This is a genomic window from Kitasatospora sp. NPDC051984 (assembly GCF_044593455.1).
Taxonomy (GTDB): domain Bacteria; phylum Actinomycetota; class Actinomycetes; order Streptomycetales; family Streptomycetaceae; genus Kitasatospora.
Map to the genome: position 1 here is coordinate 1 of NZ_JBIUCB010000028.1, position 53,853 is coordinate 53,853.

Sequence of the window (53,853 nt, forward strand, 5' to 3'; positions counted from 1 at the left end):
AAACGCTCGGCTGGGAAACCCCAGCCGAGCGCCTGCATAAACTCATCGCAGCCTAAACAACCGACCACGTGTTGCAACGACCCCTAGAAACCACCTGCCTTCGCCGGGGGCTTCGCTGTTTCTACGCGGTGAGGGCGGACACGCCCCGGGGCGGGCCTGCCTCGTGGGGGCCTCGCGGACCAGGGCGAGGAGGTCGTCCGTGCTCGATCCGCCGGCGTGGTTCACGGCGGTGACGCTCGTACGGCCGGAGGCGAAATCGGCTTGGCGGGCAGGTGGCGCGACAGCGATGATCGGGCGGGTGTGCGAACCGGGTGGTCCGGGGGCGCCCGTCCGTTCACGAGGAGACTGTTTTGCGTTCCGACCTCGCCAAGGCGTGGGAGTTGCTCGATGCCGGTGACCCGCAGGGTGCTGCGCGGGAGCTCCGGAGGGTGGCCGACAATCTTCCGGCTGCCGAACTCGCGCCGGTGGTAAGGAAGTTGGCGGAGTCCGTCGGCATCGACGAGCTGGCGGACGCGGCCGGCGCCCTCGCGGGTCGTCCGGCGGGCGCGGGCGCGGGCGCGGGCGCGCTGTACGCGTACGGGTACGCGTGCATCGAGCACGGGCTCTCGGAGTTGGCCGTCCCGGCGCTGCGCGAGGCGTTGCGGGCGGGTGCGGTGCCGGCGAAGCGGAAGCTGTTCGGGCGGGGTGGCGGGCGGCAGGTCAACCCGCGTCAGGTACTGCTGGAGCTGGCCGTCGCGCTGGAGGACGGTGAGCGGCACGCCGAGGCCGTCGCCGCGCTGCAGGAGCACCGGGCGATCACCGGAGACTGGCCGGACGGGTACCTGCTGGCGCACAACGCGCTGATGGACGGCCGGGTCGAGCTGGCCCGTGAGGTGTTCGAGGCGCTGGAGGCGCCGGACGGCGACACCTGGGCGCCCGCCGCCGACCGGATCCGCCGTTCGCTGGCCCGCGCCGCGGCCGTCCCGCCCGCCGGGCCGACGGACCTGCGGGGCTGGCACTACACGCTGACCGGCGGCCTGCTGGCCACGCTCTCGACACACGGGTTCCAGGCCGGCATGACGGGCCGCTGGGCGATGCTCGGCGACAGCTACGAGAACTGCCGCCACAGCCTGGAGCGGCTGCGCACCGTGCTTGCCGCGACCGGCCGCCGCCCGTCCTCGGTGGCGTTGCTGCCGGATCGGGGCAGCGAGGCGCTGGGCCTGGCAGCCGCAGCGCTGTTCGGACTGCCCGCGGCCCCGTACCGGCCGGGCGCGGCGACGGCGGACGCGCTGGTGGTGGCGTACGACCTGAACGAATGCGACCAGGAGCTCGTCGAGGCGCTGTACGAGCGGGCGCCCGGCGAGCTGCTGTACGAGCACGCGACGTGCTGGACGGACTCGCCGGCCGTCTCGGCGGACATCTCGGGCCTGCTGGTGCAGCACGTGGCCGCGCCGTGGGAGCCGCGCCTGCGGATCGACGAGGACGGCCAGGTCGAGCAGGGGCCCGCCGACGACGCCCCGGCGGCGGAACTCGCAGACCGGATCCGCACCGCCACCGCCGCCCCGGACGAGGGCGACGGCCAGACCCCACCCGACCCGGACGAGGCCCTCGCAGCCTTCGCCACCCGCGCCACCACGACCTGGGCGATCGGCAACCGCGACCGGATCCGCTCGTCGGGCCCGGTGCGCAGCTCCCGCTTCGCCTGACGCGGCGCTTGCGCTTGCGTCGTCGTGGCCTGGGCAGCCGGGTAGCCGCGACCGGATCCGCTCATCGGGCCCGGTGCGCAGCTCCCGCTTCGCCTGACGCGCGGCGCTTGCGCTTGCGTGGTTTCGGCTGATGCGGCGCTTGCGGCGTCGTGGCCTGGGCAGCCGGGTAGCCGCGACCGGATCCGCTCGTCCGGCCCGGTGTGCAGCTCCCGCTTCGCCTGACGCGCGGCGCTTGCGCTTGCCTCGTCGTGGCCTGGGCAGCCGGGTAGCCGCGACCGGATCCGCTCGTCCGGCCCGGTGCGCAGCTCCCGCTTCGCCTGACGCGCGGCGCTTGCGCTTGCCTCGTCGTGGCCTGGGCAGCCGGGTAGCCGCGACCGGATCCGTTCATCGGGCCCGGTGCGCAGCTCCCGCTTCGCCTGATGCGGCGCTGGCGCTTGCGTCGTCGTGGCCTGGGCAGCCGGGTAGCCGCGACCGGATCCGCTCATCGGGCCCGGTGCACAGCTCCCGCTTCGCCTGATGCGGCGCTTGCGCTTGCGCCGTCGTGGCCTGGGCAACCGGGTAGCCGCGACCGGATCCGCTCGTCCGGCCCGGTGCACAGCTCGTGACGCGCCCTCGCCGAAACACGCCACCGCCCGCCGAGCGCAGTGCTCGACGGGCGGCGGCGATGGCGATGGCGATGGCGGTGGCAGCGGCGACCTGCGGGGCCGGTGTGTCATCTGTTGGGGTGGGACTTGGCCCACGCGGGGGACACGAAGGCGACCAGTGCGACCGCGAAGCCGAGCTGGAGCAGGTGGCGGATCCAGTCGATGCCGGAGGTGTGGCGGACGCCGATCCAGCCGGCCACCGCGTTGCCCAGCAGGGCGCCGGCCGCGCCGAGCAGCATGGTGAGCCACCACGGGATGGCCTGCGGTCCGCGCAGGATCAGCTTGGCCAGCACGCCCAGCACGAAGCCGATCAGCAGAATCCAGAGGAGTTGGAACATCGAATCCCAGCCTTTCCGGTAGGACGCCGGCCGGTCGGCTGCGGCTCTCGGCAGTGAGTCGCGGTGGTGCGGTCGGAGGCGGATCGGAGGTGGACCGCACGCGGACGGTCCACATCTGCCATGGTCGCGCGCCGGTCGCACTCCGGCATCTCGGCAGCCGAGCGTCGAGGCAATACCCCCGGCGGGTGGTTTGCCCGGCGGGCCCCGGGGGTAGTCGCGCACCCGGTGGGGGCCGGTGATTGCCGCGAGACGCCTTGTGGTGGGATAAACGACTGAACGGGCGTCAGGTTCGACGGGGGAGCAGACACGACATGGCAGCAGGTTTCGGTTTCAAGGCGGGCGAGCTCGCGAAGATCCAGCGGGATTTCGCGATGATTCAGCAGCGCATGAACGAGATGACGCAGCAGACCGGCCGGATCCAGGGCACGATCGCGAAGGCGGTGAGCACCGACCTGGCCGCCGGCGCGATGGGCAGCATCCTCGGGTTCGCCGAGGTGGTCTCGCAGGTCCGCCAGCAGGTGAACGCGATCAACCAGCAGGTCGCGGCGCTGGAGGCGACCAAGGCGAAGCTCACCAAGGAGCTCGCCGAGGACACCAAGAAGATCGGCATCGTGATCAAGCGGTACGAGGAGGCCGAGAGGCGCGCCCACGAGGGCGTTCGCAAGCCGGCCCCCACGCAGCCCATGCCGAAGAGCCCGGGCCAGGGCGGCGACCACAAGCCGACGGAGAAGCCCGCGCCGAAGAAGCCCAGTGCGCCGATGCCGAAGAGCCCGAACAAGGGCGGCGACCACGGCGGCGGCAGCGGCGGCGGCGACCACGGCGGCGGCAGCGGGCACGGCAACGACCCGAAGGTCGAGATCTCGCATGCCGGAGCGATCAAGACCGGCGAGGTCACGTACGGCGGCAAGGGCCAGTACAAGAGCGGCGAGGCCGCCTGCCGCGAGTACATCGCGCAGGCGCTGGACGCGATGGGCGTGACCGACCCGGCGGCCCGCGCGGCGTGGACGAAGGGCATGCTGACCATCGCCGACCGCGAGTCGTCGTTCAACGCGCCCACCTCGCAGGTGAACCTGTGGGACACCAACGCGCACGGTGCGAAGCAGGCCGACGGCGCGCCGCTGAACAGCTCGCGCGGCGGCTGGCAGACCATTCCGTCCACCTTCGCGGCGTACCACGTCAAGGGCACCTCCACCGACATCTACGACCCGGTGGCGAACGTCGCGGCCTCGATGAACTACATCCGCGACCGGTACCACGTCTCGCCGGACGGCCACGACCTGGCGTCCAAGGTGCAGCAGGCCGACCCGAACCGTCCGCACCGCGGTTACTGATCGTCGTCAACCCGCGCGCCGCGCCCGCCCGTTCACGGCCGGCGGCGGCGCGCGGGGTCCGAACGATCCCACCGTCCACCCTTCTCCTCCTTCTCGAATCCGAGGATCCACGTGCGTCCGTTCCGCCTCGCCGCCACCGCGGTGGCCTGCCTGACCGCCGTCGCCGTTCTGACCGCCTGCGACCCCGACAACACGGACGGGGGCGACGCCGGGAAGACGGCCGCCGCGCCGCCCGCCGCCAGCGGGGCGCCGTCTGCGGGCGGGACCGAGTCCGGCAGCCCGAAGACCGACCCGAGCGCGGCGCAGTCCGCCGGTGGCGGGAAGGCCTCGACCGTTCCGGCGGCGGCCTGGATCAACCCGCAGCAGGTGCCGCTGAACGCGGCGCTGCACTGGACGGCGCCCGCGGCGAAGAGCCTGGGCGCCAAGGGCCAGTTCCAGATCGAGCAGCTCTGCCACAGCAAGCGCTCCGCCGACTGGGCGGACACCGTGCCCGGCGTGGACACCGCCTCGCTGGGCGGCGCGCCCGACGACTGGAAGGCCGACCAGAGCATCGTCACCTTCGGCGACGCCAACAAGAGCAGCGCGGCCGTGCAGTCCGCGTTCGGCCTGCTCGGCGCCGTCAAGGACGAGGTGAAGCACTGCGCCACCACCGCGCCCGGCGCCAAGGCCGAGATCACCGTGGACGAGAGCGAGCACCTGGTCGCGACCGTCACGGTGCCGCAGGCCGACGGCGGCACCGTGACGGTGCACGAGTACCTGACCACCTCCGGCGGCGCGCTCGTCGAACTCACCCTGCACGCGCAGGCAGCCAAGGGCGGGCACCCGAAGACCGCCTGGTCCGCGCCCGCCGACAGCGCCGTGCTGAGCGCGATCGCCAAGCCGGTCTGCACCGCCTTCAAGGACTGCTGATCTCCCACCGACCAGCAGCGGAACCCGTTTTCGACGGGCCGACCACCCTTCGGGGAGGTCGGCCCGTTGCCCGTTCCCGACCAGGATCTTGCCTGCCGCGTACCCTCCGATACCTCGCACACAGAGCTAACCTCGAAAGTGTGGACGACACCGAGGAGTTCTCCGCCCTCCTGGTCGGCATCCAGCGGCTGATCCGCCGCCGCCTCCGCTCCGGCCTGGACCACCCACCGCTGCGCGGCGCCCAGGTCGAACTGCTGCGGCTGGTCCTGGACACTCCCGGCCTGCGGGTCTCGGACGCCGCCGAGGAACTGTTCCTGGCCGGAAACTCGGTCTCCACCCTGGTCAACCAGCTGGTCGGACAGGGCCTGCTGCGCCGCGAGACCGACCCGGCCGACCGGCGCGCCGCACTGCTGTACGCCACCGAGGAGGCCGCCCGCCGGCTCGCCGACTGGCGGGCCCGGCGCACCGCACTCGTCGGCGAGGTACTGGCCGAACTGCCCGCCGACCAGCGGGCCGCGCTCGCGCAGGCGATGCCCGCGCTGCGCACGGTCGCGGCCGGGCTGCGGGCCCGGACGGACCGGAAGGTGGACGGGAGGGTGGACGCATGAGCGACCAAGTGGCCGTCGAATGCCGGGAGTTGACGTACACCTTCGAGCGCGGCCGGAAGAAGGGCGGCGGCACCCGGGCGGTCGACGGCATCGACCTGACGGTGCGGGCCGGCGAGGTGTTCGGGCTGCTCGGGCCGAACGGTGCGGGTAAGACCACCACCATCCGGGCCATCACCACCCTGCTGCCCACCGCCCGCGGCATGGTCGCGGTGTTCGGCCACGACTGCCGCGCCGAGCCGATCGCGGTGCGCCGCCTGCTCGGCTACGTGCCCCAACAGCTGTCCGCCGACGCCGGGTTGACGGGCCGGGAGAACGTTCAACTGTTCGCCCGGGTCTTCGACGTCTCCCGCGCCGAACGGGCCGAACGGGTCGCCCAGGCGCTCGCCGCCGTCGACCTCACCGAGGCCGCCGACCGGATGGCGAGCACCTACTCCGGCGGCATGGTGCGCCGCCTCGAACTCGCCCAGGCCCTGGTCAGCGCGCCCCGACTGCTGGTGCTGGACGAGCCGACCATCGGCCTCGACCCGATCGCCCGTGCCGGCGTCTGGGAGCGGGTGGACGCGGTCCGCCGTGCCACCGGCATGACCGTCCTGGTCACCACCCACTACATGGACGAGGCCGACCAGCATTGCGACCGGGTCGCCCTGATGGACCGCGGCCGGATCCGTGCCCTCGGCACCCCAGAGGAACTGAAGGCCCGGGTCCGCGCCGAGGACCCGGCGCAGACCGCCCCGACCCTCGACGACGTGTTCCGGCACTTCTCGGGCCGCACACTGACCGACGCCAAGGAAGGAGACTTCGGAGATGTCCGCCGTACCCGCCGCACCGCGAGTCGCGTCGGCTGAAACCGACTTCGGGCTGCTGCTGGTGCCGCCGAGGGCCCGCACCGGCTGGCGGGTGGTCCCCGCCCGGGTGGCCGCGATGTGCGCCGTCGAACTCCAGAAGCTCCGCCACGACCGCACCGAGGTGTACACCCGGGCGGTCCAGCCGGCGCTCTGGCTGTTGATCTTCGGCGAGACCTTCACCCGGCTCAAGGCCATCCCGACCGGTGGCATCCCCTACCTGGACTACCTCGCGCCCGGCATCATCGCCCAGTCCGCGATGTTCATCGCGATCTTCTACGGCATCATGATCATCTGGGAGCGCGACTCCGGAGTGCTCACCAAACTCCTGGTCACCCCCACCCCCCGGGCCGCCCTGGTCACCGGTAAGGCGTTCGCCGCCGGGGTCAAGGCGGTCATCCAGACCGCGGTGGTGGTGGTGATGGCCGCCGTCCTCGGCGTCGGCATGACCGCAAACCCGCTGCGGCTGCTGGGAGTTGCGGTGGTCGTGATCCTCGGCTCGGCGTTCTTCTCCTGCCTCTCGATGACCATCGCCGGAATCGTGCTCACCCGCGACCGCCTGATGGGCATCGGCCAAGCCATCACCATGCCGCTCTTCTTCGGCTCCAACGCCCTCTACCCCGTCGACCTGATGCCCGGCTGGCTCCAAGCCGTCAGCCGCGCCAACCCCCTCAGCTACCAGGTGGACGCCCTCCGCGGCCTCCTCATCGGCACCCCGTCCCACCTCCCCCTCGACTTCGGCGTCCTGACCGTTTCCACCCTCGCCGGCATCACCGCCGCCTCGTCCCTGATGGGCCGCCTCGCCCGCTGACCGGCCTGCGGCCCGCAGTCAGGAAACTCCGGCTGCTTCAGTAGCGGACGAGGCCGGCGGTCATCAGGCCGAAGTCGAACGGTGCCGGGATCGGGACGACGTCGCCGAACTCCCCGGTCCACCGCTGGCGGTACGCCCCACCCACCGGATCCGAGAACAGGACGACCGTCCCTTCGCGCGGATCGATCACCAGGTAGAGGGGGATCTGCATCAGCGGGTAGTCGCGGACCTTGCCGACCAGATCGTTCTCGGGGTTCGACACCGAAACGATCTCGACCGCGATCGCGGCGAGCTCGGCCGGGACTTCGTTGCCGCCGAGCTCCACCACCGACACCGGGATGTACGTCAGGTCGGGGTTGCGGAGTTTGCCGACGCTGGGCGAGGCCAGGTCGGTGTTCTCGCTGGGCATCAGCCCGGTCGGCCGCCGAGCGTCGAACTGCTCCCGAACGATGAACAGGTTCCGCTGGTGGATCACCGAGGGACCGGCCATCATGATGATCTCGTCGCCCGACACCTCGATCTTCCATCCGGCAGGAGGCGTCAGACTCTGCGCGTACTCCAACACCTGCGCGTGGCGTTCGGGAACGCGGAACTCGGCCATGCCGCCATCCTCCCACTTCGGTGCCGGTCGCCGCGCCCTGTGCCTGCGTGGCACCTGTCTCCCTGCGGTCAACGGCCCGGCTCCCAGTGCCAGATGGTGATGCCTGCGCCTTGGGCGACGGGGCGGTAGCCGGCGGTGGGGAGGGCGGCTTGGGCGGTGAGGTCGTCGGCGGTGGGGGTGGGGAAGCCGTCGGGGGTGTCGAGGGTGGCGGCCCATTCTGCAACCGGGCGGAAGAGGGGGTCGCGGCCGTCGGGGGAGAGGTGGGTGGAGCCGGTGTCGTCGGGAAAGGTGAGGAACGGGAAGAGCGAGACGGTGCAGCGGGAAGTGAGTTGCGGGGCGAGCCGGTTCGCGGCGGCGACCCTCGCGCCGTCGGGGACGGTGGCGAGGACCTGGCGGGCGGTCAGGACCTCGGGGCCGGGGCGGGACAGGTCGGGGAGCGGGGCGGCCAGCAGTGCGACGGTGAGCATCGCGGCGGGCACGAGCCGCAGCGACGGGCGGTCGGGCAGGCGGCGCAGGCCGTCGAGCGCGGCGACGAAGATGATGGGCATCAGCACCGCGTTGTAGTGCCAACCGGTGCTCCAGTACGCGGGGTTGGACGACCAGTAGCGGGCCGCCAGTGGCAGGACCGTCAGCAGGGCGAGCGGCGAGCGCAGCGCCAGCAGCAGGGTCGGGGCGAACAGCGCCGCGAGCGTCCACCACTTGTCGGCGGGGAGCAGCAGCCGGGTGAACGGATCCCCGCCCCCGGGCGCGGCCGTCGCACCGTACGCGTAGGTGCCGATCGGGTTGGCGGCGGGGATCAGCACCAGTACAGCGAGCAGGGTGCCGAGCGCGGCCGCCGCGAGTGTCGCCACCCCGAGCCCGCGTCGGCGTCCGACCAGCAGGACGTAGCCGCCGACACCGGCCAGCAGCAGGCCCTGGTCCTCCTTGATCAGCAGCAGCGGCAGCGCCCAGCACACCGCCGCCCGCCACCGCCCGCGGGCCAGCGCGACCGTCGCGCACGCGAGCAGCGGGACGGAGAGCGCGATCTCGTGGAAGTCGAACCCCGAGGCCTGCCACAGCCCCCAGGACAGCCCGTACGCCAGCCCGGCCAGCACACCACGGGCCTTCCCCAGCCACTGCACGGCCAGCCCCGTCACGGGCACCACCGACAGCGCCAGCAGCAACGCCTGCGCCACCAGCAGCGTCTCGGGGGCCGGCCAGAGCCGGTAGAACGGGGCCAGCACGGCCAGCGCGGGGCTGAAGTGGTCGCCCAGCTGCACGAACCCGGCGCCCTTCAGCGTCACCACCGGCCGCTCGAAGTACGCGTAGCCGCGCACCGCCTCCTCGAAGATGCCGAGGTCGAAGCCGTTGGTCTGCATCCGCCGGTGTCTCGGCAGCGACATCGCCAGATGGAACAGCGCCACGGGCAGTACCGGCAGCAAACAGGGACGGACTCGGAAAGGTATTCGCACCCGACCGACGCTAGGAAAGCCCCGCTGAGCCGATTCTGAAAGAAGCTGAGGATTTCTTCAGCCGGGAGATAACCGGCACATCGGTCAACGGTCCTTTCCGGCACGCAAATTGACTTACTCTTGACCGATGCGCCTACTCATGGTCGAGGACGAGGAAAGGCTGGCCCAGTCGCTCAGCCAGGGCCTGCGGGCCGAGGGCTACGCGGTGGACGTGGCCGCCGACGGCCCGACGGGCCTGGCGCTGGCCCGCTCCGGCAGATACGACCTGGTGGTGCTCGACCTGATGCTGCCCGGCCTGAACGGCTTCCGGATCTGCCGTCGGCTGCGGGCCGAGGAACACTCCGTGCCGATACTGATGCTGACCGCGAAGAACGGCGAGTACGACGAGGCCGAGGCACTGGACTGCGGCGCCGACGACTTCCTCGCCAAACCGTTCTCCTACGTGGTGCTCACCGCCCGGCTGCGCGCCCTGCTGCGCCGCGGCGCGGCGGGCCGGCCCGCTGTTCTGGCCGTCGCCGACCTGCGGATCGACCCGGCGGCCCGCCGCTGCACCGTCGCCGACAAGGAACTCCGGCTCACGGCAAAGGAGTTCGGCGTCCTGGAGAGCCTGCTGCGCCGTCCCGACCAGGCCGTGCCGAAGACCGACATCCTGGACGCCGTCTGGGACTCCGCCTTCCGTGGCGACCTCAACATCGTCGAGGTGTACATCGCCGCGCTGCGCCGCAAACTCGACCGGGCCGGCGCGCACGCCCGCATCGACACCGTCCGCGGTATCGGCTACCGGCTCACCCCGTCGCCCGCCGATGTCGGCTGACCGCCGGCGCTGGCGGCGGTGGTGGCCCGCCCTCGGTGTCCGCGCCCGGGCCGCCCTGGCCGCGCTGGTCGCCTCCGCGCTGGCGTTCGTGGTTGCCGCGCCGCTGGTCGGCGACGCCGTCCACGCGCTCCTCTACCGCGAGGCCGAGCTCAACGCCATTTACGCCATGACGGACATCCGGGTGTGGATTCGGGGCGGCGACGGCGATTCGATCCTGAGCGGTCAACCGTTCGCGGTGCTCACCGAGGAGGGGGAGTGGCTGAACGGGAACTACCTCTCGGACCGCCGCCAGGAAGACCCTGCGCTGGGCCTGACGCCCCTGCGGCTCGCACAGCCCGCGGACGGGGTCGACCGGCCAGCTGTGCCCGTGCAGCCCGTTGAGGCCACCAGCATTCGCTATCCGGCCGGCATCTCCCCCTACTACCGGCTGGCCTCGCCCGAGCCCCGCATCTACCACTTCCTGCGGGTGCTCACCGAACCGGTGTCCAGCGCCCGACTCGCCCTGCTCGTCCCGCCCGGGCGCCGACCCGCCCCCGAGATGCGCGAGCAGCGGCTCACCGTCTACGTCATGATCGACCCGACCATTGCGGACGAGACCACCGCTGTCGTCACCGATCACCTGCTTGCCCTCGTCGCTCCCGTCGCCTCCCTGTTCGTCGCACTGATCGCCTGGCTCGCCACCGGACTCGCGCTGCGCCCGGTCGAGTCGATCCGCCGCCAGATGGCTGCCGTGCGGGGCGGCGCGTTCCACGAGCGCGTGCCGGTGCCCCGCGCCAGGGACGGCATCCACCGTTTGGCCCGCACCACCAACGACACTCTGGACCGGCTCCAGCACGCCCTGGACGAACAGCGCCGCCTGGTCGCGGACGCCTCGCACGAACTGCGCAGCCCGCTCGCCGCGCTGCGCAGTTCACTCGAAGTACCGCTCGCCCACCCGACCGCCGCCGACTGGCCGACCGTGGTGCGCGGGGCGCTCACCGACACCGAACGGCTCCAGGACCTGGCCGACGACCTGCTCCTGCTGGCCCGCGCCGAACGGGACACCGACCACTCCGGCGACACCGTCGACCTGCACGACATGATCGCCGAACAACTCGCCGAACGCCGATACAGCGGACGGGAGTTGACGTACGAGAGCGAGCTCGACGAGGCGGTGTTGCCGGGCCGCGAGATGCTGCCGGCCCGCCTGGTGCGCAACCTGCTCGACAACGCCGCCCGGCACGCCCATGGCCGGGTCGCTGTCAGGCTCACGGTCGCGGGCGGCTGGGCGCACCTCACCGTCGAGGACGACGGCCCGGGCATCCCCGCCGCCGACCGGGAACGGGTCTTTGAACGTTTCGTCCGGCTCGACGACGCCCGCGACCGGCACAGCGGCGGCGCGGGCCTCGGCCTGGCCCTGGTGCGCACCATCGCCCACAGCCTCGGCGGCACGGTCGCCGCCAAGCCACCCTCCCGGCTGCCCGGCGCACGGCTGGTGGTCCGGCTGCCGGTGGCTTCCGGCAACGGGATCGGGCCGCCGACCGTGCCCGGTGGGGCAGGGCCGACGGCCTGAGTCGCCGCTCGCCGCAACGGGCGCCGGAGGAAACGCAGTTGAGGACGAGCGGGCGGACGGGCGGAAGCCCCGGAGGACCGTCCGGTACGTCAGCGGCGCTTACGACAGGTCGAAGGCTCCGCCGCCGACCGCCACGCCGACCGGGCAGGTCAGGCGCACGCGGAACAGGCCGGAGAAGGCGACGGTGGATACGTACCGGTTGCCGTCAGAGCAGTCGACGAAGGGCTGCCAGAGCGGGCCGTTACAGGTCTCGAAGAAGGAGGGCCCGCTGAACGCGAAGTTCCCGCAGACGAGGTCCAGCGGCGTGATGCTCGTGATGGTCCCGTTGGAGTGCACGGCCGGCAGGCTGGACGGCTTCGCCAGCTCCACCTCCGGGACCTGGACCACATCGGCGTTCACCTTCTCCGGCGTGACCACGGGGATGTTCGCCTGCTGGTTGGCGGGCTGGTTCGCGGTCTGGGCCACCGGCTGGGCCACAGGCTGGTTCGCGGTCTGGGCCGCGGGAGCGGTGTCCGCGAACGCGACGGAGCTGACCGTGCCGACAGCCGTGAAGGCCAGGGCGGAGGCGGTACCGATGGCGGCGAGCATCTTTCCGAATGCCATGTCTAACCACTTTCACTGAGAGAACGACTGAAGTGTTCTTGGGTGACAGGGGGGCGCCCGCCTGCGAATGTCCACCCCGGACCACCGGGGCGAGCCCCACGCTAGGTCAGCTGCCGGGGGTCCGCGCCCGCAGTGCGCCGATGAACGTACGTATGCGTTCCATCGGCCCTGGCCCGGGCACCCGGAGGGTGTAGCTACGTGGCGGTAGCGTGGCATTCATGGGTGCGAAGCGGGAGTTGACGGACGACGAGGGTGAACCGGTGCGGCTCGGGGAGGTGCACCGGGTCGTCTCACTGGTCCCCTCGCTCACCGAGGCGGTGGCCGCCACCGCCCCAGGCCTGCTGATCGGCGCCACCGACTGGTGCACCCACCCCGCCGACCTCGACGTGGCCCGGATCGGCGGCACCAAGAACCCGGACGTGGCTCGGATCCTCGCGCTGCGCCCCGACCTGGTGATCGCCAACGAGGAGGAGAACCGCGCCCCCGACCTCGCCGCCCTGCGCGCGGCCGGGGCGACGGTGTGGTCGACCCGGATCCGCGACCTCGACCAGGCGCTGGCGTCGCTGCGCCGCCTACTGGTCGAAGCCTGCCAACTCCCGGAGCCCCACTGGCTGTTGTCCGCACAACAAGCATGGGCCGACATAACGCCGCCGAAGGTTCCGGTGCCCGCGGTGGTACCGATCTGGCGCCGGCCGTGGATGGTCCTCGGCGCGGACACCTTCGCCGCCGACCTGCTCCGACGCCTCGGCGTCACCGCCGTGACGGCGGGCCACCCGGGCCGCTACCCCCGCGTCCCGCTCCCCGAACTCCTCGACGCGGGAGCCGAGTTGCTCGTCCTCCCTGACGAGCCCTACCGCTTCACCGCCGCCGACGGCCCCGACGCGTTCCCCGCCCTCCCGTACGCCTTGCTGAGCGGCCGCCATCTCACCTGGTACGGCCCGTCGTTGGCCGAGGCGCCCGCCGTCCTCGCCGCGCAGCTCGCCGCCAGAAAGTTGCCCGGACGGTGATGTAGAGATCCGGCCGGCAGCCCCGACTGTCGGGTGAACGGCGCCCGCGAGCGCCGCAGCCGAGAACCAAGAAGGAATGACCGTCATGCAGCAGCTCGTTCAGCAGACCATCGACGAACTGGTGGAGTCCGGTGAGGAGTTGGGGATCCAGGTCGCCGTGTACCGGAACGGCGAACTGGTGGTGGACGCGGTGGCGGGCGTCGCCGATCCGGACACCGGCCGGCCGGTGGCCTCGGACACCCCGTTCTTCAGCGCCTCCACCGGCAAGGGGGTGGCGGCGACCGTCGTGCACGTCCTCGCGGAGCGCGGCGCCCTCGCCTACGACACGCCGATCGTCGAGCTCTGGCCGGAGTTCGGCGCCCACGGCAAGGAGAAGGCGACCGTCCGCCACGCGCTGACCCACTCGCTCGGCGTCCCGGCCGTGCCGGCCGACCTCACGGTGCGCGACCTCGCCGACTGGGACGCCATGTGCGCCCTGATCGCCGACTCCGCACCCTGGTGGGAGCCCGGCACCGGCACCGGCTACCACGCGGTGACCTGGGGCTACGTGATCGGCGAACTGGTCCGCCGGGCCACCGGCCGGACGATCTCGCAGGTGCTCCGGCAGGAGGTGGCCGAGCCGCTGGGCGTCGCCGACGAGCTGTACTTCGGCGTCCCCGAGTCCGAACTCGGCCGCCTCGCCCGGCTGGTGGACGCGCCCGGCGCCGCCGAGATGATGGCCGCGATGCCCGCCGACCTGCCCCTGTTCAAGGCCACCCCGCCCGCCCTCACCCCCAGCGCGGCCTACGGCAACAACCCCACCGTGCTCACCTCCGACATCCCCTCGGGCGGCACGATGTCCGCCCGCGCGGTGGCCCGGATGTACGCCGCCCTGCTCACCGAGGTGGACGGCGTCCGCCTGGTCCCCGACGCCCGCCTGCGCGAGATCGGCGCCCTCGCCACCGCCGAGACCGACCGCATGGTCGGCTTCCCCACCCCCCGTGCCCTCGGCTACAACCTCGGCCGCCCCGGGGCCGACCCGCAGCAGACCCTGTCCGTCTTCGGCATGCCCGGCATGGGCGGCAGCGCGGCCTGGGCCGACACCGCGACCGGCATCGCGTTCGCTCTCACCAGGAACCGCTTCTTCCCCGGCCCGGCCACCGCGGTCGAGCGGATCGGCGCCCTGATCAGCACCGAGTGAGTCACCGGAACTGCCCGGTCAGCGGCGGGACTTCGGCGCCCGGGTGAACACGCAGTCCCCGCACAGCCCACCCGAGGGCGTCCGGTAGTAGAGGCAGCAGGACGCCCGGCGGAACGCGAGCGGGCGGTCCGGCGGGGTGGCGGTACCGGTCGCGGCCAGGTCGGGAAACGCGAGGAGCGCGCGGGCCAGCGCGGTGGCGGGCGGGGTGGCGACCTGGCGGGCCGCGCCGACCAGCGCGGAGGCGGCGTTGCCCGCCAACAGGCCGGCGGCGAGCGGGGTGAGGGCGCGGACGGCGTCGGCGAGCGGGTGCAGGTGGCGGTCCATCACCAGCTCGTGCAGCGCGGCCGGTGTCGCCTCCGGTCCGGGCGCCGCGGGCAGCCACAGGTCGAACGGCCCCTGCGGCGGAAGCGCGAACCGGGCACCGTCCAGGTCGGGCAGCCGCCCGGTGGTGACGGCCGTACCGAGGGCCACCGACCAGAGCCGGGCCGCCAGACCCAGGTGCGCGGTGGACGCGGCGACCCGCACCTCGTCCGTACCCAGCACCCGCCCGACCTCGGCCACCCGCCCCGCCAACGGCCCGTCCGCCGCCGACAGTTCACGCAACGGCCGGAACCCGGCAGGCGGCGGGCCGGCCAGCGTCGCGAAGTACGGGCCCAGGGCGGACAGCGGCGGAACGGTCATGCCGCGAGAGTCTAGGGTCTGTCCGGCCGATCTTGCCGGGCGCGCGACGCCGGATCATCCCGCCTGGAAGCACCGGCAAACCATCCAAGTACACCCAGTACGAGGACGGTTCGCCGGCACTCCCAGCCGGGCGCCCGACGCCGCGCGCTGATCCGACAAGATCGGCCGGACAGACCCTAGTTCGGACCCGACCGGGCCCCGGAAAACGCGTGGCGTCCGGCGGCCCCGCCACCTATCGTCGCGCACGGCGTGATCACCCGCACGGAGGAGGAACGGCGAATGCGGTACCGGCAGTTGGGGCGCAGCGGGGTCGAGGTGTCGGAGGTCGGGTTCGGGGCGTGGGGGATCGGCGCGGAGGGCTGGATCGGCGCGCAGGAGGACGAGTCGCTGGCGGCGCTGCACCGGGCGATCGACCTGGGGGTGAACTTCATCGACACCGCCCGCGGCTACGGCGAGAGCGAGCGGCTGGTCGGCAGGGTGGTGCGGGAGCGCGCCGCGGCCGGGCAGCAGGTGCGGGTGGCCACCAAGGTCCCGCCGCTGAACCGCCAGTGGCCGGCCCGCACCGGGGTGGACCCGGCGGAGACCTTCCCGGGCGCGCACATCCGGGAGAGCGTCCAGACCTCGCTGCGGGCCAGTGGCCTGGAGCGGTTCGACCTGGTGCAGTTCCACGTCTGGCACGACGAGTGGCTCGGCCGCGGCGACTGGCTGGAGACCGTCGCCGAGCTGAAGAGCGAAGGATCGATCGGCCTGTTCGGCGTCTCCATCAACGACCACGAGCCGCACAGCGCCGTCGAGTTGGTGCGCAGCGGCGTGGTCGACGCGGTGCAGGTGATCTTCAACATCTTCGACCAGTCGCCGCTGGACGAGCTGTTCCCGGCCTGCCGGGAGCACGGCGTCGGCGTGATCGTCCGGGTCGCGCTGGACGAGGGCGGGCTGACCGGCCGGCTGAACGCCGACACGGTGTTCCCGGAGGGCGACTTCCGGCGGCGCTACTTCCGCGGCGAGCGGCTGGCGGAGGTCGAGCGCCGGGCCGCCGCGATCGCCGCCGACCTGGGCATCGAGGCGGACGGACTGGCGGAGGCGGCGCTGCGCTTCGTGCTGAGCGAGCCCGCCGTGTCCACGGTGATCCCCGGAATGCGCTCGGTGCGCAACGTGGAGCGCAACGCCGCCGTCGGCGACGGAGTGCCGCTCGGGGAACGGGAGTTGAAGGTGCTGGCCGGTCACCGCTGGGACCGGAACTTCTACTCCTGAGGCTCCCGAGCCGTCCGGCGGCGCGTGGGGTGCGTGCGGTTGTCGGGGTTCGGTGGCAGGGTGGGGCGCATGTGCGGTCGCTTCGTCTCCACCACCGAGCCCGGTGACTTGGTCGCCCTGCTCAATGTCGCGCGCTGGAACCCCACCGAGGCGCTCGCGCCGAGCTGGAACGTCGCGCCGACCGACCCCGTCCCGGCCGTGCTGGAGCGGGTGGACCACGACACCGGCGAGGTGGTCCGCCAGCTGCGCACGCTGCGCTGGGGCCTGGTCCCGTCCTGGGCGAAGGACCGTTCCGGCGCGGCCCGGCTGATCAACGCCCGCTCGGAGACGGTCGACCAGAAGCCGTCCTTTCGCAAGGCGTTCGCCGCCCGGCGCTGCGTGATCCCCGCCGACGGCTACTACGAGTGGCGTCCCGTCCCGGCCGGTGATGGCCGCAAGGCGTACAAGCAGCCGTACTTCCTGAGCACCGGCGAACTGATGCTGATGGCCGGGCTGTACGAGTTCTGGCGGGACGCGAGCCTGCCGGAGGACGACCCGGCGGCCTGGCTGGCGACGGCGACCATCCTGACCACCGACGCCACCGACAGCGCGGGGCGGGTGCACGACCGGATGCCGCTCACCATCTCCCGCCAGGACCTGGGCAGTTGGCTCGACCCGGCACACAGCGACCGGGCCGACCTGCACCACCTGCTGCACCAACCCGCCGACGGCAACATCCTGGTCCGGGCGGTCCCCACGGCCGTCAACCGCGTCACCGAGAACGGCCCCCAGCTGCTCGAGGAGGCCCCCGACCCGCTGGGGATCGCCGACTGACGCACCGTCAATCCAGCTCGCCCGAGCTGTTGTTGCGGCGCTGCTCGATCCGGCGGCGCCGCGCGTCCCGCCGGACGAACTCGCCCGCGCCGAGCGTCGCCCGCGCCACCATGCGGACCCAGCCGGGCCCGCCGCGTTCCGCCCACACCACACAGCCGCAGCCACCCACCACCAACAGCAGGACGACCACCAACACCACGCCGATCACGGCTTCCCCTTCCCGCGGACCTGCTCCGATCATCGCAGGCGGGGACGGCGTTACGCCTGACCCAGCCCGAGCCTGACGGCGCGCTCCACCGGCGAGTACGCCCCGTCGGCGCGCTCCAGCACCAGGTCCTCCGTCGACAGCAGCGCCGGCTGGGCGAGGAAGCGCGGCTCGGTGCCGTGGTGCGGCTGCGCGGCGTGGATCAGGAACGGGTGGCACAGGTACACGTCCCCCGCCCGTCCGGTGGCGAGCGCGGTCTCCCGTTCCGGGTGGTCCAGCAGCCCGGCCCGGTCGAGTTCCGCGCAGAACGCGAACATCTCCACGCCCTTGTCCCCGGCGGGCTCCAGCAGGCGCGGCAGATCCAGGTGCGAGCCGACCTTGATCCGGGTCGGCGCGCTCGCCTCGTCCACGTCGGAGAGCAGGAACAGCATCAGCAGCGACCGGCCGCGCGAGACCAGGTTGAGCCAGTAGCCCTGCTCGCCGTCCGGGGTGAAGCTCGCGTCCATGTGCCAGCCGGCGTCGCCCGGATCGTCCGGGTGCGGGAAGCGGATCGGGAAGCCGCCCAACCACGGCTGCGGCTTCCAGCGGCCCTCGCCGACCAACTGGTCGAACGCGCCGTGCAGGCGCTCGGAGGTCGCGGCCCGCCGGAACGGCTCCTGCCCGTACCCCTCCAGGCGCACCACCGGCCGCGTCCAGCCCGCCGGGTCGTCCGGGTCCAGGCCCATCTCCCGCCACAGGAACTCCCGGCACTCGGCGGCCAGTTCGGGCGAGAACGCACCCTCCAGCCGGACGAAGCCGTCCGTGACGAAACCCTCGATCTGCTGCTCGGAAAGGACACCCATGGCAGCGGATTCTCGGCCGGTCCGCCCGGCGCCGCAAACGAATTACCCTCCACCGGTGCGGACTTGACGAGCCGGTGCTCCGCACGCTTCGGTGGGAGCCATATGACCACCCCTGCCCCGCACACCGGCCCCGCGTTCGACGCCCTCCAGGGCCTGTCCGTCGGCGACGCCCTCGGCGCCCAGTTCTTCGTCCCCGAAACCGCCCGCGCCCACTTCGCCGCCGGCTCCGTCCCGCCCGGCCCCTGGCCGTGGACCGACGACACCGAGATGGCCTGCTCGGTGTACGCCGCGCAGACCGAACGCGGCGCCATCGACTGCTACGACCTCACCCACGCCTTCGCGTACCGCCACGACTTCGACCGCGGCTACGGACCCGCCGCGAACCGCCTGCTGCGGCTGATCCGGGAGGGCGGCGACGCCCGCCGCCTGGCCGCCGAACTCTTCGACGGCCAGGGCTCGTTCGGCAACGGCGCGGCCATGCGGGTGGCCCCGCTCGGCGCCGCGTACGCCCACGACCCGTCCGCCGCGGTCCGGATCGCCGCCGACACCGCCGTGATCACCCACACCCACCCGGACGCGGTGGACGGCGCGATCGCGGTGGCGGTCGCCGCCGCCCACGCGGTGCGCCGGCGCACCCGCAGCTGCTCCCCGGAACGCTTCCTGTCCGCCGTCGCCGACCTCACCCCCGACGGCCCCGTCCGCCGCGCCCTGTACCAGGCCCGGCAACTGCTCGACCGCGCCGACGCCCGCGAGGTCGCAGGCGTGCTCGGCAACGGCAGCCGCACCAGCGCCCTCGACACCGTCCCGTTCGCGCTCTGGTGCGCCGCCCGGTGGCTCGACGACTACCCGACGGCCGTCCGCTCGGCGATCAACGCCGGCGGCGACATGGACACCGTCGCCGCGATCACCGGCGGCGTGGTCGCCGCCGGCACCGGCACCGGGGGCATCCCCGCCGCCTGGCTGGCGGCCCGCGAACCGCTGCCCGCCTGGGCGTTCCCCGCCCCCGGCAGCATTCCCGCGCCACTGCCGCACCTCACCCAGATGCGACTGCCCCGCCCCTACCCCGTCCCGGACCGGATGTCCTTCGCCGAGGAGCAGTGGAACCGCTACCGGGCCGGCTACCGGGCCGCGCGCTGGGTGGCCCGCGCGGAGGAGGGCGTCCTGCACCTGCACTTCGCCGTCTCCGGGGACGAGGTCGCCGCCATCCGCGTCGTCCCGTCCGGCAGCGGCCAGCGCGCCGTCTCCGCCGAGGTCGAGGCGCACCCGTCGTACTACAACGGGGCCGGTTTCTCCGGCGCCCTGCTGGCCACCGTCATGGAACTGGAGGGCAGGCTCCAGACCAGGGGCCCACTTCCGGCCGGCCCCTGGTGACGGCCCGTCCGGCGCCCGGATAGGGTGGCGATGCAGGCGGAACGGCGGAGGAGGGGCGGATGCGCATCGAGGCGGTGCTGTTCGACCTCGACGGCACCCTGATGGACCACGACGGCGCTGCCGAGGCCGCCGTCCTGGCCGGCGCCGCCGCCGAACTCCCCGGACGCCCGCTGGACCGCGACGGGCTGCTGCGGTTCTGGCGCGAGCTGGAACGACGCGAGTACGACCGTTACCTGGCAGGCGAGTTGACGGTGCAGCAGCAGCGCAGGAGCCGGGCACTCGGCCTGGCCCGGCACCTCGGGCTGGGGGAGTGGTCGGACGAGCGGGCCGACGCCTGGTTCGCCGGATTCCTCCGCAGGTACCGGCGCTCCTGGCGGGCGTTCCCCGAAGTGCCGCGCGCCATCCGCGAGTTGGGGTCGGTCCGGCAGCTCGGCGTGATCACCAACGGCGAGGGCGACATCCAGCGCGACAAGCTGCGCGCCGTCGGCCTCGGCGCCCTGGCCGCGCACACCACCGCCTCCGGCGAGGCGGGCTGCGCCAAGCCCGACCCGGCGATCTTCCACCTGGCCTGCCGCGCCCTCGGCGTCGCCCCCGAGCGCGCCGCGTACGTCGGCGACCGGCTGGACGTGGACGCGCAGGCCGCCACCGAGGCCGGACTGCTCGGCATCTGGCTGGAACGCGAGCCCACCGGCGCGGACACCGCCGTCCCCCGGGTGCGCACGCTCACCGAGGTCGCCGCACTGCTGGGCTGAACCCTGTGCGGCGTGCCTCCGGGCCGCCCGGGCCCCCCTCCGCGTAGCGTCGGCCCGGAGGGCTGACGGTTCGTCAGCGAAGCGATCCAGGGAGGCCGGTATGGACGCGCGGCAACGAGTGGCGGCACTGGTGGCGGAGGCGGGGACCACATTCGCCGAACAGGCGGGCATCGAAATCGCCGACCGGCCCGCCGAACTCTGGCAGCTGCTGATGCTCAGCAACCTGGTCTCGGCCCGCATCCAGGCCGAGATCGCCGTCACCGGCACGGCCTCCCTGGTCGCCGCCGGCGCCGGCACCCCCGCCGGCACGCTGGAACTCGACTGGCAGCAGCGCAAGGACGCGCTGATCGCCGGCCGCTACCAGCACTTCGCCGACGGCACCGCCACCCGGCTCGGCGAATGCGCCCGGCTCGCCCAGGGCGAATACGGCGGCGACCTGCGCAAACTCGCCACCGCCGCCCAGGGGCGCCCCGAACGCACCCGGGCCCTGCTGCAACGTTTCCCCGGCATCGGCCCGGCCGGCGCCGCCGCGTTCTGCCGCGAGGCCCAGGCGGTCTGGCCCCACCTCCGCCCCGCCCTCGACGCCCGCGCCACCGCGGGCGCCGAACGCCTCGGCCTCCCCACCGACCCCGCCGAACTCGCCACCCTGATCGACCCCGCCGACCTCCACCGCCTCGCCGACGCCCTGGTCCGCGCCGCCCTCGACCCCGCCATGGCCACCCGCGTCCTCGCCGCCTCCCCCGACACCACCGAGCCCGCCGCCGTCTGACCCCGGGCGGGAACGCCGAGCGCCCCCGCCCTGACGGTGGGCGGGGGCGCGGTTCGGGGGAATCAGCGGCCGAAGGCGGGGCTCAGCGGCCGAAGATGCGGCTCAGCCAGGAGCCGGAGGCGGCCTTGTCGGCCGGGGTGCAGGAGCAGCGCTGGGACTTGGGGATTCCGGCGAGGACCTGCTCGACGTGCATGCCGCAGCCGGCGTAGGAGGGCTTGTTGCAGGTCTTGCAGGTGGTGCGACGGCACATGGGGGTGGGTCCTTTCGGGGGAGGGGGTGTCAGGAGTGCGAGAAGGGGATGTTGGGGAGGACGCGGTCCAGCCAGCGGGGGGTGTGCCAGGCGGCGCGGCCGGTCAGGCGGAGCAGGACGGGCAGCAGCACCAGGCGGACCAGGGCGGCGTCCAGCAGCACGGCGACGCCGAGCACGATGCCCATCTCCTTGGGCGGCAGCGGGCCGGAGATGGCGAAGGTGAAGAACACCGCGACCATCACGGCGGCCGCCGCGAAGATCACCCGGCCGGAGTGGGCCAGTGCGCCGACCATCGCCTTGCGCGGGTCGCCGGTGCGCTCGTACTGCTCCTTGGCGGAGGCCAGCAGGAAGACCGTGTAGTCCATCGCGATCGCGAAGATCATCGCGAAGAAGAACACCGGTGCCCAGCCGTCCAGGAAGCCCTGCGGGGTGAAGCCCAGCAGTCCGGAGCCGTGGCCGTCCTGGAAGACCAGCCGGGCGACGCCGAACGCCGCGCCGGTGGACAGCAGGCTGGCGGCGGTGCCGAGCGCCGCGATCAGCGGGGCGCGCAGCGCGAACAGCAGCAGGACGAAGCCGAGCACCATCACGACGCCGATGACCAGCGGGGTCTTCTCGGTCAGCAGGTGCTGCAGGTCGAGGTTCTCCACCGCCGCGCCGCCGACCAGGGTGTGGTCGGGCAGTTCGGCGCGCAGCGTGTTCACGGTGTGGCCCAGCTGCGGGTCGGACGGGTCGACGGACGGGACGGCCTGGATCATCGACAGGTTGGTGCCGTCGGCGGCGGGCATCGCGGGCATCACACCGGCGATTCCGGGGGTGCCGGCGACGGTCTGCGCGGTGGCGGCGGCCTGGTCGGTGGGGGTGAGGATCTGCAGGGTGCCGGGGGCGCCGGCGCCGAACGCCTCCTGGACGGCGGTGTAGCCGGCCCGGGCGCTGGCGTCGCCGGGCAGCACGTTGATGGACGGCATCGCGGTGCGCAGGCCGATCACCGGCGCGGCCAGTGCCAGCAGCGCGACCAGGGCGAGCGCGCCCCAGCGCAGCGGCTGCTTCCACAGCCGCTCGCCCCAGGCGGCGAACCGCGGCGAGGTCTGCGCCTCGCGCTTGGCCCACGGCAGCGAGACGGCGTCGACGCGGTGGCCCAGCTTGCCGAGGACGGCGGGCAGCAGGGTCAGGGTGGCGCCCAGCACGAACAGCACGGCCAGCATGATGCCGCCGGCCATCGAGCGGAACGCGGGGGACGGGACCAGCATCACGGCGGACAGGCTGACCAGCACGGTGGCGCCGGAGAGCAGCACGGCCTTGCCGGCGGTGTCCATGGTCTCCGCGACCGCCCGTGAACTGTCGCTTCCGCGTTCGGAGTTGGCGCGTGCGGCGCGGAACCGGACGACCAGGAACAGGGCGTAGTCGATGCCCAGCGCGAGGGCGAACATCATGGCGAAGTTCATCGCCCAGATGGAGACCGGGAACAGGTGGCTGATCAGCACCAGCGAACCGGCCGAGGCGGCGAGGCCCGCCATGGTCAGCAGCAGCGGCAGTCCGGCGGCGACCAGCGAGCCGAACGCCAGCACCAGGATGGCCAGGGTGACCGGCCAGGACATGATCTCGGACTTCATCATCGCGTCGTGGTTGGCGGTGTTGAAGTCGCTCCACAGCACGGACGCGCCGGTCGCGGTGACGTCCACGCCGTTCCCGGACAGTTCGCGCAGCGGTTCCTTCAGGTCGTCGGCGGCGCGCACCATGTCGTCCGGCGAGGCGTTGGCGCCGGCCAGCAGCACGGCGGTGCGGCCGTCCTGGCTGATCGTCGCACCGGGCTGCGGCGGGACGACGGTGGAGATCCGGGAGTCGGCGGAGGCCAGCGTGGTGGCCCGGTCGACCACCTGCTGCACGCCGGGGTCGGTCACCGGGCGGTCGGCGTGCACCACGATCTGGATCGCGGAGGAGGCGTTGCCCGCGAAGTGCTCCTCGGCGAGGGTGCGGACCTTCACCGAGTCGGAGCCGTTGGCCTGCCAGCCCGCGCCGGAGAGCGCGGTGGTGACCTTCGGGGCGAACGCGCCGAGGCCGATCACGATGATCAGCCAGCCGACCAGCACGGTCTTGAAGTGGTGGACGGACCAGACGCCGAGGCGGCCGAGCAGCCCGTCCTTGGGCGGGGCGACGGCGGGGGGCGCGGAGGCGGCCGGCGCGGGGGCGGAGCGGTTCACAGGTGCTTCTCCAAGCGGGCGGGGGGTCCGCCGATTTCAAGGGTAATACCTAGGGGGGTATATGCGGGGGCAGGCGGGGGCCAGGTGCACATACGTGGGGAGGCAGGGGGCGTGGGGGCGCCCCCTGCCGAGGTTTTGGCGTCAGGCCTTCAGCGCGGCCAGCGCGGCGCGCAGCTTGGCGGCGGCCTCGTCGGCCACCTCGCCGAGCTCGGGACGGCCGGTGAACTGCACCATCAGCTGCGGGTCCATGGCCTCGACCAGGATGCCGCCGCCGATGTCGCGCAGCACCACGTTGCACGGCATCATCAGGCCGACCCGGCGGTCGACCTCCAGGGCGCGGTGCGCGACCGGCGGGTTGCAGGCGCCGAGGATCAGGTAGTCCTCCATCCCGACGCCGAGCTTGGCCTGCATGGTGGCCGTCATGTCGATCTCGGTGAGGATGCCGAAGCCCTGCGCGGCGAGGGCCGCGCGGACCCGGTCGGCCGCGTCCTTGAACGGGCCGTTCAGGATGGCGGTGAAGTCGTCGGTCATGTCGCCGAGCCTCTCTGGTCAGTGCCGCGGTTTGTCCGTGTTGTGGGGCTTCGATACCCCCGAGGGTATTTCAGCGTACGTCGGTTGCAACCGGAGGGGTGGGAGGCGCATTCCCGGGCGCGCCGGGTGAGCTGCGTCTCACCCGGCCGCCGGGCGGCGATCAGCGGCCGTAGCGGTGGCGCAGGTTGGGGTCGTCCAGCCACCACGGGCGGTCGCCCGCCTCGGCCTCGCCGGTCTCGACGGCCACGGTCCGGGCCTGTTCGGCGGCGTCCAGTGCGGCGTCCACCGCGGCGGTCTCGGTGCGGCCGGTGACGATCAGGCGGCGGATCAGGGCGACCAGGAAGGGCAGGCCGACCACGTCGCCGAGGATCCAGATCGCGTTGCCGCCGACGAACTGGTCGCGGGCCAGTGACGGGCCCCAGTCGCGGGCCACGCCCGCGTAGTACGGCTCGGCGATCACGTGGCCGCCGTACAGCAGCACCAGGGCCAGTGCCGCGTCGAAGATCACCTCGACGAAGCTGATCACCACGCCGATCATCAGCGGATACTCGCGCGCCACCGGGTCCAGCTGCAGGCGCGGCCAGAAGTACAGCAGGCCGAGCAGGACGAGTACCAGGTGGAAGCCGATGTTCCCGGCCGTGCTGGTCAGCGTCTCGGTGTACCAGGGCGTGAAGTACAGCAGCCACGGCGGCACGATCAGCAGCACCGTGGACACCAGCGGGAACATCAGCACCCGGGACGTTCGGCCGCCGAGCACGCCCCGCAGCCGCTCCCGGCCGGCCGGCGACAGGGTGTCGGCCAGCAGCGAGACGGGGGCGCCGAGCGCCAGCAGCAGCGGGACCAGCATCAGCAGCAGCACCAACTGCACGGCGCGGTCGGTGAACAGCACCCGCTCGTACACGCCGAGGCCGGAACTGGTGGTCCACACCCACACCGCCAGCCCGCCGAGGAACGCCGCCGTGCGGTACCACGGCCAGCCGCCGCGCCGCCGGACGCCCACCAGGTAGCTGCCGGCCAGCAGCACGGTCAGGGCGGCGACCGCCGGTTCCAGGGTCCAGGTGTCGGCCAGCGCCGACCAGTGCCAGGGCGCGACGGCCGCGGGGTGGGACATGGCGGTGGCTCTCCTTGCTCTCGCTCTCGGCCGCGGCGCCCGGCGGGCGGAACCGGAGCGGGATGCCCGGCGTCGTCGCAGCGCCGGATCCGTGCAAGGATCCGGCATTGAAGTTCTACACGCCTGTAGAAAAAAACTGAGAGGGGGGCCGGGTGGGACGCGCGATACGGAGCGCCGGCAGCCGCGCTGCCACGCGCCGCCGGAACATCGAACTCGGCATGCTGGCACTCGCGGTGACGGTCTGCCTGGTCGGCTGGTGCACCGCGAACCTGGCCCTCCGCGGCACCCTCCCGCCCGGCCTGCTGCCCTACGGCGCGGGACTGACCGCCCTCGCCGCCGTCCTGCACCTCGTCGTGCGACGCTTCGCCCCCTACGCCGACCCGTTGATCCTCGCCTTGGCGGTGCTGCTCACCGGCTTCGGCCTGGTCCTGCTCGACCGCCTCGACTACTCGTACGCGATCTGGCACGCCCAGAAGGGCGACTGGCAGAAGATCCCCGCCGCGCCCAGCCAGGTGCAGTGGACGGTGATCGCCATGGTGGTGGCCGGCGTGCTGCTGGCCGTGGTCAAGCACCACCGACTGTTCCAGAAGTACGTCTACCTGATCATGGCGGGCGCGCTCGTCCTGCTGGCCGCGCCCGCGTTCTTCCCCGGCGACAGCTTCGGCGCCAAGCGCTGGATCCGGCTCGGCGGCCTCTCCTTCGAACCCGACGAGTTCGTCAAGGTCGCCATCGCGGTGTTCTTCGCCGGCTACCTGACCGCCAACCGGGACGCGCTCGCGCTCACCGGCCGCAAGGTCTGGGGCGTCAACCTGCCGCGCGGCCGCAACCTCGGGCCGGTACTGGCGATCTGGGCGGTCAGCCTGCTGGTGCTGATCTTCGAACGCGACCTCGGCACCTCGCTGATCTTCTTCGGGGTGTTCGTGGTGATGCTCTACACCGCCACCGAACGCACCGGCTGGGTACTGATCGGCCTGCTCATGGCTGCCGCCGGCGCGTCCGTGGTCGGCGACCTGGAACCGCACGTGCACGGCCGCGTCGAGGCCTGGCTGCACCCGCTCGACTACTACAAGGAGCACCACAACCCCGCGCTCATCTCCGACCAACCCGCACAGGCGATGTTCAGCCTCGGCAGCGGCCACCTCCTGGGCACCGGCCTGGGCCAGGGAAAACCCTTCCTGATCGGGTTCGCGGGGCGCAGCGACTTCATCTTCACGACCATCGGCGAAGAACTCGGCCTGGCCGGCGCCATGGCCGTCCTGCTGGTCTACGGCCTCTTCGTCCAGCGCGCCCTGCGCACCGCGATCGCCCTCACGGACCCGTTCGGCAAACTCCTCGCCACCGGCCTGGCCTCCGCGGTCGTCCTCCAGGTCTTCGTGGTGGTCGGCGGCGTCACCGGCCTGATACCCCTCACCGGCAAGGCCCTGCCGTTCCTCGCCGCAGGCGGCTCCTCACTGACGGCGAACTGGCTGCTCACGGCCTTGCTGATCAAGCTCTCCGACGGGGCCGGCCGAGCACAACTGGCGTAAGCCAGGGGCGCGGGGAACTGCGCGAAACGGAAGGACCGGACCGCAAGATCGCGACGCACGACAGTGACTTGCACGTGCTGGCGACCTCACGGACCGGTCTGCGCTCGTCGCGCGGCTACTGCGGGTTGCGGTCCGTCGCCCGGTCGCTCGCCGAGGCGTCCAGCATCGCGACCCGGTCCACCACCTTCACCCGTTCGCGGCCCGAGGCAGCGCCGAGGGCCTTCTCGTGGGCGTCGAGCCGCTGCCACCCCTCCCAGGTGGTGAAGTCGACGCCGCGCGAGCGCAGGAAGTCGACGACGGCGTCCTCAGCGGGCTCGGCGGCCGGCCGCAGGGAGCCGGAGGCGTGGTCGGCGACCAGGCAGGCGATGGTCTCGTTGGCGTCGCCCTTGGTGTGGCCGATCAGGCCGACGGGGCCGCGCTTGACCCAGCCGGTGACGTAGACGGACGGCAGGTGGGTGCCGTTCTCGTGGACGCGGCCGGCGGCGTGCGGGACCGTCGAGGAGAGGGCGTCGAACGGCAGCTTCGGCAGCTCGTCGGAGCGGTAGCCGACCGCGCGGTAGACCGCCTGGACGGGCCACTCGCGGAAGGTGCCGGTGCCGACCGTGTTGCCGGTGCCGTCGAGCGCGGTGCGTTCGGTGCGCAGGGCGACGACCCGGCCGTCCTCGCCGAGGACCTCGACGGGGTTCTCGAAGAAGTGCAGGTGGATGCGGTGCGGCCGGTCGCCGATGTCGCGGATCGCCCAGTTCTCGAGCGTCGAGGCGACCATGTCGGCCTGCTTGTTGGCGCGCCGGGTGGCGATCGAGGCGTCGTCGTAGTCGATGTCCTCGGGGTCGACGATCACCTCGATGGTGGGGGAGTGGTCGAGTTCGCGGAGTTCCATCGGGGAGAACTTGGCCTGCGCGGGGCCGCGCCGTCCGAACACGTGGACCTCGCGCGCGCGGTTCGCGGCCAGGCCGTCGTAGACGTTCGGCGGGATCTCGGTGGGCAGCAGTTCGTCCGCGGTCTTGGCGAGCACCCGGGCGACGTCCAGGGCGACGTTGCCGACGCCGAGGACGGCGACCTGTTCGGCCTCCAGCGGCCACTCGCGCGGGACTTCGGGGTGGCCGTCGTACCAGGAGACGAAGTCCGCGGCGCCGTAGGAGCCGTCGAGTTCGATGCCCGGTATCGCCAGGTCGCGGTCGGCCTCGGCGCCGGTGGCGAAGACCAGGGCGTCGTAGAAGCGGTGGAGTTCGTCGAGGGAGAGGTCGCCGGGGTAGTCGACGTTGCCGAGCAGGCGGACCTGCGGCTTGTCGAGGACCTGGTGGAGGGCCGTGACGATGCCCTTGATCCGCGGGTGGTCGGGGGCGACGCCGTAGCGGATCAGGCCGAAGGGGGCGGGCAGCCGCTCGATCAGGTCGATGGACACGCCGGGGGCGGTGGCCAGTTCGGACTTCAGCAGGGCGTCGGCGGCGTAGATCCCGGCGGGGCCGGCACCGACGATGGCCACCCGGACGGGGCGGGACATGGGCAGGTACTCCTGTTCGGCTCTGGGCGCGTACCGCCAGCCTTCCGGCGTGCGGGCGCGCCCGGTACGGTGCTTCGGCTTATGCCGTCATAAGCCGAAGCTATGTCTCCCCAAAGTTCCGCCTATGCGGCGTCTCTGTGCCCTCCAGCATGCACGAGCCGCCGCACCACCCTCCCCGGCGGGTCCGGCTCACTCGTAACGCAGCCGCAGCGACTCCTCCTCGGAGGCCAGGATGTGCTCCAGCGTCAGCTCCGGGTCGCCCAGGTGGGAGAGCGTGACCTCGGCGGACGTGGGTGCCGCGTCGGCGGGCAGCCACTGCTCGGGGCGCCAGGCCGAGCTGCGCATGAGCGCCTTCGGGCAGTGCTGGTAGACCTCGTCCGTCGCGACCACGATCGCGGTACGCGGCGGCTTGCCGACCGGGGTCAACCGCTCCAGCAGCTCGGGGTCCTCGCTGATGCAGGCCCGGCCGTTGACGCGCAGGGTGGACGCCCGGCCGGGGACGAGGAAGATCAGCCCGGCCTTTCCGGTGGCGATGATGTTGTGCGTGCTGTCGAGGCGGCGGTTGCCGGTGGCGTCCGGGATGGCGATGGTCCGCTCGTCCAGGACGGAGACGAAACCGGGCGGGCCGCCGCGCGGGGTGGCGTCGCAGTTGCCGTCCGCGTCGGCGGTGGCGAGGAACACCAGCGAGGAGCAGCCGATCAGCCGGCGCGCCGCGTCGTGCAGGTGGTCGACCTGCTTGCGCCGCACCAGCTCGCTCGGCTGCTCGTAGATGTCCCGGAGGCGGGCCGGGTCGCGGATCGCGTCCGCGGCGAGGGCGTCGAAGATCACGTGATCCGACACTACCCCCGCCCACCCGTCTGCGGGAGGGGGTCAGATCTGCAGCGGAACCGGGTGCACCTCGTCCGCCGGGTGCCCGGTGCGCTCGTGCACGCGCTGGACGGCCTCCTTGGACGGCGCGGACGACAGGCAGTAGACGGTGCCGGACTCCGGGTCGGCCCAGGCCTGCTGGAACTTCACACCCTCCTGCGCCTGCGCCGCCAGGTCCGCCTCGTGCGCGGCCTTCAACTGGTCGGCGGTGATGCCCTTCATCCCGTGGTGGACGTCCATGTACATCGTCGTCATCGTGGCTCAACTCCTCGGCCGGGAGCCACCGGTGCGAAAAGTGGCTCATTCCCACCCTGCGACCGCGACGTGAAGCAGGCCACAGGACACGTTCTTGCCTACGACGTCCATGCGCGTGCAAGAATGCTGGTGAAGTAGCAGTGACGTTCAGCGCACTCCGGGGTCGGTGAAATTCCGAGCCGGCGGTTACAGTCCGCGACCCGTCCGCCGCCAGCGGCCGGTTGACCAGGTGAAATTCCTGGACCGACGGTTAAAGTCCGGATGGGAGGCGTGCGCGGCGGACAGGTGTGTTCACACCACGGCCCAGGGCCGGGGTGCGGACGCACGGCTTTTCGGCGTCGAACCCGTGCCACGACCACGCCGGTCGGGGCTTCGCGGGGGCGTTCCCGGCTTGCCACGTCCGCAGTCAACTCCCTATCGCCGCCCCGGAGTCCGCGCCTCTAGCGCGAGGAGAACCCGGGTGTTCACCGGCATCATCGAAGAGCTCGGCGAGGTCGTCTCCATCGAGGAGATCGGCGAATCCTCGCGGATCCGCCTACGCGGCCCACTGGTCACCGCGGACGTCCGCCACGGCGACTCCGTCGCGGTCAACGGCGTGTGTCTCACCGTCGTCGACGACAGCGAACAACTCGCCAAGCACGAGGGCGAGTTCAGCGCCGACGTGATGCGCGAGACGCTCCGCCGCTCCAGCCTCGGCGCGCTGCGCCCCGGCTCGCGGGTCAACCTGGAACGGGCGATGGCGCTCGGTGACCGGCTCGGCGGCCATCTGGTGCAAGGCCACGTCGACGCCACCGGCACCCTGCTCTCGCGCGACCCGGGCGACCTGGACGCGGACGGGAATCCGCGCTGGGAGGTGCTGCGTTTCTCCCTGCCACAGCCGATTTCGCGCTACCTGGTGGAGAAGGGGTCGATCACCGTGGACGGAGTGAGCCTCACCGTGGTCGAGGCCGCCCGCGACACCTTCACCGTCTCATTGATCCCCGCCACGCTCGCCCTGACCACGCTCGGGGTGAAGGCGGTGGGCGACCCCGTCAACCTTGAGGTGGACGTGCTCGCCAAGTACGTGGAACGACTGCTCGAGAACCGTGCACTGCCCGACACCCTGGGGGAAACCAAGTGAGCGTGCTGACCGACAGCTTCACCGTCTTCGGCGAGCAGATGAAGGTGGCCGACGTGGTCGGCAACCTGATAGGACTCGGCGCCCTGGCCCTGGGCTGGCGCCGCTCCGTGCTCACCTGGCCCGCCCAGTTGCTGGCCGGCGCCGTGCTGATCAGCGCGTACCTCGGTGCGCACATGCCCGGACTGATCGGCAAGCAGGTGATCGTCATCGTGACCGCGATCTGGGGCTGGACCCAGTGGAACCGTGGTCGCCGAGACACCGGCGACATCGAGGTCCGGTTCGCCGACTGGAAGCAGCGCACCGTGCTGATCACGGCCACCGCGGCCGGCACCGCCGCCGTCGCCTGGCTGTTCAGCGTCGAGAACCTGTCCTGGAACCCGCTGCTGGACGCGTACATCTTCACCGGCACGCTGGCCGCGATGTACGCGCAGGCCAAGGGCTGGGTGGAGTTCTGGTTGGCCTGGATCGCCGTCGACGTGATCAGCGTGCCGTACGCCTACACCCACCACCTCGTGTTCACCGCGTTCACCTTCACCATCTACTTCGGCCTGGTGGTGGCCGGCCTGGTCAGCTGGTGGACGAAGGCCCGTACCGTCCGAACCGTCCCGCTCGCCAAGGAAGTTGCCGCATGAGTGCCGACCAGCCCGAAGAACCCCTCGCACTCGACCCGGTGGAACGCGCCATCGCCGACATCGCGCTCGGCCGCGCCGTGATCGTGGTCGACGACGAGGACCGCGAGAACGAGGGCGACATCATGTTCGCCGCGTCCGCCGCCACCCCCGAACTGATGGCCTTCACCGTCCGCTACAGCTCCGGCGTGATCTGCGTCCCGATGACCGGCGAGGACCTCGACCGGCTCAAGCTGCCGCCGATGACCCACGTCAACGAGGACCGCAAGGGCACCGCCTACGCCGTCTCGGCGGACGCCCGCGAGGGCGTGGACACCGGCATCTCCGCCGCCGACCGGGCCCGCACCGTCCGGCTGCTGGCCTCGCCCGGCACCGAAGCCGGCGACCTCACCCGGCCCGGCCACGTCTTCCCGCTGCGGGCCGTGGACGGCGGCGTGCTGGTGCGCCCCGGGCACACCGAGGCCACCGTCGACCTGGTCCGGCTGGCCGGCCTCGCCCCCGCCGGGGCGATCGCCGAGGTCGTCAACGACGACGGCAGCATGGCCCGGCTGCCCGAACTGCACGCCTTCGCCCGCGAGCACGGCCTGGCGATCATCTCCATCGCGGACCTGATCGCCTACCGGCGCCGCACCGAACTGCACGTCGACCGCGCCGCCGTCACCGCACTGCCCACCGACCACGGCGAGTTCACCGCCGTCGGCTACCGCGGCACCCTCGACGGCGCCGAGCACCTGGCCCTGGTGGCCGGCGGCCTGGACGCCGACGGGAAGATCCCCGAGGGCGAGGACGTGCTGGTGCGGGTGCACTCCGAGTGCCTGACCGGCGACGTGTTCAGCTCGCTGCGCTGCGACTGCGGCCCGCAGCTGCACGCCTCGCTGCGCGCCGTCGCCGACGCCGGCCGCGGCGTGGTGCTCTACCTGCGCGGCCACGAGGGCCGCGGCATCGGCCTGGCCCACAAGCTGCGCGCCTACGAGCTCCAGGAGCAGGGCCGCGACACCGTCGACGCCAACCTCGACCAGGGGCTGCCCGTCGACGCCCGCGACTACTCGATCGCCGCGCAGATGCTCGCCGACCTCGGCGTGCGCTCGCTCACCCTGCTCTCCAACAACCCGGCCAAGCAGACCGCGCTCACCGAGCACGGCCTGAAGGTCGCCGCGCGCCGCCCGCTGCCCACCGCCACCGGAGCGCACAACCTGCGCTACCTGCGTACCAAGCGCGACCGGATGGGTCACGACCTGCCGTGGCTCGAGGACGACAGCAAGTAACCGTAGTAACAAGTGTTCTGACGCACCGTCGAAAGAGGATCGTGACATGGCCGGCCACGGATCACCCAACCTGTCCCTGAAGAACTGCGCCGACCTGCGGGTCGCGATCATCGCCGCGCAGTGGCACGAGCAGGTGATGAACGGACTGCTGGACGGCGCGCACCGCGCGCTGAAGGAGGTCGGGATCGAGGCGCCGACCGTGGTGCACGTCCCCGGCACCTTCGAACTTCCGGTCGCTGCCAAGCAGTTGGCCGGCCGCGGGTACGACGCGATCGTGGCGCTGGGCGTGGTGCTGCGCGGCGGCACCGCGCACTTCGACTACGTCTGCCAGGGCGCGACGCTCGGCCTGACCCAGGTCGCGGTGGACACCGGCGTCCCGATCGGCTTCGGCGTGCTGACCTGCGACACCGAGGATCAGGCGCTGGACCGCGCCGGGCTGCCCGACTCCGTCGAGGACAAGGGACACGAGGCGGCCACCGCCGCCGTCGCCACCGCCGCGGCGCTGCGCGAGGTGGTCGAGCCCTGGCGTTGAAATGGTCATCGCACCGTGGACGGTCCGTCTCGATGTCCAACGGACTGTCCACGGTGCGGAACCGTTTACCGCCCGTCAGCCCGCACCCCGTAAGGTGAGGTCATCATGGCTTCCAAGACATTCGAGGCGCTCTTCACCGAGCTCCAGCAGAAGGCCGCCACCGGCGACCCCGAGACCTCCCGTACCGCCCAGCTCGTGCAGCAGGGCGTTCATGCCATCGGCAAGAAGGTCGTCGAGGAGGCCGCCGAGGTCTGGATGGCCGCGGAATACCAGTCGCCCGAAGAAGCGGCGGAGGAGATCTCCCAGCTCCTCTACCACGCCCAGGTGATGATGATCGCCCGCGGGCTGACGCTCGAAGACGTCTACAAGTACCTGTAAATCCCCACCACCGCACGCAGTCGACGAAGGGTTCGCCTCTCATGCTCCGCATCGCCGTCCCCAACAAGGGTTCGCTCTCGGGTCCCGCGGCGGAGATGCTCCATGAGGCCGGATACCGGCAGCGCAAGGACGCCAAGGAACTCGTCCTGGTCGACCCGGACAACCAGGTCGAGTTCTTCTTCCTGCGCCCGCGCGACATCGCCGTCTACGTCGGCTCCGGCCGGCTCGACGTCGGCATCACCGGCCGCGACCTGCTGCTGGACTCCGCCTCGGTCGCCGAGGAGGTGCTCGCGCTCGGCTTCGCCGCCTCGACCTTCCGGTTCGCCAGGCCGGTCGGCGCCGAGATCTCCACCGTCCAGGACCTGGACGGCCTGCGGATCGCCACCTCCTACACCGGCCTGGTCGAGCAGCACCTCGCCGAGCACGGCGTGAAGGCCACCGTCACCAAGCTGGACGGCGCCGTGGAGACCGCCGTGCACCTGGGTGTCGCCGAGGTGATCGCCGACGTGGTGGAGACCGGCACCAGCCTGCGCAACGCCGGCCTCGAGGTGTTCGGCGACCCGATCCTGGTCTCCGACGCCGTGGTGATCCGGCCCAAGGGCGCCGGCGAGGACCCCGCCGTCGAGCAGTTCCTGCGCCGCCTGCAGGGCGTGCTGGTGGCCCGCCGCTACGTGCTGATGGACTACGACATCAAGGCCGAGAACGTCGGCGCGGCCGTCGCGCTCACCCCCGGCCTGGAGTCGCCGACCGTCTCGCCGCTGCACACCGCGGGCTGGGTCGCGGTCCGCTCCATGGTGCTCCGCAAGGAGGCCCAGCGGATCATGGACGACCTGTGGGCGATCGGCGCCCGCGCCATCCTGGTCACCAACATCCACGCCTGCCGCATCTGATCCGACCTCGGGCGGGGTCCACCTCTCCGGTGGCCCCGCCCTTCTCCGGGAGCCACCCGTGTCTGTGTCCACCCCCGCCTCCGCCGTCCTGCCCGTGACCTGGGCCCCCCGCCGCAACCGCGCCGTGCTGCTCACGCTGTGCGCCGTGATGGTGGTGCTGTTCACCGTGCTCGCCGTCGCGCTGCCGGAGAACTGGCTGTTCAGGGACCGGGCGATGATGGTGATCAGCGGACTGCTGTTCGCCGGGGTCGGACTGATGCTGGCCCGGCCCAAGGTGGTCGCCGACGCCGACGGGCTGACCGTGGTCAACTTCGTCCGCAGCCGCCGCCTGTCCTGGGCCGAGATCGTCCGGGTCAACCTCAAGCACGGCGACCCGTGGGTGATGCTCGACCTCGCCGACGGCACCGCGCTGGCCGCCGTCGGCATCCAGCCCGCCGGCGGCCGCGACCAGGCCGTCACGGCCGCCCGCACGCTGCGCGACCTGGTCGAGGAACACGGCGCGAAGCAGGCCTGACGAGCCCCCCGGCAGGCGGTCGAGCGGGGCCTGACGCGGGCCCCGGCCGTCCGCCGAGCAGGCCCCGAGAACCGTTCCGGTATCGTCTACGCTGGTAAAACCGCGGCAAAGCCCCCATGTGTCCAGCTTTCCGCGCCCACCCGCGACCTGAGGAGTGACACCTCCCCTCGATGGACGATCCGTCCGGTAGTACCCGCGCCGCCACGCACACTCCGAGCCAGAAAAGGCGGGCGGCCCGATGACCACCGCCTGGCTCCTGCTGCTCGCGGCATTCCTGCTCATCCTCGCCAACGGCCTGTTCGTGGCCGCCGAGTTCGCGTTCGTGACCGCTGACCGCGGCACCGTGGAACGCGCCGCGGCCACCGGTGACAGCCGGGCGAAGAGCCTCTCCAAGGCCCTGCACCAGCTGTCCTTCCAGCTCTCCGGCGCCCAGCTCGGCATCACCATCACCTCACTGGTGGTCGGCATGCTCGCCGAGCCGGCGCTGTCCACCCTGCTCTCGCCGGTGTTCACCGCCGTCGGCCTGCCCGACGCGGCGGCCCGCGGCACCGCGCTGATCGTCGGCCTGGTGCTCGCCACCGTGCTGCAGATGGTGATCGGCGAACTCGTCCCGAAGAACTGGGCGATCTCCCACCCGATGCAGGTCGCCTACGCCGTGGTCGGACCGCAGCGCGTGTTCTCCGCCGCCTGCCGCCCGCTGATCGCGTTCCTGAACGGCTCCGCCGACCGGATCGTCCGGGCCTTCGGCGTCGAACCGCAGGAGGAACTCGGTCACGCCCGCACCGCCGACGAACTCGTCGCGCTCGCCCGGCACTCCTACCAGGCCGGCGCGATGGACGAGGAGTCGACCGTGCTGTTCGTGCGCACCCTCGGCCTGCGCGAGCTGACCGCCGAATCCGTGATGACCCCGCGGATCGACGTCTCCGCGCTCCAGGAGGACGCCACCGCCGGCGACGTGCTCAACCTCACCCGGGCCACCGGGCTGAGCCGCTTCCCGGTGTACAGCGACAGCCTGGACAACGTCACCGGCACCGTCACGCTCAAGGACGCCCTCGCCGTCCCCGCCGCGCGCCGCGACCACACCAAGGTCCGGCACCTGGCCTCTCCGCCGCTGCTGGTCCCCGAGACGCTGCCCGTCGAGCGGCTGCTCGACCTGCTGCGCGGCCGCGAACCGATGGCCGTGGTGGTCGACGAGTACGGCGGCACCGCCGGCGTCGCCACCATCGAGGACATCGTCGAAGAGGTGGTCGGCGAGGTCCAGGACGAGCACGACCCCGAGGACACGCCCGACCTGCGCCCGCTCGAGCCGCAGGACGGACTGCCGGTCTGGGACGCCGACGGCCGGGCCCGGCTCGATCAGCTCGCCAAGATCGGCCTGCACGCCCCCGACGGACCGTACGAGACCCTCGGCGGACTGCTCTCCGACCTGCTCGGCAAGCTCCCCGCCGTCGGCGAGAGCGCCGAACTGCCGGACTGGAAGCTGACCGTGACCGCCGTCGACCGGCACCGCACCAGCCGGGTCGAGGTGCGCCGCATCCACTCCGAGAACGAGAACGACGACCAGGACGGTCACCGATGAGCGCCCTGCAACTCGCCTTCTCGCTGTTCCTGCTGCTCGGCAACGCGTTCTTCGTCGGCGCCGAGTTCGCCGTCATCTCGGTGCGCCGCAGCCAGATCGAACCGCTCGCCGAGGCCGGCGACAAGCGCGCCCGCACCGTGCTGCACGCGCTGTCCAACGTCTCCGCGATGCTGGCCGCCGCCCAGCTCGGCATCACCGTCTGCTCGCTGCTGCTCGGCGCGCTCGCCGAGCCGACCATCGCGCACCTGCTGGAGCCCGTCTTCCACGCGGTCGGCGTGCCCGACTCGGCGATGCACCTGCTCAGCTACGCCATCGCGCTCAGCCTGGTGGTGTTCCTGCACATGGTGATCGGCGAGATGGTGCCGAAGAACCTGGCGCTGGCCGGACCGGAGAAGGCCGTGCTGTGGCTCGGCCCGCCGCTGGACCGCCTCGCCCGCTGGCTGGCCCCGGCGATCAGCTTCCTGAACGCCTTCGCCAACGGCGTGCTGCGGCTGTTCCGGGTCGAGCCCAAGGACGAGGTCAACTCGGTGTTCACCAGCGAACAGCTGCTGCACCTGCTGGCCGACTCCGGCGAGGCCGGCCTGCTGGACGACACCCGCCGCGAACGCCTGGAGGACGCCCTGGAGATGGGCAGCCGCCCCGTCACCGAGGTGCTGCTGCCCGCCGACCAGCTGGTCACCGTCGGCCGGGACGTCACCGCCGAGCAGATCCAGGAACTGGCCGTCCGCACCGGCTTCTCGCGCTTCCCGGTCACCGACGAACAGGACGCCGTGCTCGGCTACCTGCACGTCAAGGACTCGCTGGAGGTCGACGACCTGACCGCGCCCGTCCCCGACCGGCTGTGGCGGCCGATCACCGTGCTGCGCCCCGGCCTGCCGCTGGACGACGCGCTCGCCGCGATGCGCCGCGCCGCCGCCCACCTGGCCGCCGTGGTCGACGCGGACGGCAACCAGCTCGGCCTGGTCGCCCTGGAGGACGTCCTGGAGGAACTGGTGGGCGAGGTCCACGACCCCGACCACCGCCCCCCGTCGGCCACCCAGCGCTGACCACCCGCCCCGGCCCCGTCGCAGTCAGCTGCGGCGGGGCCGAGGCGTGTCCCAAACCGGGTGCGGGGCCCGATCGGCCGCTGACATACTGCGTCGGCCGATTGCCCACGGACCGGCCGGTCCGCCACCGGAGGAACCCCGATGTCCAGCTTCGACGTGCTCGTCGTCCTGCCGCCGATGCCGCCCGAGCAGTACGAGGCCGCGCTGGCCGAGGTGATGGAGCCGTACAACGCCCAGGACGGCAGGTACGACGCGGAGGACCCCAACGGCGTCCCCTGGGTGGAGGAGCTGAGGGCGGGCGGGGCGCTGCCGCAGGGCGTCGAACTGACCTGGGCGCAGGTCGCCGACGCGTACAACGCGGCCCACGGGTACGAACTGCCGCACGACAAGGCGCTGTACCTCGACGGGAACGGCCGGGGGTTCTGGCAGCGGGAGTGGAACCCGAACGGCCAGTGGGACCGCAAGCTCCAGGGCCGGCTCGAGGGCCGGTACTTCCTGCACCGGCCGGAGGCGGTCGGCGACCCGCGGCTGTGGAACAGCTGGTTCGAGGGACACCCCGACCGTGACCCGCTGCTCGGGCTGCCCTGGCGCTGCGACGGCGGCCCGCGCGGCCTGCTGGACTTCGACGCGCTGCGCGACGCCCTCGGCCGGCGCGCCGGGGAGGACTACGACGCGTGGCTGCCCGGCCGCGGCGACGATCCGATGAAGTGGCCGGTCCGATTCGCCGGAGGCCGGGCCGAGACCGTCGCCGAGGCCCGCGCCTCCGCCGTCGCCGGCTTCGCGCTGCTGCGGCTGGACGGCACCTGGACCGACTACCTCGACTGGCCCCGCGACAATCCCGAGGGCTACCAGCAGTACGTCGACGCCTACCTGGACGCCATCGACCCGGATGCCGTGGTGCTGGCCGTCAACTGCCACTGCTGACCGGGCTCACCGCGCCGCCGGCAGCTCCACCGGGTACGGCTCGGCGAAGTCGGCGGAGCGGCTGACCTGCTCCCAGGCGGTGGCCTCGGCGAGCTGGCGGCGGGAGTACTCGAGGGCCATGGTCACCGCGTTGACGCCGAGCAGCAGGTGGCTGGGGAGCTCGCCGCCGCGGACCGTGCGGACGATGATCTCGGCGGCGCGCTCCGGGTCGCCGGCGGCCCCGGCCTCGCCCTGGCGCATCCGGCGGTTCATCGCGCCGACCGTCTGGTCGTAGGCCTCGGGGACGGGGTGGGCGGTCATCGAGGCGCCCGCCCAGTCGGTGGCGAAACCGCTCGGCTCGACCACCAGGTAGCGGATGCCGAACGGCGCGGTCTCGGTGGCCAGGGCGCGGGTGAAGCCGTCCACCGCGAACTTGGCGGCCTGGTAGGAGGCGATGCCGGGGGAGCCGCCGACCCGCCCGCCGACCGAGGAGAACTGCACGACGGTGCCCGACCCCTGGCGGCGCAGGGCGGGCAGCGCCGCCTTCGTCACGTGGTAGACGCCCCAGAAGTTGGTCTCGAACTGGGCGCGGAAGTCGGCGTCGTCCGAGGTCTCCACCGGCGAGACGTTCGCGTAGCCGGCGTTGTTCACCAGCACGTCGATGCGGCCGAAGCGGGCGAGCGCGGCGTCGATCGCCGCCTGCGCCGCGGCGGGGTCGGTGACGTCCAGCGGGACGGTGAGGACGCGGTCGCCGTACTCGGCCAGTTCCGCGGCGAGCGGCTCGGGGCGGCGGGCGGTGGCGACGACCAGGTCGCCCGCGTCGAGGACGGCGGTGACCAGGGCGCGGCCGAAGCCGCGGGACGAACCGGTGATGAACCAGACCTGCTGCTGGGTGGTGCGCGCTTCTTCGCTCATGGGTTTAGTACAACACTGTTCTCTTATTAACGCAACGCCGTTGCGTTAGTGACTCCTAGAATGGCCCCATGACTCAGCCAGCCTTCCAGCGTGCCCGCAGTGCCGAGGCCAAGCAGGCGCGCGAAGGAGCGATCCTGGACGCGGCCCGGGCGCTCGGCGAGGGGCGCGGCATCCGCGACGTCACGCTCACCGACATCGCCGCCGAGGTGGGCATGCACAAGTCGGCGCTGCTGCGGTACTTCGAGACCAGGGAGCAGATCTTCCTCGAACTCACCGCCCAGGGCTGGCGGGAGTGGTCCGGCGCGCTGCGCGCCGACCTCGCGGCCCGGGAGCGGGCCACGCCCGCCGAGGTCGCCGAGCTGCTCGCCGCCACGCTGTCGGCCCGCCCGATGTTCTGCGACCTGCTCGCGCAGGCCCCGCTCAACCTGGAGCGCAACGTCTCGCTGGAGGCGGTGCGCACCTTCAAGCTCGTCACGCTGGACGAAGTCGCCCTGATCGGCGCCGAGTTGAACCGCCTCCTGGGCCTGACGGAGCAGCAGGTGCTCGACCTGGCCGCCACCGCCACCGGCATGGCCGGCGCCCTGTGGCAGATGGCCACCCCCGGCCCGCGGCTCCAGGCCCTCTACGCGGGCGACCCCCGGCTCGGCCACGCGATCGTCGAGGTCGAACCCCGGCTGCGCCGCATCCTCACCGCCTTCCTGACCGGCACTTCGATATGAGGCGCGCCCGCCAGGTCAGCGGAGGGTGACCTGGCGGGCCCGGCCGATGCCGAGCCGGCGGGCGGTGCGGGTGGTCGCGCGGGACATCCGGGCGGGCACCGACTCCGGCTCGGGGATGGTGATCGGGCGCTGGCGGCCGTTCTGGATCGCCGCGATCCGCCACCCCTCGGCGGTGCGGACGCAGACGATGATCTGCCGGGACAGCCGGCGGCGGGGGAGCCGGCGGCGCCAGGGCATCAGCACTGAGCCGTTGCCGACCAGCACGGCCACCGAGTCGGTGACGAAGCGCAGCGACTCGATCCCGCCGACCAGCGCCGAACCGGCGATCACGCCGCGGAACAGCTTGTCGTGGTTGTCCGTCAGCCGCGGCCGCCCGGCCGCCCAACTCCCGTCGTACGACACGTAGTCGGCGTCCTCGGTGAAGAGCCGGCCGAAGCCCTCGGAGTCGGCCGCCGTCCAGGTGCGGCAGTACTCGGCGAACAGTGCGCGGAGCTCGTTCTCGGCGTTGCGTTCCATGGCGAAGGGAGCCCCCGTCCGGTAATATTTCGTTCGGCCGAACTAAATGTATGGAGGGCGCATGCAGCCGTCAAGGGACCAGCTCGTCTCCGAACTCGCCGACGCGGGAAGGGAGTTCAGCAATGCCGCGGTGATGTACCACGCGGCCGTCAGTGAACGGATGGGCCTGAGCCCGGTCGAGGAGAAGACACTGGACCTGATCCAGCGCGAGGCCCCGCTGAGCGCCGGCGACCTGGCCGCGCGCACCGGACTCGCCCCCGCCACGGTCTCCGGGCTGATCGAGCGGCTCGAACGCAAGGGCTTCATCCAGCGGGAGCGCGACTCCAAGGACCGGCGCCGCATCTTCCTGGCGGCCGCCCCCGACCTCGAAGCCCGCTTCGCCCCGCTGTTCGCCCCCTTCGCCGCCGGCCTCGCCGAGCTCTACCAGCAGTACCCGGACGCCGAACTCGCCACGATCCTCGACTTCCTGCGCCGCGCCGGCGACCTCCAGCGCGAGGCCACCCGGCAGATCGCCGAAGAGGCCTGACTCAGCAGTGCGGACCCGGGGACGTCAGTGCCGCCCGTCGATCAGCTCGCCGTACGCCTGGAGTAGATCCGGCAGCCGCAGCGTCGCCAGATCCTCCCGGGAGGGGACGCCGCGCTGGCCGGAGAGCCGCAAGTCCCGGTAGGCGCAGGACTTTTCGTACAGGGTGCGGATGAACCGGCCGTTGCCGAGCTGGTCGATCCAGCCCTCGGTGACCACGTGGCCGCAGATCGAGGTCAGCTCCTCGGCCGCGTCCACGTCCCACTCGTCGCCGTCCGTCCGCGCCAACTGGGCGCCGATCTCCGCGAGTTCGGCCGGGCGGTAGGACGGGAAGTCGACCCGGGTGGTGAACCGCGAGTTCAGGCCCGGGTTGGTCGCCAGCAGCCGGTTCATGCCCTCGGGGTAACCGGCCAGGATCACCACCAGCCGGTCCCGGTTGTCCTCGGCCCGCTTCAGCAGCACCTGCAGCGCCTCGTCGCCGAACGCGTCGCCCTTGCTGTAGCCGGAGTTGGCCAGCGAGTACGCCTCGTCGATGAACAGCACGCCGTCCAGCGCCGAGTCGATCAGCTCATTCGCCTTCACCGCCGTCTGCCCGAGGAACTCGCCCACCAGATCTGCTCGTTGGGCCTCCACCAGGTGATCCCCGGAGAGCAGGCCGAGCGCGTGGAAGACCCGGCCGAGGATCCGGGCCACCGTGGTCTTGCCGGTGCCCGAGGGGCCGGAGAACACGAAGTGCCGTTTCGGCGGCTGCACCGGCAGCCCCCGGTCCGCGCGCAGCCGCGCCATCCGCAACTGCGCCGACAGCGCCCGCACTTGACGCTTCACCGGATCGAGGCCGACCATCGCCTCCAGCTCCGCCAGCGCCTGGTCCAGCTCCAGCCGGGCGGCCGGCCCCGGGTTCGGCCCGGTGGGCGGAATCGCCGCCGCCGCGGGCCAGTTGCCCAGCCGCAGGGGTAACGGCGAAGGGCCGGACGCCCGTTCGGCCAGCTGCCCGCCGCGCGGCTCCCCGGCCGGCGGCTGGGCCCGCTCCGGCCCGCCGTCCTCCGCCGGATCGAACGCGCCATCCGCCAACTCGACGGCGGCCTCCACCGCGGCGCCCCGGTACTCGCCGTACGACTCGCCGTACGCCGCGCCGTCCAACAGCCCGTCCTCGGCGGAAATCGCCGCCAGCCGCTGCTCGGTGTCCATGAACGCCGGATCGGTCCGGTGCACCGCCCGGTACAGCGGCAGCGCCGCCGCGGTGCGCCCCGCACCCTCGTACGCCCGGCCCAGCCAGTAGCGCAACTCCTTGCGCTGCGGCTGCTCGGAGCGGCAGCGGGCCAGCGAGGCCGCCAGCGGGCGCTGCGCCTGCGCGCACATGTCGAGCCGGACCCGGGCCATCCCCGCGAACAGGCCGGCCTCGATGCCCAGCACCGGATCGTCCAACAACCGGTCGGTGTCCCGGATCAGCTGCTCCCAGTCCTTCAACAGGTAGCAGCGGCAGGCGTGCAGGAAACGCACCGCCGGCTCCTGCTCCGGCGTCGGACATGCCGTCAACGCCTGGTCCAGCTCGGTGAGATGACGCCCGTCCAGCCAGTGCGAGGCGTACGCCAGCGCGAGATCCTGCGCGCTCTCCAGCACCGGCTGCACCCACCAGCCCAGCCAGTACCAGGAACTGAGCGGACGGCGGTGCCGCTCGCGCTGCTCGCCGAACCGCTCCCGGTGCCGGTGCATCGCCAGCAGCGCGCCCGCGGTGTCGCTGCGCAGCGCGTGCAGGCCCAACCAGGCGTCCGCCATGCCGGGATCGATCCGCACCGCCGCCCGGAACTCCTCCTCGGCGCGGGCGTACGAGCCGGCCGTGTACGCGTCCATGGCACGCGACCAGGAGCGGTCGGCCTCCGGATCCGGCCCCGCCGCGGCGGGCCCCTTGCCGCCGGAACTCTCCACCGTCACTGACGCCCCCCGCCAGACCTCGGGCCGCTTACAAACGGGCCTGCGTGGGCATGGTACCGGCGCGGAGCTGATCCGTAAGGGTGCCGCGCGCGTCAAATGGCGCGAGACGATCGGGTGTTGGGGCGCGGGGCGCCGCCCGGCGCGAAGGAAAACGGCGTCTCCGACTCACGGGGGAACAAGTCGGAGACGCCGGTCTATGGTTGCGGATTCAACTGATTTCCGCGACAAGCAGAACTTAGATCCTGACGACGCCGCAGGTCAAGAGTGGTTCAACCGGTTCACTCAGGGTGTCCCCGACGATCCGCCCGGTGATCCCGTCGACCCGCAGCGAAGCGAACGGGCGGCTCGGATCGGCGGCGAAATGCGCCCGCTCCGCCGGCGCCCAACCCGCCCAGAACTCGGCCAGTTCCGGACCGTCGCGCAGCTCCCCGCGCGCCCGCGCCGCCGCCGCGTCCAGCTCCATCCACAGCAGCGCCGCCAGTGCCGGACGCACCGCCCGCCGGCCCGCGCCCACCCCCTCCAGCAGCACCACCGGGGCCGGCGGGACCTCGCGCACCGGGCCGAACTCCCGCGCCGTCCAGTCGTACACGCCGTGCCGGGCCGACTCGCCCCGCCCCAGCGGATCCAGCACCTGGGCCCGCAGGCGGCCCACCCAGCCGAACGGCTCCCGGTGGGTCGCCAGATCGTCCAGGTGTACCACCGGCGCACCGCCGAGCGCCGCCGCGAGCCGCCCCGCGAAGGTGGTCTTGCCGGAACCGGCGTGCCCGTCCACTGCGACCAGCCGCACCGGGCCCAGCGACGGCGGCAGCGCGAGCAGGCCCGCGGCCAGCGCGGACAGGTCGGGGAAGGCATCGCTCATCCGGCCAGCCTACGTGGCCGGGAAGGGCTCTCCCGGAGGGCGCCGGCCCCGCGGCACCCTCGACGGGATCCGGCGGTTCAGGCCGCCCGGCGGTCGCGCTGCGCGGGCACCAGCGCCCGCACCGCGCGGTGGGCACCCGCGTGCGAGAACGGCTGGGTGCGCCAGTCCAGCGCCGTCGGCAGCGTCACCAGGTTCTCCGGGCCGGCCTGCTCGGGCTGCTCCTCGGACTCCGGCAGGTCGGCCGTCGGCGCGCCGGTGCCCCGGCAGATCGCCGACTGGAAGGGGTTCCACGCGGAGGGCAGCACCGCGTGCTGCGGCAGCCGCTCCTCGTCCCCGATCAGGGCGATCGGACGGTCGCAGGCCGGGCAGTGCACCCGGACGATCTCCCAGTTGTCGGCCGCACCCGCGTCCGTCCCCAGGGACAGCTCGGGCGCGCCGGGTTCGTCCTCGACGTCGGAACGCTGGTCGGTGGAAGGCATCTGATCCCCCTCGGATCGGGCCGGAGTCACTCGTTGTCCGGGCCACCAGCAGCACTTCCCGCTGACGGCGTGTCATAACCCTGCGCTCCGGCGCACGGTGATGCACCACATGTGTTCCTCGCCACATTCCGTTGGCATGTGCCCCCCGAATGCGCCCCCAGCGAGCTCGCTGCACAGCCCGGTAAGGATCGAGTAGGTTGACGCCTTGTGGAGGAACTCGACCAGCGCATCGTCCGGCTGCTGCTGCAGGACGGACGGATGAGCTACACCGACCTGGGCAAGGCCACCGGCCTGTCCACCTCGGCCGTGCACCAGCGGGTGCGCCGCCTCGAGCAGCGCGGTGTCATCCGCGGCTACACCGCCATCGTCGACCCGGAGGCCGTCGATCTGGCGCTCACCGCGTTCATCTCGGTCAAGCCCTTCGACCCGAGCGCGCCCGACGACACCCCCGACCGGCTGGTCGGCCTCCCCGAGATCGAGGCCTGCCACAGCGTCGCCGGCGACGAGAACTACATCCTCAAGGTCCGGGTCCCCGGCCCCGGCGACCTGGAGGACCTGCTCGCCCGGATCCGCTCCGCCGCCGGCGTCTCCACCCGCACCACCGTCGTCCTCTCCACCCCGTACGAGGCCCGCCCCCCGAAGCTCTGACCGTCCGTAGTGCGAGACTGGTCGCCATGACCGAACGCACCGACCGGACCGTCCTGCTGCGCGGCGGCAACGTCTACAGCCCCGCCGACCCCTTCGCCACCGCCATGCTGGTCGAGGGCGAACACATCGCCTGGGTCGGCAGCGACGGAGCCGCCGAGGCGTACGCCGACGTCGCCGACGAGATCGTCGACCTCGCCGGCGCCCTGGTCACCCCCGCGTTCGTCGACGCCCACGTGCACGCCACCTCCACCGGCCTCGCCCTCACCGGCCTCGACCTGACCGCCTGCGCCTCGCTCGCCGACGCGCTCGCCGCGATCGCCTCCTTCACCGACGGCTTCGGCGACGGCATCCTGCTCGGCCACGGCTGGGACGAGACCCGCTGGCCCGAGCACCGCGCCCCGTCGCTCGCCGAACTCGACGCCGCCGCCGGCGGAGCCGCGCTCTACCTGTCCCGCACCGACGTCCACTCCGGCCTCGCCACCAGCGCCCTGCGCGCCCTCGTCCCGACGCTGGCCGACTGCGCCGGGTACGCCGCCGACGGCCCGCTCACCCAGGACGCCCACCACGCCGTCCGCCGCGCCGCCCTCGCCCACCTCACCGCCGCCCAGCGCCGCGACGCCCAACTCGCCACGCTGCGCCGCGCCGCCGAACTCGGCATCGGCGCGCTGCACGAGTGCGCCGGACCCGACATCTCCTCCGCCGAGGACCTTGCCGCGCTGCTCGCGCTGGCCGCCGAGACCGATGGCCCCGAGGTCTTCGGCTACTGGGGCGAGCTCGGCGCCGCGGGTGTCGAGACCGCCAAGCGGCTCGGCGCGGTCGGCGCCGGCGGCGACCTGTTCGTCGACGGCGCGCTCGGCTCGCACACCGCCTGCCTGCACGACAGCTACGCCGACACCGACCACACCGGCGTCGCCTACCTGACGGCCGAGCAGATCACCGAGCACGTCGCCGCCTGCACCGAGGCCGGCCTGCAGGCCGGGTTCCACGCCATCGGCGACGCCGCGATCACCGCCGTCGTCGAGGGCGTGCGCGCCGCCGGGGAGAAGGTCGGCGCCGAACGCGTCAAGGCGATGCGGCACCGCGTCGAGCACGCCGAGGCGCTCACCCCGGAGACCCTCGCCGCGTTCGCCGAACTCGGCCTGACCGCCTCCGTCCAGCCCGCCTTCGACGCCACCTGGGGCGGCCCCGACGGCATGTACGCCGAGCGTCTCGGCGCCGGACGCGCCGCGCAGCTCAACCCGTTCGCGGCGATGCTGCGGGCCGGTATTCCGCTGGCCTTCGGCTCCGACGCGCCCGTCACCCCCCTGGACCCGTGGGGCACCGTCCGGGCCGCCGCGTTCCACCGCACCCCCGAGCACCGGATCTCGGTGCGCGCCGCGTTCACCGCCCACACCCGCGGCGGCCACCGCGCCCTCGGCCACGACACCGACGGCGTGCTCGTCCCCGGCGCGGTCGCCTCCTACGCGGTCTGGGCCACCACCGACCTGGTCGTCCAGGCCCCCGACAACCGCATCGCCGGCTGGTCCACCGACCCGCGCTCCGGCACCCCCGGCCTCCCCGACCTCACCCCCGGCGAGCCCCTCCCCACCTGCCTGCGCACCGTCGTCCGCGGGCGGACGGTGCACACCCACCAGGCCTAACAGGCCCTCGCTACGCGTGATGTACCTTTCGGGGGACGTCGTACGAAGTAGAGAGATGGTGCGCAGGTGGCACTGCCCGTTTCGCAGGAGCGCCCCGTGACCGGGCAGAAGCCGGAGGACGGGGCGCCGGCGCGCCGCGGCCGCGGGGGATGGTGGGCCCGGACCGGCCTGGCCGCGGTGTGCGGGACGGCGATGGCGTTCGCGTTCCCGCCGTACGACGTGTGGCCGCTGTCGATCCTCGGGGTGGCGGCGCTGACGCTGCTGACCCGGGGCCGGCGGGCCCGGCACGGCGCCTGGCTGGGCTACGTGTTCGGGCTGCCGTTCTTCGTGGTGCTGCTGTCCTGGCTGCGGGTGGTGGGCTGGGACGGCGTGGTCGGCCTGTCGGCGATCGAGTCGGTGTTCTTCGCGCTGATGGGCGCGGGCCTGGCGCTGACCTCGAAGCTGCGCGGCTGGCCGCTGTGGGGCGCGATGCTCTGGGTGACCCAGGAGTGGGCGCGCGACCGGCTGCCGTTCGGAGGCTTCCCGTGGGGCCGGCTGGCGTTCGCCAACACCGCCAGCCCGTTCACGCCGCTCGCCGCGCTCGGCGGCGCCCCGCTGGTGACCTTCGCGGTCGCCTCCTGCGGCGCGCTGCTGGCCTGGGCGGCGCTGTGCGTGCTGCGGGCCCGCCGGGCCGGCACCGCCGTACTGCCGTGGCGCACCGCCGCGGGCAGCCTGGCGGCCGTCGGACTGGTGCTGGTCGGCTACGCGGTGCCCGTGCCGACCACGGCCGCCGACACCGTGAAGGTCGCGATCGTCCAGGGCAACGTGGACCGCCCCGGCATGGACTTCCTCGGCCGGCCGATGCTCGTCCTGAACAACCACGCCAAGACCACCGAGCAGCTCGCCGAGGACGTCGCGGCCGGCCGGGTACCCAAGCCCGACGTGGTGATCTGGCCGGAGAACGCCTCCGACCTCGACCCGTTCACCGACCCGGCGGCCTACGCCCGGATCGACCAGGCCGTGAAGACCATCGGCGTCCCCACCCTGGTCGGCGCCCTGGTCGACGGCCCGGACCAGCAGCACGTGCGCAACGAGGGCATCGTGTGGGACCCGAACTCCGGCCCGGGGGAGTCCTACACCAAGCAGCACCCGGTGCCGTTCGGCGAGTACGTACCGTTCCGCGCCGAACTCTCCAAGGTGATCACCCGCCTGCAGCGGGTCGCCCGCGACTTCTACCCCGGCACCGGCAGCGGCGTCATGCACCTGGGCCCGGCCCGGATCGGCGACGTGATCTGCTTCGAGGTGGCGTACGACGAGATCGTCCGTGACACCGTCAACCAGGGCGGCCGGGTGCTGGTCGTGCAGACCAACAACGCCACCTACAACAACACCGGGCAGACCGAGCAGCAGCTGGCGATGTCCCGGCTGCGGGCGGTCGAGCACGGCCGGGCGGTGCTGATCGCGGCCACCAGCGGCGTCAGCGCGGTGATCACCCCGGACGGCGTGGTCGAGCAGCGCACCAAGGAGCTCGACCAGGAAGTGCTGAGCGCCGTGGTGCCGCTGCGCGACGGCCAGACGGTCGCCGACAAGGTCGGCGCCGGGCCGGAGTGGGTGCTCGCCCTCGGCGGCCTGCTGGCCTGCGGCTTCGCCGCCGCGGCCGGGTGGCAGCGGCGCCGGGCGGCCAAGCGGGCCTGAGCGGGCGTTCGGCGGCTCGGGGCGGTCCTGGCGCGTGCTGGGCCGCGCCCGGCCGTTTCGGGCCTCTGTGCAGCAGGTCAGCGGCAGGTCAGGGCCGGGGCGGCGGAACACCCGGCGGTGCCGGGCCGTTGTCCAGGGTGGTGCCGTGAACGCGGCCGGAGTCGCCGGCCGCCGCTGAGAGCACCGCGATGGAGTGGATCCGTACCGTGTCCCAGCAAGCAACCTCGGCCCGTCCGACCCGGCGCGGGCGCATCGCCCGATTCGTGCCGCTGATGATCGCCGCCTGGCTGGTGCTGGAGATCTGGCTGGTCACCGTGGTGGCCGGCTGGGTGGGCTGGTTCCTGACGCTGGTGCTGCTGCTCGCCGGAGTGTTCCTCGGCGGCACGGTGATCAAGCGCGCCGGGGTACGGGCGTTCCGCGCCGCGGTCGAACTGTCCAAGGACCCGCAGTCCGCGCAGCCGCAGACCGGCACCTCGATGACGGTGCTGGCCGGCGTCCTGCTGATCCTGCCGGGCTTCCTGTCCGACCTGCTGGCCGCCACCCTGCTGCTCCCGCCCACCCGCGCCGTGTGGCGCGCCGCCGCCCGCCGGCTCACCGGCACGGTGCTGCGCTCCACCGCCCCGGTCGGCGCGGACCGGTTCGCGGACGCGATGCGCCTGCAGGAGCAGCTGCGCATCCACCGCCCCGACGGCAAGGTCGTCCAGGGCGAGGTCGTCGACCCGGCGGCCGGCCCGAAGGGCCCGGACACCGAGTACCGGCCGCCGATCGCCCCCTGACCCCGGTCACTCTCCCCGCTTCTCACTCTTCCCGCTCCGGATCGCTCCGGAGCGGGGAGTTTTCTGTTCCTCGCTTCCTCGCTTCCTCGCTTCCTCGCTCCGGAGCCGGGAACGCCGAAGGGCCCCGGAACTTCCGGGGCCCTTCGGCAGTGGTGCGGTGTTGCGGTCCGTCAGGCGGACTTGCGGGAATCCCGCGGGTGGACCGCCAGGTTCATCCCACCGGAACGGAGTACGGCCAGGCGCTCGGCCAGAACCTCCTCCAGCTCCTCGCGGGTCCGGCGCTCCATCAGCATGTCCCAGTGGGTGCGCGTGGGCTTGGTCTTCTTCTCCTCGGGCTCCTCACCGTCGAGGAGTGCGGCCTCCTGGCCACAGAAGCGGCATTCCCACACCACGGGGATCTCCGCCTCGACCGAGAACGGCACCTCGAATCGGTGTCCGTTCTGACATGCGTACTCAACGGTCTGGCGCGGTGCCAGATCAATACCGCGGTCGGTCTCGTAGCTGGTCGCCCCGAGTCGCGTGCCGCGGAGAGCTCGCTCGCTCATGAATCGTGCCTCCCGGGCTTCTTGCCCACAGGACTAGTGGTCGCTGTCTTCGTCGATGGGTCCAACGCTCGACCTCCGACGAAGATTCCCGTCCGGGACATACGTCGCCTGTCGTGCCGCCCCTGTTTGTACCCATGGTCGCCCGATTTGTCACATCTGCGCGGTGATATCACCCGGCGTGTCACATTTTGTGCACTTCTGGTCGGCGTGAATCGGGGGCAGCCGCGCGGGTCCGTCAGGCCGGACGCGACTGAGTCGGGGCGGCGTCCTTGGTCAGCTGCACCGCGGCAACCTCCGCGGCGACCTCCGGGTCGGAGTCGGCGGGCTCGGCCGCGGTCGGGGCGGGCGCCTCGATCGGGCTGTCGCGGTGCGGCAGCAGCGCGATCACCGCCTCGCGCAGGGCCGGCGGGGCCTCCTCGTCCAGCGGGTCCACCGTGACCGGGACCTGGACCCGGACCGGGGAGGCGGTGCCGAGCCGGGCGTAGCCGCGGCCGGGCGGGGTGTGCGCGGCGGGCGCGATGTCCAGCGGGACGCCGAGCCCGGCCGAGCCGGACTCGGAGGTGACCGGGCCGAGCACCATCCGGGCCCGGGTGCAGGTGTGCACCGTGGCGGCGATCCGGTGCCGGGCGTCCAGGTCGTCCACGAACACCACCGTGACGCGCGCCGCCCGGCCGTGCCGCAGCGGCACCTCCAGCAGCTCCTGCGGGTCGGTGCGGCCCTCGGCGTGGGCGAGTTCGGACAGCTCGGTGAGGTGGTCCAGCAGGATCCACAGCGGCCGGGTGACGTCCGCCGGCGCCGGCACCCCGTGGTGGCGGGCCGCGTTCAGCGTGATCAGCCGGCGCTCGGTCTCCTTCGCCACCCACTCCAGCGCGGCCAGCGCCCCGTGCAGGCTGGTCTCCACGGTGTACACGCCCGGACGGTTCACCAGGCAGGCGTGCTCGCCGGTGCTCGCGCCGTCCACCACCACCAGGTCGCCGTACGGCAGCGCCTGCAGCGCGATCGAACGCAGCAGCGTCGAGGTGCCGTAACCGGCGGCGCCCAGCGCCAGCAGGTGCGGCTCGGCCGAGCGCGGGCCGACCCGCCACACCACCGGCGGCTGCTGCTCGGTCACCCCGCCCTGCTCGACCGGGATGGTGCGGTGGCTGCCCGCGCCGTCGGTGAAGCCGAGCACGATCTCGCCCGGCGCGGTGACGAAACGCTGCGCCACGATGTCGGCCGGCAGCGGCGCCAGCGCGGTCACCCGCAGCCGGTTGATCTCCTCGTCCCAGTCGAAGCGGTACTCCCTGGAGCGGCCCGCCTTGCCCTGCACCACCTGCTCGATCCGGGCCCGGGCGGCGGGCTCGGTGTCGGTGAAGTACGCCGGGTAGGAGATCTCCAGTGCGGTGAGCCGCCCGTCCGGGTCGAACTCCCAGCCGGAGAACGCGGCCCGCCACTCGCCGTCCAGCCGGTACAGCGCGAACGGCTCGTCGAACCCGCCGAGGTAGGGGGTGAGCGCCGCGTACAGCGCGGTCAGCTTGACGTCGGCGTGGTCCGGCTGCGGCTCGGCGGCGGACTTGGGGTTGCGGCCGACCCAGGCGGCCGAGGCGACCAGGGCGATCAGTGCGATCAGCGGGCCGTGCGGCAGCAGGAAGACGCCGAGCGTGACGGCCGCGCCGACCAGCAGCGTCGGGCCGCGCCGCTCCTTCGGGGTGGCCGCCCAGCGGGTCTTGGCCCAGTCGGCGTGGCGGAGCAGGCCACGGCCGATCAGTGTCAGCGGCGTGAACACGTCGGCGGCGTGGTCGCCGGCCGTGCGGGCGAGGTCGCGGCCCCGGTGGAAGTGGCGGATGAGGGACATGCTGGCTCCCGAGGCGGGTGGTGTTTCGACGGTCGGTCGGTCGCCGGCGGGGACGGCCCGGGTCGGCGAAAGGCCCGGGGCGGTGGGACCTCCGCGCCCGGGCCGCAAGGAGGTGGGGCCGGTCAGAACTTCAGGCCGCCGATCAGGCTGGCCAGGCTCGCGCCGCCCGCCTGAATGCTCGGGGCGATCGAGGAACCCGCGACGTAGAAACCGAACAGGGCGCACACCAGGGCGTGCGAGATCTTCAGCCCGTCCCGGCGGAAGAACAGGAAGGCGATGACGCCGAACAGCACGATGCCTGAGATGGAGAGAATCACGGGATGCTCCTCACGGGGGCGGGGACAAGTTGACAGAAAGTGCCTTAATGGTGACAAAAAGTAATAGATGATGGTGTGCGGCAAACGGGTTGACCCCGAGGCGCCCGCCCGGAAATCGCCTGAACGGCGGTTTGCGGGCGCACCCCGAACGGCCGTCCGGATGCGCGGGGCCGGCCGCCCGCCGAAAGGCCGCCAGGAAGCGGCCCGTACCCTTGACCGACATGGAGATCCGCACCACCGGCTTCGGACACCCCGACGCCCAGAAGCTCGCCGCCGACGTCCAGCAGGAGTACGTCCTGCGCTACGGCGACGGCGACCAGACCGCCATGCACACCGACCACTTCGACCCGCCCGCCGGGCTGTTCGTGATCGGCTACGCGGACGGCGAGCCGGTGGCCTGCGGCGGATGGCGGGTCAAGGAGCGCGACGCGGACGGCCTGCGCGACGGCGACGCCGAACTCAAGCGGATGTACGTCGTCCCCGCCGCCCGCGGCAAGGGCTACTCCCGTACCCTGCTGCGCCACCTCGAACAGGCCGCGATCGCCGCGGGGCGGACGCGGCTGGTGCTGGAGACCGGCACCCTGCAGCCCGAGGCGGTCGGGCTGTACAGCTCCGAGGGGTACGTCGAGATCCGCAAGTTCGGCTACTACAAGGACCACGAGCTCAGCATCTGCATGGGCAAGGAACTCGTCGGCGCGGAGGCCGACTTGAGCGCCGACGTGCGGTAACTTTCGGGTTCTCACGGTCGGTTGGGTTCGGCTCGTGCCGCACCGCGCCTCCCGGGCGGCCGTCCGGCCGAAAACGTCTGGCGGGGGAGGGGGCGGTGCGGCATCGTGGCGGGCGATGAATGAGAACAGTGGGCATGGCGAGTTGAGCGAGGCCGAGCTCGGGCGGATCGCCTCGCGGCTGGTGGCGGTCGAGGGAATTGTCGGCGTCTGCCTGGGCGGTAGCCGGGCGCGTGGGGCGCATGTTGCGGGTTCCGACTACGACTTGGGGTTGTACTACCGGGCCGGTGAGTTGGACACCGACGCGCTGCGCCGGCTGGCGGCCGAACTCTGCGGCGGGCCCGTCGAGGTGACCGAGCCCGGCGGTTGGGGTCCCTGGGTGGACGGCGGGGCGTGGCTGGATCTGGGTCCGGTGCGGGTCGACTGGATCTACCGGGACGTTGCCCGGGTCCGCGAGTACGCCGCCGAGGCGCGGGGCGGGCGTTACGTTCAGGGCCAGCAGGCCGGGCATCCGTACGGGGTGCCGTCGTACGCGTACGTCGGCGAGTTGGCGATGGGGCGGGTGCTGGCGGACCGGGACGGGTCGTTGGCCGCGCTTCAGGGTGAAGTGCGGGAATTCCCGGCCGAGTTGGCGAGGCGGTTGGAGGCGGACGCCGGGTGGGAGGTGCCGTTCGTGCTGGCCAATGCGCGCAAGGGGGCGCGGCGCGGCGATGCCGGTTATGTGCAGGGCTGTCTGTTCCGGGCGGTCGGTCTGCTGGTGCACGCGCTGCACGCGCGGGACGGGCGGTGGCTGGTGAACGAGAAGGGGGCGATCGCCTCGGCAGGTCAACTCCCTTCCGCACCACCGGACTTCGAGCGGCGGGCACAGGCGTTGTTCGCCCCTGGCGGGGCCGACCCGGCGGCGCTCGGTGCGGTGCTGGACGCGGCGGAGAAGCTGGCGGGCGAGGTTCTGGCCGGGGCGGGGGTCTGAGATGGCGGCATTCGTCGAACTGACCACGCCCCGGCTGCTGTTGCGCCAGTGGCAGGACAGCGACCTGGACCGGTGGGCGGAGTTGAACGCCGACCCCGAGGTGCGACGGTATTTCGGTGCGGTGATGACCCGGGAGCAGTCTGCGGGGGCGCTGGAGGCGTTCCGGGCGGAGCTCGCCGAACGCGGCTGGGGCTGGTGGGCCGTCGAACTCCGGGACGGGGGGCGGTTCCTGGGGTTCGCCGGGCTCGATCCGGTGGACGAGGAGGCGCCGGTCGAGGGCGTCGAGGCAGGCTGGCGGCTGCACCGGGACGCGTGGGGCCACGGTTACGCGACGGAGGCGGCGCGGGCTGTACTCCGGTACGGATTCGAGGAGTTGGCGCTGCCGGAGATCCTGGCGCTGATCGCGGCCGGGAACGCTCCGTCGCGGGCGGTGGCGGAACGCCTGGGCATGACGTACGACCCGGCGGCGGACTTCGAGGATGTGACGCTGCCGCCGGGGGAGCACCGGCGGACGGTGGTGTACCGGCTGAAGCGCTAGAGCAGTGCTGCCCAGAAGGACGCCTCGTACGCCTGCATCATGACGGCGGCGTGCCGGGCGTCCTCGGCGGATTCGCCTTCGTCTA

The 53,853-nt window shown here is 72.7% G+C and carries 58 protein-coding genes and 1 riboswitch (1 of these 59 only partly in view); of the genes, 35 read left to right on the forward strand and 23 right to left on the reverse strand.

Going from position 1 to position 53,853, the window contains the following annotated elements; all coding sequences use genetic code 11:
- Positions 1-350: 350 nt before the first annotated feature.
- Positions 351-1,685: a hypothetical protein gene (locus ACIHEI_RS32720; RefSeq protein WP_396609251.1), complete on the forward strand. Its 1,335-nt coding sequence runs from the start codon at positions 351-353 to the stop codon at positions 1,683-1,685.
- Positions 1,686-2,397: 712 nt separating this feature from the next.
- Here the strand turns inward: ACIHEI_RS32720 and ACIHEI_RS32725 are convergent.
- Positions 2,398-2,667 (reverse strand): GlsB/YeaQ/YmgE family stress response membrane protein, encoded by a 270-nt coding sequence (locus tag ACIHEI_RS32725; protein ID WP_392953436.1) that lies wholly within the window; start codon positions 2,665-2,667, stop codon positions 2,398-2,400.
- A 311-nt stretch (positions 2,668-2,978) separates the two neighbouring features.
- On the opposite strand from ACIHEI_RS32725, the gene ACIHEI_RS32730 reads away from it, so the two are divergent.
- From ACIHEI_RS32730 to ACIHEI_RS32750, 5 genes are all read left to right on the forward strand, one after another.
- On the forward strand, positions 2,979-3,998 hold the full coding sequence (locus ACIHEI_RS32730) for a transglycosylase SLT domain-containing protein (protein WP_392953433.1): 1,020 nt from the start codon (positions 2,979-2,981) through the stop codon (positions 3,996-3,998).
- Positions 3,999-4,109: 111 nt separating this feature from the next.
- Entirely contained in the window at positions 4,110-4,907 is a 798-nt protein-coding gene (locus tag ACIHEI_RS32735; protein WP_387642729.1) for a hypothetical protein, read from the forward strand.
- A gap of 140 nt (positions 4,908-5,047) precedes the next feature.
- Positions 5,048-5,515, forward strand: coding sequence for a MarR family winged helix-turn-helix transcriptional regulator (locus ACIHEI_RS32740; RefSeq protein WP_392953430.1), 468 nt, complete (start codon positions 5,048-5,050; stop codon positions 5,513-5,515).
- The gene (locus ACIHEI_RS32745; protein WP_396609252.1) at positions 5,512-6,360 is read left to right on the forward strand and encodes an ATP-binding cassette domain-containing protein; all 849 of its coding nucleotides are present in this window, start codon (positions 5,512-5,514) and stop codon (positions 6,358-6,360) included. The genes ACIHEI_RS32740 and ACIHEI_RS32745 overlap by 4 nt, the downstream gene beginning before the upstream one ends.
- Positions 6,320-7,168, forward strand: a complete 849-nt coding sequence (locus tag ACIHEI_RS32750; RefSeq protein WP_396609253.1) for an ABC transporter permease — start codon at positions 6,320-6,322, stop codon at positions 7,166-7,168. The genes ACIHEI_RS32745 and ACIHEI_RS32750 overlap by 41 nt, the downstream gene beginning before the upstream one ends.
- Positions 7,169-7,205: 37 nt before the next feature.
- Here ACIHEI_RS32750 and ACIHEI_RS32755 read toward each other — a convergent pair whose 3' ends face one another.
- Together ACIHEI_RS32755 and ACIHEI_RS32760 are read right to left on the reverse strand one after the other, a co-directional pair.
- Complete coding sequence (locus tag ACIHEI_RS32755) at positions 7,206-7,769, reverse strand: Uma2 family endonuclease (RefSeq protein WP_396609254.1); 564 nt, start codon at positions 7,767-7,769, stop codon at positions 7,206-7,208.
- A 68-nt stretch (positions 7,770-7,837) separates the two neighbouring features.
- Positions 7,838-9,151 carry a DUF2079 domain-containing protein gene (locus tag ACIHEI_RS32760; protein WP_396609255.1) on the reverse strand — a complete coding sequence of 438 codons (1,314 nt, stop codon included), beginning with the start codon at positions 9,149-9,151 and terminating at the stop codon, positions 7,838-7,840.
- Between the two features lie 196 nt (positions 9,152-9,347).
- On the opposite strand from ACIHEI_RS32760, the gene ACIHEI_RS32765 reads away from it, so the two are divergent.
- Together ACIHEI_RS32765 and ACIHEI_RS32770 are read left to right on the forward strand one after the other, a co-directional pair.
- Positions 9,348-10,034 (forward strand): response regulator transcription factor, encoded by a 687-nt coding sequence (locus tag ACIHEI_RS32765; RefSeq protein WP_396609256.1) that lies wholly within the window; start codon positions 9,348-9,350, stop codon positions 10,032-10,034.
- Complete coding sequence (locus tag ACIHEI_RS32770; protein WP_396609257.1) at positions 10,024-11,586, forward strand: sensor histidine kinase; 1,563 nt, start codon at positions 10,024-10,026, stop codon at positions 11,584-11,586. The genes ACIHEI_RS32765 and ACIHEI_RS32770 overlap by 11 nt, the downstream gene beginning before the upstream one ends.
- Positions 11,587-11,685: 99 nt before the next feature.
- Here the strand turns inward: ACIHEI_RS32770 and ACIHEI_RS32775 are convergent, their stop codons facing one another.
- The gene (locus tag ACIHEI_RS32775) at positions 11,686-12,189 is read right to left on the reverse strand and encodes a hypothetical protein (RefSeq protein ID WP_396609258.1); all 504 of its coding nucleotides are present in this window, start codon (positions 12,187-12,189) and stop codon (positions 11,686-11,688) included.
- A 218-nt stretch (positions 12,190-12,407) separates the two neighbouring features.
- Here ACIHEI_RS32775 and ACIHEI_RS32780 point away from each other — a divergent pair, with 218 nt between their 5' ends.
- Both ACIHEI_RS32780 and ACIHEI_RS32785 read left to right on the forward strand, forming a co-directional pair.
- The gene (locus tag ACIHEI_RS32780; protein ID WP_396609259.1) at positions 12,408-13,196 is read left to right on the forward strand and encodes a helical backbone metal receptor; all 789 of its coding nucleotides are present in this window, start codon (positions 12,408-12,410) and stop codon (positions 13,194-13,196) included.
- Positions 13,197-13,281: 85 nt separating this feature from the next.
- Positions 13,282-14,376 (forward strand): serine hydrolase domain-containing protein, encoded by a 1,095-nt coding sequence (locus tag ACIHEI_RS32785; protein ID WP_396609260.1) that lies wholly within the window; start codon positions 13,282-13,284, stop codon positions 14,374-14,376.
- Positions 14,377-14,394: 18 nt separating this feature from the next.
- Here ACIHEI_RS32785 and ACIHEI_RS32790 read toward each other — a convergent pair whose 3' ends face one another.
- The gene (locus ACIHEI_RS32790) at positions 14,395-15,057 is read right to left on the reverse strand and encodes a (2Fe-2S)-binding protein (protein ID WP_396609261.1); all 663 of its coding nucleotides are present in this window, start codon (positions 15,055-15,057) and stop codon (positions 14,395-14,397) included.
- A gap of 279 nt (positions 15,058-15,336) precedes the next feature.
- Here ACIHEI_RS32790 and ACIHEI_RS32795 point away from each other — a divergent pair, with 279 nt between their 5' ends.
- On the forward strand, positions 15,337-16,308 hold the full coding sequence (locus tag ACIHEI_RS32795; RefSeq protein WP_396609312.1) for an aldo/keto reductase: 972 nt from the start codon (positions 15,337-15,339) through the stop codon (positions 16,306-16,308).
- A gap of 69 nt (positions 16,309-16,377) precedes the next feature.
- Complete coding sequence (locus ACIHEI_RS32800) at positions 16,378-17,121, forward strand: SOS response-associated peptidase (RefSeq protein WP_396609262.1); 744 nt, start codon at positions 16,378-16,380, stop codon at positions 17,119-17,121.
- A 7-nt stretch (positions 17,122-17,128) separates the two neighbouring features.
- Here the strand turns inward: ACIHEI_RS32800 and ACIHEI_RS32805 are convergent, their stop codons facing one another.
- The gene (locus ACIHEI_RS32805) at positions 17,129-17,329 is read right to left on the reverse strand and encodes a hypothetical protein (RefSeq protein ID WP_396609263.1); all 201 of its coding nucleotides are present in this window, start codon (positions 17,327-17,329) and stop codon (positions 17,129-17,131) included.
- Between the two features lie 50 nt (positions 17,330-17,379).
- Positions 17,380-18,168 carry a phytanoyl-CoA dioxygenase family protein gene (locus ACIHEI_RS32810; RefSeq protein ID WP_396609264.1) on the reverse strand — a complete coding sequence of 263 codons (789 nt, stop codon included), beginning with the start codon at positions 18,166-18,168 and terminating at the stop codon, positions 17,380-17,382.
- 102 nt (positions 18,169-18,270) lie between these two features.
- Between ACIHEI_RS32810 and ACIHEI_RS32815 the strand changes: the two genes are divergently transcribed.
- The 3 genes from ACIHEI_RS32815 (at position 18,271) to ACIHEI_RS32825 (ending at position 21,060) form a co-directional block, all read left to right on the forward strand.
- A complete protein-coding gene (locus ACIHEI_RS32815; RefSeq protein ID WP_396609265.1) occupies positions 18,271-19,539 on the forward strand; it encodes an ADP-ribosylglycohydrolase family protein in 1,269 nt (422 codons plus the stop codon).
- Positions 19,540-19,598: 59 nt separating this feature from the next.
- Positions 19,599-20,291 carry an HAD family hydrolase gene (locus ACIHEI_RS32820; protein WP_396609266.1) on the forward strand — a complete coding sequence of 231 codons (693 nt, stop codon included), beginning with the start codon at positions 19,599-19,601 and terminating at the stop codon, positions 20,289-20,291.
- Positions 20,292-20,391: 100 nt separating this feature from the next.
- Positions 20,392-21,060, forward strand: a complete 669-nt coding sequence (locus ACIHEI_RS32825) for an endonuclease (protein ID WP_396609267.1) — start codon at positions 20,392-20,394, stop codon at positions 21,058-21,060.
- A gap of 82 nt (positions 21,061-21,142) precedes the next feature.
- On the opposite strand, the gene ACIHEI_RS32830 is transcribed toward ACIHEI_RS32825, so the two are convergent.
- The 4 genes from ACIHEI_RS32830 to ACIHEI_RS32845 form a co-directional block, all read right to left on the reverse strand.
- Positions 21,143-21,310 carry a hypothetical protein gene (locus ACIHEI_RS32830; protein ID WP_387642715.1) on the reverse strand — a complete coding sequence of 56 codons (168 nt, stop codon included), beginning with the start codon at positions 21,308-21,310 and terminating at the stop codon, positions 21,143-21,145.
- Between the two features lie 29 nt (positions 21,311-21,339).
- Positions 21,340-23,508 carry an MMPL family transporter gene (locus ACIHEI_RS32835; protein WP_387642714.1) on the reverse strand — a complete coding sequence of 723 codons (2,169 nt, stop codon included), beginning with the start codon at positions 23,506-23,508 and terminating at the stop codon, positions 21,340-21,342.
- Positions 23,509-23,649: 141 nt separating this feature from the next.
- A complete protein-coding gene (locus ACIHEI_RS32840) occupies positions 23,650-24,039 on the reverse strand; it encodes a DUF302 domain-containing protein (RefSeq protein WP_396609268.1) in 390 nt (129 codons plus the stop codon).
- Between the two features lie 160 nt (positions 24,040-24,199).
- A complete protein-coding gene (locus tag ACIHEI_RS32845; RefSeq protein ID WP_392953384.1) occupies positions 24,200-25,150 on the reverse strand; it encodes a cytochrome c oxidase assembly protein in 951 nt (316 codons plus the stop codon).
- 218 nt (positions 25,151-25,368) lie between these two features.
- On the opposite strand from ACIHEI_RS32845, the gene ACIHEI_RS32850 reads away from it, so the two are divergent.
- Positions 25,369-26,676: an FtsW/RodA/SpoVE family cell cycle protein gene (locus ACIHEI_RS32850; protein ID WP_396609269.1), complete on the forward strand. Its 1,308-nt coding sequence runs from the start codon at positions 25,369-25,371 to the stop codon at positions 26,674-26,676.
- Positions 26,677-26,791: 115 nt separating this feature from the next.
- Here the strand turns inward: ACIHEI_RS32850 and ACIHEI_RS32855 are convergent, their stop codons facing one another.
- From ACIHEI_RS32855 to ACIHEI_RS32865, 3 genes are all read right to left on the reverse strand, one after another.
- Positions 26,792-28,180, reverse strand: coding sequence for an FAD-dependent oxidoreductase (locus ACIHEI_RS32855; RefSeq protein WP_396609270.1), 1,389 nt, complete (start codon positions 28,178-28,180; stop codon positions 26,792-26,794).
- A 189-nt stretch (positions 28,181-28,369) separates the two neighbouring features.
- Entirely contained in the window at positions 28,370-29,008 is a 639-nt protein-coding gene (locus ACIHEI_RS32860; protein WP_396609271.1) for an MSMEG_1061 family FMN-dependent PPOX-type flavoprotein, read from the reverse strand.
- A gap of 42 nt (positions 29,009-29,050) precedes the next feature.
- A complete protein-coding gene (locus tag ACIHEI_RS32865; RefSeq protein WP_387642708.1) occupies positions 29,051-29,302 on the reverse strand; it encodes an SCO4226 family nickel-binding protein in 252 nt (83 codons plus the stop codon).
- Between the two features lie 149 nt (positions 29,303-29,451).
- Positions 29,452-29,579: riboswitch (FMN riboswitch) on the forward strand.
- 183 nt (positions 29,580-29,762) lie between these two features.
- Between ACIHEI_RS32865 and ACIHEI_RS32870 the strand changes: the two genes are divergently transcribed.
- From ACIHEI_RS32870 to ACIHEI_RS32915, 10 genes are all read left to right on the forward strand, one after another.
- Positions 29,763-30,422, forward strand: coding sequence for a riboflavin synthase (locus ACIHEI_RS32870; protein ID WP_396609272.1), 660 nt, complete (start codon positions 29,763-29,765; stop codon positions 30,420-30,422).
- A gap of 38 nt (positions 30,423-30,460) precedes the next feature.
- A complete protein-coding gene (locus ACIHEI_RS32875) occupies positions 30,461-31,054 on the forward strand; it encodes a nicotinamide riboside transporter PnuC (protein ID WP_396609313.1) in 594 nt (197 codons plus the stop codon).
- Positions 31,051-32,316 (forward strand): bifunctional 3,4-dihydroxy-2-butanone-4-phosphate synthase/GTP cyclohydrolase II, encoded by a 1,266-nt coding sequence (locus ACIHEI_RS32880; RefSeq protein ID WP_387642706.1) that lies wholly within the window; start codon positions 31,051-31,053, stop codon positions 32,314-32,316. Before ACIHEI_RS32875 ends, ACIHEI_RS32880 begins: the two co-directional genes overlap by 4 nt.
- A gap of 46 nt (positions 32,317-32,362) precedes the next feature.
- The gene (ribH, locus tag ACIHEI_RS32885; protein ID WP_392953373.1) at positions 32,363-32,848 is read left to right on the forward strand and encodes a 6,7-dimethyl-8-ribityllumazine synthase; all 486 of its coding nucleotides are present in this window, start codon (positions 32,363-32,365) and stop codon (positions 32,846-32,848) included.
- Between the two features lie 105 nt (positions 32,849-32,953).
- Positions 32,954-33,226, forward strand: coding sequence for a phosphoribosyl-ATP diphosphatase (locus ACIHEI_RS32890; protein ID WP_387642704.1), 273 nt, complete (start codon positions 32,954-32,956; stop codon positions 33,224-33,226).
- A 41-nt stretch (positions 33,227-33,267) separates the two neighbouring features.
- The gene (gene hisG, locus ACIHEI_RS32895) at positions 33,268-34,116 is read left to right on the forward strand and encodes an ATP phosphoribosyltransferase (protein ID WP_387642703.1); all 849 of its coding nucleotides are present in this window, start codon (positions 33,268-33,270) and stop codon (positions 34,114-34,116) included.
- Positions 34,117-34,174: 58 nt separating this feature from the next.
- The gene (locus ACIHEI_RS32900) at positions 34,175-34,630 is read left to right on the forward strand and encodes a PH domain-containing protein (RefSeq protein ID WP_387642702.1); all 456 of its coding nucleotides are present in this window, start codon (positions 34,175-34,177) and stop codon (positions 34,628-34,630) included.
- 238 nt (positions 34,631-34,868) lie between these two features.
- Positions 34,869-36,209, forward strand: a complete 1,341-nt coding sequence (locus ACIHEI_RS32905; RefSeq protein WP_387642701.1) for a hemolysin family protein — start codon at positions 34,869-34,871, stop codon at positions 36,207-36,209.
- Positions 36,206-37,255 carry a hemolysin family protein gene (locus ACIHEI_RS32910; RefSeq protein ID WP_396609273.1) on the forward strand — a complete coding sequence of 350 codons (1,050 nt, stop codon included), beginning with the start codon at positions 36,206-36,208 and terminating at the stop codon, positions 37,253-37,255. The genes ACIHEI_RS32905 and ACIHEI_RS32910 overlap by 4 nt, the downstream gene beginning before the upstream one ends.
- 141 nt (positions 37,256-37,396) lie before the next feature.
- Positions 37,397-38,179 carry a hypothetical protein gene (locus tag ACIHEI_RS32915; RefSeq protein WP_396609274.1) on the forward strand — a complete coding sequence of 261 codons (783 nt, stop codon included), beginning with the start codon at positions 37,397-37,399 and terminating at the stop codon, positions 38,177-38,179.
- 6 nt (positions 38,180-38,185) lie between these two features.
- Here the strand turns inward: ACIHEI_RS32915 and ACIHEI_RS32920 are convergent, their stop codons facing one another.
- Positions 38,186-39,073 (reverse strand): SDR family NAD(P)-dependent oxidoreductase, encoded by an 888-nt coding sequence (locus ACIHEI_RS32920; RefSeq protein WP_396609275.1) that lies wholly within the window; start codon positions 39,071-39,073, stop codon positions 38,186-38,188.
- A 68-nt stretch (positions 39,074-39,141) separates the two neighbouring features.
- Between ACIHEI_RS32920 and ACIHEI_RS32925 the strand changes: the two genes are divergently transcribed.
- Positions 39,142-39,792, forward strand: coding sequence for a TetR/AcrR family transcriptional regulator (locus tag ACIHEI_RS32925; RefSeq protein WP_396609276.1), 651 nt, complete (start codon positions 39,142-39,144; stop codon positions 39,790-39,792).
- A 15-nt stretch (positions 39,793-39,807) separates the two neighbouring features.
- On the opposite strand, the gene ACIHEI_RS32930 is transcribed toward ACIHEI_RS32925, so the two are convergent.
- Entirely contained in the window at positions 39,808-40,308 is a 501-nt protein-coding gene (locus ACIHEI_RS32930; RefSeq protein WP_396609277.1) for an SgcJ/EcaC family oxidoreductase, read from the reverse strand.
- A gap of 61 nt (positions 40,309-40,369) precedes the next feature.
- Between ACIHEI_RS32930 and ACIHEI_RS32935 the strand changes: the two genes are divergently transcribed.
- Positions 40,370-40,834: a MarR family winged helix-turn-helix transcriptional regulator gene (locus ACIHEI_RS32935; RefSeq protein ID WP_392953353.1), complete on the forward strand. Its 465-nt coding sequence runs from the start codon at positions 40,370-40,372 to the stop codon at positions 40,832-40,834.
- 24 nt (positions 40,835-40,858) lie between these two features.
- On the opposite strand, the gene ACIHEI_RS32940 is transcribed toward ACIHEI_RS32935, so the two are convergent.
- The 3 genes from ACIHEI_RS32940 to ACIHEI_RS32950 all read right to left on the reverse strand — a co-directional run bounded on the left by ACIHEI_RS32940 (position 40,859) and on the right by ACIHEI_RS32950 (position 44,101).
- Positions 40,859-42,682: an AAA family ATPase gene (locus tag ACIHEI_RS32940; RefSeq protein ID WP_396609314.1), complete on the reverse strand. Its 1,824-nt coding sequence runs from the start codon at positions 42,680-42,682 to the stop codon at positions 40,859-40,861.
- A 316-nt stretch (positions 42,683-42,998) separates the two neighbouring features.
- Entirely contained in the window at positions 42,999-43,622 is a 624-nt protein-coding gene (locus ACIHEI_RS32945) for a uridine kinase (RefSeq protein ID WP_396609278.1), read from the reverse strand.
- A gap of 77 nt (positions 43,623-43,699) precedes the next feature.
- The gene (locus ACIHEI_RS32950; protein ID WP_387642694.1) at positions 43,700-44,101 is read right to left on the reverse strand and encodes a hypothetical protein; all 402 of its coding nucleotides are present in this window, start codon (positions 44,099-44,101) and stop codon (positions 43,700-43,702) included.
- 207 nt (positions 44,102-44,308) lie between these two features.
- On the opposite strand from ACIHEI_RS32950, the gene ACIHEI_RS32955 reads away from it, so the two are divergent.
- From ACIHEI_RS32955 to fxsA, 4 genes are all read left to right on the forward strand, one after another.
- Entirely contained in the window at positions 44,309-44,749 is a 441-nt protein-coding gene (locus tag ACIHEI_RS32955; RefSeq protein WP_387642693.1) for an Lrp/AsnC family transcriptional regulator, read from the forward strand.
- Between the two features lie 26 nt (positions 44,750-44,775).
- Positions 44,776-46,389 carry an amidohydrolase gene (locus ACIHEI_RS32960; RefSeq protein WP_396609279.1) on the forward strand — a complete coding sequence of 538 codons (1,614 nt, stop codon included), beginning with the start codon at positions 44,776-44,778 and terminating at the stop codon, positions 46,387-46,389.
- A gap of 96 nt (positions 46,390-46,485) precedes the next feature.
- The gene (lnt, locus tag ACIHEI_RS32965; RefSeq protein ID WP_396609280.1) at positions 46,486-48,063 is read left to right on the forward strand and encodes an apolipoprotein N-acyltransferase; all 1,578 of its coding nucleotides are present in this window, start codon (positions 46,486-46,488) and stop codon (positions 48,061-48,063) included.
- A 206-nt stretch (positions 48,064-48,269) separates the two neighbouring features.
- On the forward strand, positions 48,270-48,839 hold the full coding sequence (gene fxsA / locus ACIHEI_RS32970; protein WP_392953340.1) for an FxsA family membrane protein: 570 nt from the start codon (positions 48,270-48,272) through the stop codon (positions 48,837-48,839).
- A 170-nt stretch (positions 48,840-49,009) separates the two neighbouring features.
- On the opposite strand, the gene ACIHEI_RS32975 is transcribed toward fxsA, so the two are convergent.
- From ACIHEI_RS32975 to ACIHEI_RS32985, 3 genes are all read right to left on the reverse strand, one after another.
- The gene (locus tag ACIHEI_RS32975) at positions 49,010-49,384 is read right to left on the reverse strand and encodes an RNA polymerase-binding protein RbpA (protein ID WP_073816413.1); all 375 of its coding nucleotides are present in this window, start codon (positions 49,382-49,384) and stop codon (positions 49,010-49,012) included.
- A 235-nt stretch (positions 49,385-49,619) separates the two neighbouring features.
- Complete coding sequence (locus tag ACIHEI_RS32980; protein ID WP_396609281.1) at positions 49,620-51,218, reverse strand: hypothetical protein; 1,599 nt, start codon at positions 51,216-51,218, stop codon at positions 49,620-49,622.
- A 122-nt stretch (positions 51,219-51,340) separates the two neighbouring features.
- Entirely contained in the window at positions 51,341-51,535 is a 195-nt protein-coding gene (locus ACIHEI_RS32985) for a hypothetical protein (RefSeq protein ID WP_014134294.1), read from the reverse strand.
- Between the two features lie 221 nt (positions 51,536-51,756).
- Here ACIHEI_RS32985 and ACIHEI_RS32990 point away from each other — a divergent pair, with 221 nt between their 5' ends.
- The 3 genes from ACIHEI_RS32990 (at position 51,757) to ACIHEI_RS33000 (ending at position 53,768) form a co-directional block, all read left to right on the forward strand.
- Positions 51,757-52,263, forward strand: a complete 507-nt coding sequence (locus ACIHEI_RS32990; RefSeq protein WP_396609282.1) for a GNAT family N-acetyltransferase — start codon at positions 51,757-51,759, stop codon at positions 52,261-52,263.
- A gap of 115 nt (positions 52,264-52,378) precedes the next feature.
- The gene (locus tag ACIHEI_RS32995) at positions 52,379-53,230 is read left to right on the forward strand and encodes a DNA polymerase subunit beta (RefSeq protein WP_396609283.1); all 852 of its coding nucleotides are present in this window, start codon (positions 52,379-52,381) and stop codon (positions 53,228-53,230) included.
- A gap of 1 nt (position 53,231) precedes the next feature.
- Positions 53,232-53,768 carry a GNAT family N-acetyltransferase gene (locus ACIHEI_RS33000; RefSeq protein WP_396609284.1) on the forward strand — a complete coding sequence of 179 codons (537 nt, stop codon included), beginning with the start codon at positions 53,232-53,234 and terminating at the stop codon, positions 53,766-53,768.
- Here the strand turns inward: ACIHEI_RS33000 and ACIHEI_RS33005 are convergent.
- Positions 53,765-53,853 carry the 3' end of a transcriptional regulator gene (locus tag ACIHEI_RS33005; RefSeq protein WP_396609285.1) on the reverse strand. 562 nt of this gene lie beyond the right edge of the window, so the window shows 89 of its 651 coding nt (coding positions 563-651); its start codon lies beyond the right edge, outside the window; it ends in the stop codon at positions 53,765-53,767. The genes ACIHEI_RS33000 and ACIHEI_RS33005 overlap by 4 nt on opposite strands.

Bases quoted from the DNA above. Each gene is read 5' to 3' on its own strand.
- ACIHEI_RS32725 (WP_392953436.1), bottom strand. From the start codon at position 2,667: ATGTTCCAACTCCTCTGGATTCTGCTGATCGGCTTCGTGCTGGGCGTG.
- ACIHEI_RS32730 (WP_392953433.1), top strand. From the start codon at position 2,979: ATGGCAGCAGGTTTCGGTTTCAAGGCGGGCGAGCTCGCGAAGATCCAG.
- ACIHEI_RS32745 (WP_396609252.1), top strand. From the start codon at position 5,512: ATGAGCGACCAAGTGGCCGTCGAATGCCGGGAGTTGACGTACACCTTC.
- ACIHEI_RS32750 (WP_396609253.1), top strand. From the start codon at position 6,320: ATGTCCGCCGTACCCGCCGCACCGCGAGTCGCGTCGGCTGAAACCGAC.
- ACIHEI_RS32755 (WP_396609254.1), bottom strand. From the start codon at position 7,769: ATGGCCGAGTTCCGCGTTCCCGAACGCCACGCGCAGGTGTTGGAGTAC.
- ACIHEI_RS32760 (WP_396609255.1), bottom strand. From the start codon at position 9,151: ATGTCGCTGCCGAGACACCGGCGGATGCAGACCAACGGCTTCGACCTC.
- ACIHEI_RS32765 (WP_396609256.1), top strand. From the start codon at position 9,348: ATGCGCCTACTCATGGTCGAGGACGAGGAAAGGCTGGCCCAGTCGCTC.
- ACIHEI_RS32770 (WP_396609257.1), top strand. From the start codon at position 10,024: ATGTCGGCTGACCGCCGGCGCTGGCGGCGGTGGTGGCCCGCCCTCGGT.
- ACIHEI_RS32775 (WP_396609258.1), bottom strand. From the start codon at position 12,189: ATGGCATTCGGAAAGATGCTCGCCGCCATCGGTACCGCCTCCGCCCTG.
- ACIHEI_RS32780 (WP_396609259.1), top strand. From the start codon at position 12,408: ATGGGTGCGAAGCGGGAGTTGACGGACGACGAGGGTGAACCGGTGCGG.
- ACIHEI_RS32785 (WP_396609260.1), top strand. From the start codon at position 13,282: ATGCAGCAGCTCGTTCAGCAGACCATCGACGAACTGGTGGAGTCCGGT.
- ACIHEI_RS32790 (WP_396609261.1), bottom strand. From the start codon at position 15,057: ATGACCGTTCCGCCGCTGTCCGCCCTGGGCCCGTACTTCGCGACGCTG.
- ACIHEI_RS32795 (WP_396609312.1), top strand. From the start codon at position 15,337: ATGCGGTACCGGCAGTTGGGGCGCAGCGGGGTCGAGGTGTCGGAGGTC.
- ACIHEI_RS32800 (WP_396609262.1), top strand. From the start codon at position 16,378: ATGTGCGGTCGCTTCGTCTCCACCACCGAGCCCGGTGACTTGGTCGCC.
- ACIHEI_RS32810 (WP_396609264.1), bottom strand. From the start codon at position 18,168: ATGGGTGTCCTTTCCGAGCAGCAGATCGAGGGTTTCGTCACGGACGGC.
- ACIHEI_RS32815 (WP_396609265.1), top strand. From the start codon at position 18,271: ATGACCACCCCTGCCCCGCACACCGGCCCCGCGTTCGACGCCCTCCAG.
- ACIHEI_RS32820 (WP_396609266.1), top strand. From the start codon at position 19,599: ATGCGCATCGAGGCGGTGCTGTTCGACCTCGACGGCACCCTGATGGAC.
- ACIHEI_RS32825 (WP_396609267.1), top strand. From the start codon at position 20,392: ATGGACGCGCGGCAACGAGTGGCGGCACTGGTGGCGGAGGCGGGGACC.
- ACIHEI_RS32830 (WP_387642715.1), bottom strand. From the start codon at position 21,310: ATGTGCCGTCGCACCACCTGCAAGACCTGCAACAAGCCCTCCTACGCC.
- ACIHEI_RS32840 (WP_396609268.1), bottom strand. From the start codon at position 24,039: ATGACCGACGACTTCACCGCCATCCTGAACGGCCCGTTCAAGGACGCG.
- ACIHEI_RS32845 (WP_392953384.1), bottom strand. From the start codon at position 25,150: ATGTCCCACCCCGCGGCCGTCGCGCCCTGGCACTGGTCGGCGCTGGCC.
- ACIHEI_RS32850 (WP_396609269.1), top strand. From the start codon at position 25,369: ATGCTGGCACTCGCGGTGACGGTCTGCCTGGTCGGCTGGTGCACCGCG.
- ACIHEI_RS32855 (WP_396609270.1), bottom strand. From the start codon at position 28,180: ATGTCCCGCCCCGTCCGGGTGGCCATCGTCGGTGCCGGCCCCGCCGGG.
- ACIHEI_RS32865 (WP_387642708.1), bottom strand. From the start codon at position 29,302: ATGACGACGATGTACATGGACGTCCACCACGGGATGAAGGGCATCACC.
- ACIHEI_RS32875 (WP_396609313.1), top strand. From the start codon at position 30,461: ATGAAGGTGGCCGACGTGGTCGGCAACCTGATAGGACTCGGCGCCCTG.
- ACIHEI_RS32880 (WP_387642706.1), top strand. From the start codon at position 31,051: ATGAGTGCCGACCAGCCCGAAGAACCCCTCGCACTCGACCCGGTGGAA.
- ribH (WP_392953373.1), top strand. From the start codon at position 32,363: ATGGCCGGCCACGGATCACCCAACCTGTCCCTGAAGAACTGCGCCGAC.
- ACIHEI_RS32890 (WP_387642704.1), top strand. From the start codon at position 32,954: ATGGCTTCCAAGACATTCGAGGCGCTCTTCACCGAGCTCCAGCAGAAG.
- hisG (WP_387642703.1), top strand. From the start codon at position 33,268: ATGCTCCGCATCGCCGTCCCCAACAAGGGTTCGCTCTCGGGTCCCGCG.
- ACIHEI_RS32905 (WP_387642701.1), top strand. From the start codon at position 34,869: ATGACCACCGCCTGGCTCCTGCTGCTCGCGGCATTCCTGCTCATCCTC.
- ACIHEI_RS32910 (WP_396609273.1), top strand. From the start codon at position 36,206: ATGAGCGCCCTGCAACTCGCCTTCTCGCTGTTCCTGCTGCTCGGCAAC.
- ACIHEI_RS32915 (WP_396609274.1), top strand. From the start codon at position 37,397: ATGTCCAGCTTCGACGTGCTCGTCGTCCTGCCGCCGATGCCGCCCGAG.
- ACIHEI_RS32920 (WP_396609275.1), bottom strand. From the start codon at position 39,073: ATGAGCGAAGAAGCGCGCACCACCCAGCAGCAGGTCTGGTTCATCACC.
- ACIHEI_RS32925 (WP_396609276.1), top strand. From the start codon at position 39,142: ATGACTCAGCCAGCCTTCCAGCGTGCCCGCAGTGCCGAGGCCAAGCAG.
- ACIHEI_RS32930 (WP_396609277.1), bottom strand. From the start codon at position 40,308: ATGGAACGCAACGCCGAGAACGAGCTCCGCGCACTGTTCGCCGAGTAC.
- ACIHEI_RS32935 (WP_392953353.1), top strand. From the start codon at position 40,370: ATGCAGCCGTCAAGGGACCAGCTCGTCTCCGAACTCGCCGACGCGGGA.
- ACIHEI_RS32940 (WP_396609314.1), bottom strand. From the start codon at position 42,682: ATGGACGCGTACACGGCCGGCTCGTACGCCCGCGCCGAGGAGGAGTTC.
- ACIHEI_RS32945 (WP_396609278.1), bottom strand. From the start codon at position 43,622: ATGAGCGATGCCTTCCCCGACCTGTCCGCGCTGGCCGCGGGCCTGCTC.
- ACIHEI_RS32950 (WP_387642694.1), bottom strand. From the start codon at position 44,101: ATGCCTTCCACCGACCAGCGTTCCGACGTCGAGGACGAACCCGGCGCG.
- ACIHEI_RS32960 (WP_396609279.1), top strand. From the start codon at position 44,776: ATGACCGAACGCACCGACCGGACCGTCCTGCTGCGCGGCGGCAACGTC.
- ACIHEI_RS32975 (WP_073816413.1), bottom strand. From the start codon at position 49,384: ATGAGCGAGCGAGCTCTCCGCGGCACGCGACTCGGGGCGACCAGCTAC.
- ACIHEI_RS32980 (WP_396609281.1), bottom strand. From the start codon at position 51,218: ATGTCCCTCATCCGCCACTTCCACCGGGGCCGCGACCTCGCCCGCACG.
- ACIHEI_RS32990 (WP_396609282.1), top strand. From the start codon at position 51,757: ATGGAGATCCGCACCACCGGCTTCGGACACCCCGACGCCCAGAAGCTC.
- ACIHEI_RS32995 (WP_396609283.1), top strand. From the start codon at position 52,379: ATGAATGAGAACAGTGGGCATGGCGAGTTGAGCGAGGCCGAGCTCGGG.
- ACIHEI_RS33000 (WP_396609284.1), top strand. From the start codon at position 53,232: ATGGCGGCATTCGTCGAACTGACCACGCCCCGGCTGCTGTTGCGCCAG.